General features: G+C 67.9%; 52 protein-coding genes and 2 pseudogenes (2 of these 54 only partly in view). 34 read left to right on the plus strand and 20 right to left on the minus strand.

Annotation, left to right across the window (positions count from 1 at the left end; all coding sequences use genetic code 11):
• From ACWPN3_RS12730 to ACWPN3_RS12750, 5 genes are all read left to right on the plus strand, one after another.
• Window positions 1–1,406, plus strand: partial view of a DegQ family serine endoprotease gene (locus ACWPN3_RS12730; protein WP_492239662.1) — the 3' portion only. 211 nt of this gene lie to the left of the window's left edge; the window shows 1,406 of its 1,617 coding nt (coding positions 212–1,617); the start codon falls outside the window, past its left edge; it ends in the stop codon at window positions 1,404–1,406.
• A 114-nt stretch (window positions 1,407–1,520) separates the two neighbouring features.
• A complete protein-coding gene (locus ACWPN3_RS12735) occupies window positions 1,521–2,282 on the plus strand; it encodes a glycosyltransferase family 2 protein (RefSeq protein WP_492239661.1) in 762 nt (253 codons plus the stop codon).
• Between the two features lie 54 nt (window positions 2,283–2,336).
• Entirely contained in the window at window positions 2,337–2,672 is a 336-nt protein-coding gene (locus ACWPN3_RS12740; RefSeq protein ID WP_109448431.1) for a lipid-A-disaccharide synthase N-terminal domain-containing protein, read from the plus strand.
• Entirely contained in the window at window positions 2,669–4,375 is a 1,707-nt protein-coding gene (locus tag ACWPN3_RS12745) for an ArnT family glycosyltransferase (protein ID WP_492239660.1), read from the plus strand. The genes ACWPN3_RS12740 and ACWPN3_RS12745 overlap by 4 nt, the downstream gene beginning before the upstream one ends.
• Window positions 4,376–4,546: 171 nt before the next feature.
• Window positions 4,547–4,945: a hypothetical protein gene (locus ACWPN3_RS12750; protein ID WP_109448435.1), complete on the plus strand. Its 399-nt coding sequence runs from the start codon at window positions 4,547–4,549 to the stop codon at window positions 4,943–4,945.
• Between the two features lie 7 nt (window positions 4,946–4,952).
• On the opposite strand, the gene ACWPN3_RS12755 is transcribed toward ACWPN3_RS12750, so the two are convergent.
• Entirely contained in the window at window positions 4,953–5,957 is a 1,005-nt protein-coding gene (locus tag ACWPN3_RS12755) for an ROK family protein (protein WP_492239659.1), read from the minus strand.
• A gap of 264 nt (window positions 5,958–6,221) precedes the next feature.
• Between ACWPN3_RS12755 and ACWPN3_RS12760 the strand changes: the two genes are divergently transcribed.
• The 7 genes from ACWPN3_RS12760 (at window position 6,222) to ACWPN3_RS12790 (ending at window position 13,042) form a co-directional block, all read left to right on the plus strand.
• Window positions 6,222–6,986, plus strand: a complete 765-nt coding sequence (locus ACWPN3_RS12760) for a hypothetical protein (protein ID WP_492239658.1) — start codon at window positions 6,222–6,224, stop codon at window positions 6,984–6,986.
• 396 nt (window positions 6,987–7,382) lie between these two features.
• The gene (locus tag ACWPN3_RS12765; RefSeq protein WP_109491242.1) at window positions 7,383–8,288 is read left to right on the plus strand and encodes an ABC transporter permease subunit; all 906 of its coding nucleotides are present in this window, start codon (window positions 7,383–7,385) and stop codon (window positions 8,286–8,288) included.
• 5 nt (window positions 8,289–8,293) lie between these two features.
• Window positions 8,294–9,778, plus strand: coding sequence for a high-affinity branched-chain amino acid ABC transporter permease LivM (gene livM, locus ACWPN3_RS12770; RefSeq protein WP_492239657.1), 1,485 nt, complete (start codon window positions 8,294–8,296; stop codon window positions 9,776–9,778).
• A complete protein-coding gene (locus ACWPN3_RS12775) occupies window positions 9,775–10,671 on the plus strand; it encodes an ABC transporter ATP-binding protein (protein WP_492239656.1) in 897 nt (298 codons plus the stop codon). The genes livM and ACWPN3_RS12775 overlap by 4 nt, the downstream gene beginning before the upstream one ends.
• 3 nt (window positions 10,672–10,674) lie before the next feature.
• On the plus strand, window positions 10,675–11,385 hold the full coding sequence (locus ACWPN3_RS12780) for an ABC transporter ATP-binding protein (RefSeq protein ID WP_014189439.1): 711 nt from the start codon (window positions 10,675–10,677) through the stop codon (window positions 11,383–11,385).
• A 1-nt stretch (window position 11,386) separates the two neighbouring features.
• Entirely contained in the window at window positions 11,387–11,740 is a 354-nt protein-coding gene (locus ACWPN3_RS12785) for a DUF6867 family protein (protein ID WP_492239655.1), read from the plus strand.
• Between the two features lie 201 nt (window positions 11,741–11,941).
• Entirely contained in the window at window positions 11,942–13,042 is a 1,101-nt protein-coding gene (locus ACWPN3_RS12790) for a branched-chain amino acid ABC transporter substrate-binding protein (RefSeq protein ID WP_109096193.1), read from the plus strand.
• A 99-nt stretch (window positions 13,043–13,141) separates the two neighbouring features.
• Here the strand turns inward: ACWPN3_RS12790 and ACWPN3_RS12795 are convergent, their stop codons facing one another.
• The gene (locus tag ACWPN3_RS12795; protein ID WP_109096194.1) at window positions 13,142–13,423 is read right to left on the minus strand and encodes a hypothetical protein; all 282 of its coding nucleotides are present in this window, start codon (window positions 13,421–13,423) and stop codon (window positions 13,142–13,144) included.
• 228 nt (window positions 13,424–13,651) lie between these two features.
• On the opposite strand from ACWPN3_RS12795, the gene ACWPN3_RS12800 reads away from it, so the two are divergent.
• Window positions 13,652–13,858: a hypothetical protein gene (locus ACWPN3_RS12800; protein WP_042696427.1), complete on the plus strand. Its 207-nt coding sequence runs from the start codon at window positions 13,652–13,654 to the stop codon at window positions 13,856–13,858.
• 6 nt (window positions 13,859–13,864) lie between these two features.
• On the opposite strand, the gene ACWPN3_RS12805 is transcribed toward ACWPN3_RS12800, so the two are convergent.
• On the minus strand, window positions 13,865–14,956 hold the full coding sequence (locus ACWPN3_RS12805; protein ID WP_492239654.1) for an MBL fold metallo-hydrolase: 1,092 nt from the start codon (window positions 14,954–14,956) through the stop codon (window positions 13,865–13,867).
• Between the two features lie 219 nt (window positions 14,957–15,175).
• Between ACWPN3_RS12805 and ACWPN3_RS12810 the strand changes: the two genes are divergently transcribed.
• Both ACWPN3_RS12810 and ACWPN3_RS12815 read left to right on the plus strand, forming a co-directional pair.
• Window positions 15,176–16,213, plus strand: coding sequence for an OmpA family protein (locus ACWPN3_RS12810; protein WP_247872808.1), 1,038 nt, complete (start codon window positions 15,176–15,178; stop codon window positions 16,211–16,213).
• Window positions 16,214–16,381: 168 nt separating this feature from the next.
• Window positions 16,382–17,050: a response regulator transcription factor gene (locus ACWPN3_RS12815; RefSeq protein WP_492239653.1), complete on the plus strand. Its 669-nt coding sequence runs from the start codon at window positions 16,382–16,384 to the stop codon at window positions 17,048–17,050.
• A gap of 12 nt (window positions 17,051–17,062) precedes the next feature.
• Here the strand turns inward: ACWPN3_RS12815 and ACWPN3_RS12820 are convergent, their stop codons facing one another.
• Together ACWPN3_RS12820 and ACWPN3_RS12825 are read right to left on the minus strand one after the other, a co-directional pair.
• Window positions 17,063–17,782: a hypothetical protein gene (locus tag ACWPN3_RS12820; RefSeq protein ID WP_109096197.1), complete on the minus strand. Its 720-nt coding sequence runs from the start codon at window positions 17,780–17,782 to the stop codon at window positions 17,063–17,065.
• Window positions 17,783–17,980: 198 nt separating this feature from the next.
• Window positions 17,981–19,387: an aminotransferase-like domain-containing protein gene (locus ACWPN3_RS12825; protein ID WP_109096198.1), complete on the minus strand. Its 1,407-nt coding sequence runs from the start codon at window positions 19,385–19,387 to the stop codon at window positions 17,981–17,983.
• A gap of 204 nt (window positions 19,388–19,591) precedes the next feature.
• On the opposite strand from ACWPN3_RS12825, the gene ACWPN3_RS12830 reads away from it, so the two are divergent.
• Entirely contained in the window at window positions 19,592–20,287 is a 696-nt protein-coding gene (locus tag ACWPN3_RS12830) for a response regulator (RefSeq protein WP_109096199.1), read from the plus strand.
• On the opposite strand, the gene ACWPN3_RS12835 is transcribed toward ACWPN3_RS12830, so the two are convergent.
• From ACWPN3_RS12835 to msrB, 4 genes are all read right to left on the minus strand, one after another.
• On the minus strand, window positions 20,288–21,118 hold the full coding sequence (locus ACWPN3_RS12835) for an alpha/beta hydrolase (protein ID WP_492239652.1): 831 nt from the start codon (window positions 21,116–21,118) through the stop codon (window positions 20,288–20,290).
• Window positions 21,119–21,244: 126 nt separating this feature from the next.
• Entirely contained in the window at window positions 21,245–21,874 is a 630-nt protein-coding gene (locus tag ACWPN3_RS12840; protein WP_492239651.1) for a hypothetical protein, read from the minus strand.
• Between the two features lie 28 nt (window positions 21,875–21,902).
• Window positions 21,903–22,466, minus strand: a complete 564-nt coding sequence (locus ACWPN3_RS12845; RefSeq protein ID WP_109096202.1) for a hypothetical protein — start codon at window positions 22,464–22,466, stop codon at window positions 21,903–21,905.
• Between the two features lie 241 nt (window positions 22,467–22,707).
• Window positions 22,708–23,124, minus strand: a complete 417-nt coding sequence (gene msrB, locus ACWPN3_RS12850; RefSeq protein ID WP_376965428.1) for a peptide-methionine (R)-S-oxide reductase MsrB — start codon at window positions 23,122–23,124, stop codon at window positions 22,708–22,710.
• Between the two features lie 280 nt (window positions 23,125–23,404).
• Here msrB and ACWPN3_RS12855 point away from each other — a divergent pair, with 280 nt between their 5' ends.
• Together ACWPN3_RS12855 and ACWPN3_RS12860 are read left to right on the plus strand one after the other, a co-directional pair.
• Window positions 23,405–24,307, plus strand: a complete 903-nt coding sequence (locus ACWPN3_RS12855) for a pentapeptide repeat-containing protein (RefSeq protein ID WP_492261461.1) — start codon at window positions 23,405–23,407, stop codon at window positions 24,305–24,307.
• Window positions 24,204–24,599, plus strand: a complete 396-nt coding sequence (locus ACWPN3_RS12860; RefSeq protein WP_492261503.1) for a pentapeptide repeat-containing protein — start codon at window positions 24,204–24,206, stop codon at window positions 24,597–24,599. Before ACWPN3_RS12855 ends, ACWPN3_RS12860 begins: the two co-directional genes overlap by 104 nt.
• A gap of 7 nt (window positions 24,600–24,606) precedes the next feature.
• On the opposite strand, the gene ACWPN3_RS12865 is transcribed toward ACWPN3_RS12860, so the two are convergent.
• Complete coding sequence (locus ACWPN3_RS12865) at window positions 24,607–25,623, minus strand: BMP family lipoprotein (protein ID WP_492239649.1); 1,017 nt, start codon at window positions 25,621–25,623, stop codon at window positions 24,607–24,609.
• 258 nt (window positions 25,624–25,881) lie between these two features.
• Between ACWPN3_RS12865 and ACWPN3_RS12870 the strand changes: the two genes are divergently transcribed.
• From ACWPN3_RS12870 to ACWPN3_RS12880, 3 genes are all read left to right on the plus strand, one after another.
• Complete coding sequence (locus ACWPN3_RS12870; protein ID WP_109096206.1) at window positions 25,882–27,108, plus strand: Bcr/CflA family multidrug efflux MFS transporter; 1,227 nt, start codon at window positions 25,882–25,884, stop codon at window positions 27,106–27,108.
• A 109-nt stretch (window positions 27,109–27,217) separates the two neighbouring features.
• Window positions 27,218–28,294, plus strand: a complete 1,077-nt coding sequence (locus ACWPN3_RS12875; protein WP_109096207.1) for an ABC transporter substrate-binding protein — start codon at window positions 27,218–27,220, stop codon at window positions 28,292–28,294.
• Window positions 28,295–28,299: 5 nt separating this feature from the next.
• Window positions 28,300–28,617: a DsrE family protein gene (locus ACWPN3_RS12880; protein ID WP_199237502.1), complete on the plus strand. Its 318-nt coding sequence runs from the start codon at window positions 28,300–28,302 to the stop codon at window positions 28,615–28,617.
• Window positions 28,618–28,624: 7 nt separating this feature from the next.
• On the opposite strand, the gene ACWPN3_RS12885 is transcribed toward ACWPN3_RS12880, so the two are convergent.
• The gene (locus tag ACWPN3_RS12885) at window positions 28,625–29,665 is read right to left on the minus strand and encodes a 4-(cytidine 5'-diphospho)-2-C-methyl-D-erythritol kinase (protein ID WP_492239648.1); all 1,041 of its coding nucleotides are present in this window, start codon (window positions 29,663–29,665) and stop codon (window positions 28,625–28,627) included.
• Between the two features lie 74 nt (window positions 29,666–29,739).
• The gene (locus ACWPN3_RS12890; RefSeq protein WP_492239647.1) at window positions 29,740–30,288 is read right to left on the minus strand and encodes an RBBP9/YdeN family alpha/beta hydrolase; all 549 of its coding nucleotides are present in this window, start codon (window positions 30,286–30,288) and stop codon (window positions 29,740–29,742) included.
• 168 nt (window positions 30,289–30,456) lie between these two features.
• Between ACWPN3_RS12890 and ACWPN3_RS12895 the strand changes: the two genes are divergently transcribed.
• Window positions 30,457–31,683, plus strand: a complete 1,227-nt coding sequence (locus ACWPN3_RS12895) for a methyl-accepting chemotaxis protein (RefSeq protein ID WP_492239646.1) — start codon at window positions 30,457–30,459, stop codon at window positions 31,681–31,683.
• On the opposite strand, the gene ACWPN3_RS12900 is transcribed toward ACWPN3_RS12895, so the two are convergent.
• Window positions 31,668–32,477, minus strand: coding sequence for a methyltransferase domain-containing protein (locus tag ACWPN3_RS12900; protein ID WP_109096212.1), 810 nt, complete (start codon window positions 32,475–32,477; stop codon window positions 31,668–31,670). The two genes, ACWPN3_RS12895 and ACWPN3_RS12900, sit on opposite strands and share 16 nt — an antisense overlap.
• Window positions 32,478–32,531: 54 nt before the next feature.
• Here ACWPN3_RS12900 and gloB point away from each other — a divergent pair, with 54 nt between their 5' ends.
• The 10 genes from gloB to ACWPN3_RS12950 all read left to right on the plus strand — a co-directional run bounded on the left by gloB (window position 32,532) and on the right by ACWPN3_RS12950 (window position 47,014).
• Window positions 32,532–33,299, plus strand: coding sequence for a hydroxyacylglutathione hydrolase (gloB, locus tag ACWPN3_RS12905; RefSeq protein ID WP_492239645.1), 768 nt, complete (start codon window positions 32,532–32,534; stop codon window positions 33,297–33,299).
• Between the two features lie 38 nt (window positions 33,300–33,337).
• Window positions 33,338–33,943, plus strand: coding sequence for a glutathione S-transferase N-terminal domain-containing protein (locus ACWPN3_RS12910; protein WP_199237504.1), 606 nt, complete (start codon window positions 33,338–33,340; stop codon window positions 33,941–33,943).
• 283 nt (window positions 33,944–34,226) lie between these two features.
• On the plus strand, window positions 34,227–36,836 hold the full coding sequence (locus ACWPN3_RS12915) for a methyl-accepting chemotaxis protein (RefSeq protein WP_492239644.1): 2,610 nt from the start codon (window positions 34,227–34,229) through the stop codon (window positions 36,834–36,836).
• Window positions 36,837–37,036: 200 nt separating this feature from the next.
• Complete coding sequence (gene pstS, locus ACWPN3_RS12920; protein WP_109096215.1) at window positions 37,037–38,104, plus strand: phosphate ABC transporter substrate-binding protein PstS; 1,068 nt, start codon at window positions 37,037–37,039, stop codon at window positions 38,102–38,104.
• A gap of 108 nt (window positions 38,105–38,212) precedes the next feature.
• Window positions 38,213–39,196 carry a phosphate ABC transporter permease subunit PstC gene (gene pstC, locus ACWPN3_RS12925; protein WP_109096216.1) on the plus strand — a complete coding sequence of 328 codons (984 nt, stop codon included), beginning with the start codon at window positions 38,213–38,215 and terminating at the stop codon, window positions 39,194–39,196.
• A gap of 5 nt (window positions 39,197–39,201) precedes the next feature.
• Window positions 39,202–40,083: a phosphate ABC transporter permease PstA gene (gene pstA, locus ACWPN3_RS12930; RefSeq protein WP_109096217.1), complete on the plus strand. Its 882-nt coding sequence runs from the start codon at window positions 39,202–39,204 to the stop codon at window positions 40,081–40,083.
• A 2-nt stretch (window positions 40,084–40,085) separates the two neighbouring features.
• A complete protein-coding gene (pstB, locus tag ACWPN3_RS12935) occupies window positions 40,086–40,949 on the plus strand; it encodes a phosphate ABC transporter ATP-binding protein PstB (RefSeq protein WP_282188099.1) in 864 nt (287 codons plus the stop codon).
• A 366-nt stretch (window positions 40,950–41,315) separates the two neighbouring features.
• Window positions 41,316–42,560: a TCR/Tet family MFS transporter gene (locus ACWPN3_RS12940; RefSeq protein ID WP_492239643.1), complete on the plus strand. Its 1,245-nt coding sequence runs from the start codon at window positions 41,316–41,318 to the stop codon at window positions 42,558–42,560.
• Window positions 42,561–42,802: 242 nt separating this feature from the next.
• Window positions 42,803–44,932, plus strand: a complete 2,130-nt coding sequence (locus tag ACWPN3_RS12945; RefSeq protein ID WP_492261462.1) for a YgiQ family radical SAM protein — start codon at window positions 42,803–42,805, stop codon at window positions 44,930–44,932.
• Window positions 44,933–45,205: 273 nt separating this feature from the next.
• Window positions 45,206–47,014, plus strand: a complete 1,809-nt coding sequence (locus ACWPN3_RS12950) for an ABC transporter ATP-binding protein (RefSeq protein ID WP_492261463.1) — start codon at window positions 45,206–45,208, stop codon at window positions 47,012–47,014.
• A gap of 45 nt (window positions 47,015–47,059) precedes the next feature.
• Here ACWPN3_RS12950 and ACWPN3_RS12955 read toward each other — a convergent pair whose 3' ends face one another.
• From ACWPN3_RS12955 to ACWPN3_RS12965, 3 genes are all read right to left on the minus strand, one after another.
• Complete coding sequence (locus ACWPN3_RS12955) at window positions 47,060–47,461, minus strand: response regulator (protein ID WP_492239640.1); 402 nt, start codon at window positions 47,459–47,461, stop codon at window positions 47,060–47,062.
• Window positions 47,458–49,143 (minus strand): sensor histidine kinase, encoded by a 1,686-nt coding sequence (locus ACWPN3_RS12960; protein ID WP_492261464.1) that lies wholly within the window; start codon window positions 49,141–49,143, stop codon window positions 47,458–47,460. Before ACWPN3_RS12960 ends, ACWPN3_RS12955 begins: the two co-directional genes overlap by 4 nt.
• 191 nt (window positions 49,144–49,334) lie before the next feature.
• A complete protein-coding gene (locus ACWPN3_RS12965; RefSeq protein WP_247872810.1) occupies window positions 49,335–50,015 on the minus strand; it encodes a chemotaxis protein CheX in 681 nt (226 codons plus the stop codon).
• A 378-nt stretch (window positions 50,016–50,393) separates the two neighbouring features.
• Between ACWPN3_RS12965 and ACWPN3_RS12970 the strand changes: the two genes are divergently transcribed.
• Window positions 50,394–51,194: a DUF2076 domain-containing protein gene (locus ACWPN3_RS12970; RefSeq protein WP_492239638.1), complete on the plus strand. Its 801-nt coding sequence runs from the start codon at window positions 50,394–50,396 to the stop codon at window positions 51,192–51,194.
• 297 nt (window positions 51,195–51,491) lie between these two features.
• Window positions 51,492–51,689 carry a hypothetical protein gene (locus ACWPN3_RS12975; RefSeq protein WP_492239637.1) on the plus strand — a complete coding sequence of 66 codons (198 nt, stop codon included), beginning with the start codon at window positions 51,492–51,494 and terminating at the stop codon, window positions 51,687–51,689.
• A gap of 27 nt (window positions 51,690–51,716) precedes the next feature.
• Here the strand turns inward: ACWPN3_RS12975 and ACWPN3_RS12980 are convergent, their stop codons facing one another.
• The 4 genes and pseudogenes from ACWPN3_RS12980 to ACWPN3_RS12995 all read right to left on the minus strand — a co-directional run.
• Window positions 51,717–52,847, minus strand: a complete 1,131-nt coding sequence (locus ACWPN3_RS12980) for an HD-GYP domain-containing protein (protein WP_492239636.1) — start codon at window positions 52,845–52,847, stop codon at window positions 51,717–51,719.
• Window positions 52,844–54,379 (minus strand): response regulator, encoded by a 1,536-nt coding sequence (locus tag ACWPN3_RS12985; protein WP_492261504.1) that lies wholly within the window; start codon window positions 54,377–54,379, stop codon window positions 52,844–52,846. The genes ACWPN3_RS12980 and ACWPN3_RS12985 overlap by 4 nt, the downstream gene beginning before the upstream one ends.
• A 150-nt stretch (window positions 54,380–54,529) precedes the next feature.
• Window positions 54,530–55,099: pseudogene (locus ACWPN3_RS12990) on the minus strand (ATP-binding protein); the annotation flags it as partial.
• A gap of 145 nt (window positions 55,100–55,244) precedes the next feature.
• Window positions 55,245–56,366 (minus strand): annotated as a pseudogene (locus ACWPN3_RS12995) (PAS domain-containing protein) (its annotated part continues 414 nt past the right edge of the window); the annotation flags it as partial.

The raw sequence follows: 56,366 nt of genomic DNA on the forward strand, positions 1-56,366 counted from the left end.
TCAACATCTCCAGCACCCAGGCGCCCCAGCCCTCGGCGGGTGGCGGCAGGCTGCCGGAGGGGATGGACATTCCACCCGGCTCGCCGCTGGAGCAGTTCTTCCGTGAGTTCCGCAACCGGCAAAGGGGCGGCCAGGGCAACGGCTCGCCGGAAAGCGGGCCGAACGGCGGTCCGCAGGGGAGCGGTCCGCAAGGGCTGCCCAGCATGGCGCTCGGCTCCGGCTTCATCATCGATCCGTCGGGCCTGATCGTCACCAACAACCATGTCGTTTCCGACGCGGCCGAAATCGCCGTCACCCTGCATGACGGTACCAAGCTGCCGGCCAAGCTGGTGGGGTCGGACGCGCCGACCGATCTTGCGCTGCTGAAGGTCGAGAGCGCCAAGCCGCTGACCGCCGCCCATTGGGGCGACAGCGAAACGGTGGAGGTCGGCGATTGGGTGGTCGCCATCGGCAACCCCTTCGGCCTCGGCGGCTCGGTGACCGCCGGCATCCTGTCGGCCCGTGCCCGCGACATCCAGCAGGGCCCCTATGACGAGTATCTGCAGACCGATGCCGCCATCAACCGTGGCAATTCCGGCGGTCCGCTCTATGACGCCGGCGGCGCCGTGATCGGCATCAACACCGCGATCTATTCACCGACCGGCGGATCGGTCGGCATCGGCTTCGCCATCCCATCCTCGCTGGCCAAGCCGATCATCGACCAGTTGAAGGACGGCGGAAAGGTGCGCCGCGGCTGGCTGGGCGTCCAGGTCCAGCGGGTGACGCCGGACATCGCCGAAAGCCTGGGCGTGGAAGGCGCCGGCGGCGCCCTGGTCACCAGCATCTCGCCCGACAGTCCCGCCGCCTCGGCCGGGCTGCGCCAGGGCGACGTCATCACCGCCTTCAACGGCGACCCGCTGGAGCAGATGCGCCAGCTTCCCCGCCTCGTCGCCTCCACGCAGATCGGCAGCACCGTGCCGATGACCCTGTTGCGCGGCGGCAAGCAGCAGTCGATCCAGGTCACCGTCGGCGAACTGCGCGACGATCCGCAGCAGCTGGCGATGTCGGGATCGAGCGGCGCGCCACGGTCCGCCCAGCCGGAGGAGAGCAAGTCGGCGCTCGGCCTGAAGCTGGCTCCGCTGACCCCCGGCCTGCGCGAAACCTTCGCCATCGGCGAGGATGTCGACGGTCTGGTGGTCACGGAGGTCGACCGCGACAGCGCGGCCTCGCAGCGCGGGCTCGACCTCGGCGACGTCATCGTGGAGGCCGGGCAGGAACCGGTGGCGACCGCCGCCGATCTGGAAACCCGCATCGCCAAGGCCAAGGAACAGGGGCGCAAGACCCTGCTGATGCTGGTCAGCCGCGGCGGCGACCTGCGGTATGTGCCGCTGCCCCTGGTCCCCGAGACCGGTGGCAAGAAGGGGTAGTCCGGCCTCTGCATCCGTATATCGGACGGAAGCGGGGATCTGCCCCGCTTCCGTCTCATCCTTTTCCGCTACCGTTCGCCGCGCCGCGAGAGTAATTTGCCGCCCGTTTGGCGAATGGGATGGCAAACCGTGAGCATTTATCCGGAGAGCGGCCAGCCGGTGCGGCTGTCGGTCGTTGTCCCCGTTTTCAACGAGGCCGAGAACGTGCTGCCCCTGCTCGAAGAGATCGAGCGGGCACTGGCTCCGGTCGGCGGTTTCGAGGTCATCTTCGTCGACGACCAGTCCGACGACGACACCCAGGCGCGTCTTGCCCCGGCGGTCGAGGCCGGCCGGCTGCGCGTGCTGCGTCATGTCCAGCGCTCCGGCCAGAGTGCGGCGGTGCGCAGCGGCGTCAAGGCGGCGCGCGGCGAGTTCGTGGTGACGCTCGACGGCGACGGCCAGAACGATCCGGCCGACATCCCGGCACTGTTCGCTCTGGTGTCGACGGGCGAGGCGGGAGCGCCGGTGCTGGTCGGCGGCTTGCGCAAGAAGCGGCAGGACACGCTATCGAAGCGCTGGGCCTCGAAGTTCGCCAATGCCGTCCGCCAGTCCTTCCTGCAGGACGGCTGCACCGACAGTGGCTGCGGGCTGAAGCTGTTCCGCCGCGACGCCTTCCTCGACCTGCCCTTCTTCGGGGCGATGCACCGGTTCCTGCCGGCGCTGTTCCGCGCCCACGGCCACCCGGTGGCTTATGTGCCGGTGAACCATCGTCCGCGCGAACGCGGCGTGTCAAAATACAACAACTGGCGGCGCGGGCTGATCGGCGTGGTCGATCTGCTGGGCGTTTACTGGCTGAAGCGGCGGACGAAGATGTCGCCGGTCTCCGAACGCCTCTGACGTCTTTTAAAGCCGATCGACCCTCAAGCGACCCATTCGGTACAGGATTCAACGATGCTAGAGCGCGCCGCAGCGTGGTTCCAGGGGCAAAGCACCACCGACCTGATCTGGGTCGGCATCGGCTTTTTCGCCCAGCTGATGTTCACCATGCGCTTCATCGTGCAGTGGATCGCCAGTGAAAAGGCGCGCCGCAGCGTGGTGCCGGAGATGTTCTGGTACTTCTCGCTGGGCGGCGGCGTCATGCTGTTCGCCTATGCCTTCTACCGCTTCGACCCGGTCTTCATGCTGGGGCAGGGCATGGGCTTGGTGATCTACGCCCGCAACGTCTATTTCGTCTGGTCGCACAAGAAGTCGCAGGCCACCGGCGACGCGGTACCGAGCAAGCCGTGACCGCAGCGTCTTCGCCGCAAGGCCGTCTGCCGGCCAGCCGCCTGCCGATCTGGGCCTATGCGCTGCTGGCGCTGATCGCCGCGGCGCTGTTCCTGCCGGGCTTCACGGTGCTGCCGCCCTTCGACCGGGACGAGGCGCGCTTCGCCCAGGCATCGTCGCAGATGCTGGACAGCGGCAACTATGTCGACATCCGCTTCCAGGACGAGACGCGCTACAAGAAGCCGGTCGGCATCTACTGGCTGCAGACCGCAGCGACCGCTGCCGCCGATGTTGTGCGCGGAATTCCGGTCGGTGCCGACAAGGTCATCTGGACCTACCGCATCCCCTCGTTCCTGGGCGCCATCCTGGCCGTCCTCGCCAGCGCCTGGACGGCGGCCCGGCTGTTCGGCGGCCCGGCCGGCTTCATCGCCGGGCTGATGATGGCCTCCTGCGTCGTGCTGGGGGTCGAGGCGCGGATGGCCAAGACCGATGCCGTGCTGCTCTCCACTGTGGTGGTCGGGCAGGCGGTGCTCGCCCAGCTCTATCTCGGCCGCCGTGGGCCGGTCCCCGCCGGGCGCGCTGCCTGGGTGGCTCCGCTGGTCTTCTGGATCGCCGCCGGCATCGGCGTGCTGGTCAAGGGGCCGATGGTCCTGCTGGTGTCCGGCAGCACGGCGCTGGTTCTGGCGCTGTGGGACCGCGAGGCCGGGTGGCTGAAGCGGTTGAAGCCGCTGGCCGGGATCGGCATCGTCGTCGCGATCGCCGCCCCCTGGCTGATCGCCATCGCCATCAAGAGCAAAGGCGCCTTCTTCGCCGAATCCGTCGGCCACGACATGCTGGGCAAGGTGTCGGGCGGTCAGGAGGGCAAGGGGCTGCCGCCCGGCTATTACCTCGGCACCTTCTGGGTGACCTTCGCCCCCTGGTCGCTGCTGGCCCTGCTGGCCGTTCCCTGGGTGTGGGCGCGCCGCCGTCTGGATGCTGTGCGCTTCTGCATCGCCTGGATCGTCCCGAGCTGGTTGGTGTTCGAGGCGGTGCCGACCAAGCTCCTGCACTATACCCTGCCTGTCTTCCCGGCCATCGCCGCCATCGCCGCGGCGGCCTTGATCGACGGTTTCGACCGCAGCCGCGAAAAGCCGCGCCGCTGGCTGGTTGCCGCCGCGGTGGCGCTGGGCGTGATCGGTTTCGGTGCCTTGACGCTGGCGGTGGCGGTGATCCCCTGGCTGGTCGATGGCCGGATCGATCCGGTCGGGATGGCGCTGGTGCCGGCGGTGGGTGGCCTCTTCGCGCTCGCCCTGCGCTCTCTTCTGCGTGGGGAGCGGCGGGCCGGGCTTGCCGCCGGGGTCGGTGCCGCGGCGCTGCTCTATGCCGGGACCTATGCCGCCGTGCTGCCGAGCATCGACGGCGTGTGGGTCAGCCGGCAGGCCGCCCGCGCTGTCGCGCAGGTCCGGCCCTGCCCGGACAGCGTGGTGGCGACCGCCGGCTATTCGGAGCCGAGCCTGGTCTTCCTGCTCGGCACGCCGACCAAGCTGGTCCATGGTGCCGGCGCTGCCGCGCATCTGACGGCGGACCGCGCCTGTGGGCTTGCCCTGGTGGAGGACCGCGAGGCGCCGGCCTTCCTCGACAGCCTGGGCACCGTGACGCCGCTGCCGCTGACCGAGCTGTCGGGCTTCAACTACAACACCGGAAAGCGCCTGCACCTGACGCTCTACCGCCTGCCGGCCTCCTGACGGGGTCTCCCAACGGAATAGCCCCGGCGCCGTATCGCAAGGCGGGACCTATGCCCCGCATGGGCATGCGGCGACCGGGGTGGGTAACGCGCCTCCGCATTGGACGGCGCGGGTGCTTTGCGTTCGACTGCTCCTTCCGATCCGTTTTCCCGGACGAAAGGTGCCTGTTCGATGACCCGCGTTGCCTTCTCTGCCGATACCGCCATCCGGACCGCCGTCGCCGCCGCACTGGCGGTGATGACGCTGTCGCTGCCGGCCCACGCCCAGAAGCAGGAATATGCGCCCTGGGTGTACGACCAGATGGTCCCGACCGGCCCGCTGCTGCGCAACCTGGATCAGGCCCAGCCGCTGCCCGGCCCGGCGCCGTCCCATTGGGGGGCGACGAAGGCGGGCAAGGACCGGGCCGGCATGGCGCGATACGGCACCGACGTGAAGCGGACGGACAAGCATTACTCCGCGTCCCATTCGCTGACGCCGCCGCCGGTGGATCCCGCGGCCGCCAAGCGCGTAATGGCCGCACCGCGCAGCGCCGACGCTCCGCCTGTGCCGCGAACCGCGCGACGGGAGTAAGGACCGGCTACTCCGCCGGCAACTCTCCGGGCCGCCACAGCCATGCCGCACCGCGCACGCCACTGGAATCGCCGTGGCGGGCGCGGCGCACCGGCGTGTCCAGCCGGTCGCTGAAGGCCCAAGGCTGCATCGCCGCCGGCAGCCGGTCATACAGCAGGTCCGCGTTCGACAGGCCGCCGCCCAGCACGATGACGTCGGGGTCCAGCAGGTTGGCGACCGCCGCCAGACCGCGGGCGAGACGGCCGACCAGCCGGTCCGCCGTCGCCCCGCACCCGGCATCTTCGGCCGACGGGTCGGCGGCGCGGACCAGGATGGCCGCGGCGTCCAGCCTTTCGCCGGTTGCGGTGAAATGGTCGGCCGCAACCGCAGGACCGGAGACGAAAGTTTCCAGGCAACCCTGTTTGCCGCAATAGCAGGCCGGCCCCGGCCGCTCCTCGTCGGTCGGCCAGGGCAGCGGGTTGTGGCCCCATTCCCCGGCGATGGCGTTGCGCCCGCCCAGCACCCGGCCGTGAACGACGATGCCGGCGCCGCAGCCGGTGCCGAGGATCGCCGCGAACACCACGCCGCAGCCGGCCCCGGCGCCGTCGGTCGCTTCCGACACCGCAAGGCAGTTGGCGTCGTTCTCGATCCGCACCGGACGGGCGAGCGCCCGGGACAGGTCGCGCGTGAAGTCGCGTCCGATCAGCCATGTGGAGTTGGCGTTCTTCACCAGCCCGGTCGCGGGTGAGATGGCGCCCGGAATGCCCAACCCCACCGTCGCTCTGCTTCCAGCGGGGATTTCCTGTTCCAGCCGGGCCACCAGATCGCGGATCGTGGCGACGGTGCCGTCGTAATCGCCCTTGGGCGTCGGAACTCTGTGGCGCGCCAGCTGGTTTCCCTGACGGTCGAGCAGGATGCCCTCGGTCTTGGTGCCGCCCAGATCGATGCCGATGCGGTGTCCGCTCCGGTATTCTGCCGCGGTCCCTGTTCCGGCAGATTGTGTTCCGGCCGATTGCGATCCGGTGGCTGCCATGCCCTGTCACCTGTCCGACTGTGCTGCGCCAATCCATAGCGTCGCCGGCCCGGTCCCGTCCAGCGACGCACGCTCCCTCCGTCGGGAGGGGAGCAACCTTCGGTCACCCGGCGTTGCCTGCCCGACGCGCCGATGGGACAAAACGCAAGCATCGGCCAAATCTCATTGACCCGTCACGGCGTTCGGGTAGAAGGTCGCCGACTGTCGGGCACTGCAGTTTCCCGCCCGAACCCGTCCTGTCGTACCGCGCCACCGGAGCCCCTGATGAGTCGCCAGCGCGCCGCCCTCCGCCATTCCCTCAAAGCCCTGACCGGCGCCGCCGTCCTCGGCGCGCTGCTCGCCCTGCCGGCGTCCGCCGGCGCTGCCGCCAAGGAGCCGGCGAAGCCGGCCGCCACCAAGGCTGCGCGCCCGGCGAAGTCCAGCGTCCCGGCCACGCCTGCCTGCTACAACCGCGCCGAACATGCGGCCGAGCAGCTGATGCGCATGCACACCGAGATGATGGTGGTCGGCCTGACCTGCCGCACGGTCGTGCCGGACAAGAAGCCGTTCGACCTGTACCAGGACTTCTCGGTCAAGAACCGCGCCCTGCTGTCCAGTTCGGAAGCGTCGCTGATCAACTTCTACAAGCGCTCTGGCTCCGGCGGCAACGCCACCCGCCAGTTCGACATGTTCCGGACCGAACTGGCGAACGAGATCAGCCGCCGCGCCGCCACCATCGGCATCCCGCAATATTGCGCCAACTTCGTCGACCGTTCGGTCGCCGCGAAGGACCTGACGGGGGACGATCTTCGCACCCTGACCAGCGACGAGAAGAACGCCGGCCTGATGCATCTGGCCAGCCGCCCGCTCTGCGACGTGAAGGTGGTCAGCAACCCCGACCCGGTCTTCGCCGTCGCCTCGGCCGCGCCCGCTCCGGCAGCGCCCAAGGCCACGACCGCCAAGGCGAAGCCGGCCAAGGCCGCCGCTCCCGCCAAGCCGAAGCAGAAGGTTGCCGCCGTCCCGACCAAGCAGTCCGTCGCCGTCCGCTGACGGCTTGACGGTCCGCGTCGTCTTGCAAAACGCCCTGCCGGCAACCGCCGGTGGGGCGTTTCGCGTTTCCGGCCCTTTCTCTTCGCCGCGACGCATGCGGACAACACAAATCTGTCTTGCAAAAATCCGTCAGGCTGGTACTACCGAAAAGGTCAGGAGTGGCACTTGCCGGACGGCCCGGCCGGATCGCGGGAGCCGCCTCCGAACAGGAAAAATCTTGGTCCGTCAGACCAATAGACGGAACTCCGGATGATACGGCATTCCGTTTGGTGACTGGACGGGCTGCACCAGACAGAGTGCACCAGACAGGGGGGCTGCTGTTGCGAGACCGGTGTGCCGAGTGTGCCCGTGCCGCCGCACCCTGCCTTTGCGCCGCGCTGAAGGTGGGATGAGGACATGGAATATTTTCTTCAGCAATTGATCAACGGCTTGTCGCTCGGTGCGATCTACGGCCTGATCGCAATCGGCTACACGATGGTGTACGGCATCATCGGCATGATCAACTTCGCCCATGGCGAGATTTACATGATCGGCTCCTTCGTGGCGCTGATCACCTTCCTGGCCATCGGTGCGCTCGGCATCACCTGGGTGCCCTTGGCGCTGCTGATCATGCTGCTCGCCTCCATGCTGTTCACCAGCGTCTATGGCTGGACGGTCGAGCGCATCGCCTACCGGCCGCTGCGCTCCTCGCCGCGCTTGGCGCCGCTGATCTCCGCCATCGGCATGTCGATCTTCCTGCAGAACTACATCCAGATCCTCCAGGGCGCCCGCTCCAAGCCGCTGCAGCCCATCCTGCCCGGCAACCTCACCCTGATGGACGGCGCCGTCTCTGTCAGCTACGTCCGGCTCGCCACCATCATCATCACGCTGGTCCTCATGGTCGGCTTCACCATGCTGATCAACCGCACCTCGCTGGGACGCGCCCAGCGCGCCTGCGAGCAGGACAAGAAGATGGCCGGGCTGCTCGGCGTCAACGTCGACCGCGTCATCTCGCTGACCTTCGTCATGGGGGCTGCACTCGCCGCCGTCGCCGGCATGATGGTGCTGCTGATCTATGGCGTCATCGACTTCTACATCGGCTTCCTGGCCGGCGTGAAAAGCTTCACCGCCGCCGTGCTCGGCGGGGTCGGCTCGCTGCCCGGCGCCATGCTCGGCGGTGTGGTCATCGGCCTGATCGAAGCCTTCTGGTCGGGCTATGTCGGCTCCGAATGGAAGGACGTCGCCACCTTCTCCATCCTCGTCCTCGTCCTGATCTTCCGGCCCACCGGCCTGCTCGGCCGGCCCGAGATCGAGAAGGTGTAAGCGCCATGACCACGCACTCCAACACCCTCTCCGCCGGACGCGGCGCCGCGCGCGGCGTCGACTGGGCCGCCACCGTCAAGGACGCCGGCCTTGCCGCCTTCGTGGCCCTGCTGCTGACCGTGCCGCTGGTGGGCCTGCGCACCGTCGACCGCCCCACCGGTCTCGGCATCGAAGCCCGGCCGGAAGAAGTCATCGCCTCCCTTCTGCTGGTCTTCCTCGGCCGGCTCGGGCTCGGGCTGATCCGCCAGGGCATGGCTCTGCCGGTGCTGATCCTGGCTCTGGCCTGCGCCGGCGTCGGGCTGGTGCTGCCGATGCCGACCCAGGTGCTGCGCCTCGTGCTGGTGCTGGGCGGCGGCGTCATCGCCATCCGCGCCGCCATGACGGTCGCCACCGGCCGCTCCAAGCTCAGCCAGGCCGACCGCGACAAGCGCATGGACCGCTTCGCCGCGAAGGTCCAGCACGCCAGCAAATACATCGGCCCGGTCGCCGTCGTCTTCGCCGCCATCCTGCCGATGACGCCGCTGGCCGACCGCATGCTGCTGGACATCGGCATCCTGCTGCTGACCTACATCATGCTGGGCTGGGGCCTGAACATCGTGGTCGGTCTGGCCGGCCTGCTCGACCTTGGCTATGTCGCCTTCTACGCCGTCGGCGCCTACAGCTACGCGCTGCTCGCCCATTATTTCGGGCTCAGCTTCTGGCTCTGCCTGCCGCTGGCAGGGCTGCTCGCCGCCTGTTCCGGCGTGCTGCTGGGCTTCCCCGTCCTGCGGCTGCGCGGCGACTATTTCGCCATCGTGACCTTGGGCTTCGGCGAGATCATCCGCATCATCCTGGTCAACTGGTACCAGTTCACCGGCGGCCCGAACGGCATCTCCGGCATCCCGCGGCCGAGCTTCTTCGGCATCGCCGACTTCTCCCGCACGCCGGCCGAGGGCATGGCCGCCTTCCACGAGCTGTTCGGGCTGGAGTTCTCGCCGCTCCACCGCATCATCTTCCTCTACTACCTCATCCTGGCCCTGGCGCTGGTGGTGAACCTGTTCACGCTCAGGGTGCGCAAGCTGCCGCTGGGCCGGGCCTGGGAGGCGTTGCGCGAGGACGACATCGCCTGCGCGTCCCTCGGCATCAACCGCACCAACATGAAGCTGGCGGCCTTCGCCATCGCGGCGATGTTCGGCGGCTTCGCCGGCTCCTTCTTCGCGACGCGCCAGGGCTTCATCAGCCCGGAGAGCTTCACCTTCATCGAGTCGGCGATCATCCTGGCCATCGTGGTGCTGGGCGGCATGGGCAGCCAGATCGGCGTGGTGGTCGCCACGCTGCTGGTGATCGGTCTGCCGGAAGCGTTCCGCGAGCTGGCCGACTACCGCATGCTGGCCTTCGGTGCCGGCATGGTGGTGATCATGCTGTGGCGTCCGCGCGGCCTGCTGGCCCACCGCGACCCGACCATCCTCCTGCATGGCGGCAAAAAGCCCGCCGCGGGAGCCGCGAAATGAGCGCCGTCATGACTGAAAAGCCGCTTCTGTCGGTCGAACACCTGACCATGCGCTTCGGCGGTCTGGTGGCGAACAACGACGTGTCGTTCGAGGCGCGGGCGGGCGAGATCACCGCGCTGATCGGCCCCAATGGTGCGGGCAAGACGACGCTGTTCAACTGCGTCACCGGCTTCTACACGCCGACCGTGGGGCGGCTGACGCTGCGCCATCCCGCCGGCAAGGAGTTCCTGCTGGAGCGGATGCCGGGCTACCGCATCGCCCAGCTGGCGGGCGTGGCGCGCACCTTCCAGAACATCCGGCTGTTCAGCGGCATGAGCGTTCTGGAGAACCTGATCGTCGCCCAGCACAACAAGCTGATGCGGGCGTCGGGCTTCGCCATCGCCGGCCTGTTGGGCCTGCCCGGCTTCCGCAAGGCCGAGCATGAGGCGGTGGAGCTGGCGAAATACTGGCTGGACCGGGTGCGGCTGACCGAGTTCGCCGACTGGGAAGCCGGCAATTTGCCCTACGGCGCCCAGCGCCGGCTGGAGATCGCGCGCGCCATGTGCACCGAGCCGGTGCTGCTGTGCCTGGACGAGCCGGCGGCCGGCCTGAACCCGCGCGAGTCGGGGGAGCTGGCCGAGATCCTGACCTTCATCCGCGACGTGCAGACCCCGCAGGGTCACCGCACGGGCGTGCTGCTGATCGAGCATGACATGAGCGTGGTGATGCGCATTTCCGACCATGTGGTGGTGCTGGACTATGGCCGGAAGATTTCCGACGGCACTCCGGAGCATGTGAAGAACGACCCGGCGGTGATCCGCGCCTATCTGGGCGAGGACGAGGACGAGGCGCTGCCGCCGGAGGTCGCCGCCGACCTGCACATCGCGCCCACCGCCGGCCAGAAGGGAGCCTGAACCATGCTGAAGGTATCGGGCGTCCACACCTTCTACGGCGCCATCGAGGCGCTGAAGGGCATCGACATCGAGATCGGCGCCGGCGAGATCGTCTCGCTGATCGGCGCCAACGGGGCCGGCAAGTCGACGCTGCTGATGACGATCTGCGGCAGCCCGCGGGCGCGCCAGGGCCGGGTGTTCTTCGAGGGCGAGGACATCACCGACCTGCCCACCCACGAGATCGTGCGGCGCGGCATCGCCCAGTCTCCCGAGGGCCGGCGCATCTTCCCGCGCATGACGGTGCTGGAGAACCTGCAGATGGGCTCCATCGTGGCGCAGCCCGGCAGCTTCGAGCGCGAGCTTGAGCGGGTGCTGACGCTGTTCCCGCGGCTGAAGGAGCGCATCAACCAGCGCGCCGGGACGATGTCGGGCGGCGAGCAGCAGATGCTGGCGATCGGGCGGGCGCTGATGAGCCAGCCGCGGCTTCTGCTGCTGGACGAGCCCAGCTTGGGTCTGGCACCGCTGATCGTGAAGCAGATTTTCCAGGTGATCCAGGAGATCAACCGGGAACAGAAGATGACGGTGTTCATGGTCGAGCAGAACGCCTTCCATGCGCTGAAGCTGGCGCACCGGGCCTATGTGATGGTGACGGGGAAGATCACGATGACGGGGACCGGGGCGCAGCTCCTGGCCGACCCGGAGGTTCGCGCGGCCTATCTGGAAGGGGGACACTGAGATGGAAACGATCCTCGGCTCCTCCGTTCCGGTCTTCGTGTTCCTGACGGTGCTGGTGTTCGGCGGCTGCGGCGTGCTGACCGGGCAGACGCTGGCAGAGGGGTGGAAGCCGGTCTCCAGCGTGCTGGCCTACTCGCTGCTGCTGGGGGTGGGCGACCGCTTCCTGGCCTGGGGCCTGTTCGGCGAGCAGCTCTTGTCGCTGTGGGGCTTCATCGTCCACACCGTCGTGATCGGGCTGATCACGCTCACCGCACATCGCATCGCCATCGCGCGCCGCATGGTCAACCAGTATCCTTGGCTCTATGAGCGCGCCGGGCCGTTTGCCTGGCGCGACCGCACCGGCACCTCCGGTTGAGCAGGGCCGGTTGAGCAGGGACCACTAGACATAAGGAATTAGACCGTACGGCTGATTGGTGCCCGCGAAACTGTCGCACTGTGCGCCACTCGGGGTATGGTATTCTGGAACCCGCCGGAGGGGACCCGGCGGCAAGGCCCGAAAGGGCCGGGGGTATGTTGCAACAGGGACCACTTCATAGAACAGGGAGCAAGCACACCCATGAAATTCAAGCTGTCCCTTCTCGCCGCGATCGCGGCGACCGCGCTCTCCGCCACGGCCGCCAAGGCTGATATCGCGGTGGCCACCGCCGGCCCGATCACCGGCCAGTACGCCACCTTCGGCGAGCAGATGAAGAAGGGCATGGAGCAGGCCGTCGCGGACATCAATGCCGCCGGCGGTGTTCTGGGCCAGAAGCTGAAGCTGGAGGTCGGTGACGACGCCTGCGATCCCAAGCAGGCCGTGGCCGTCGCCAACCAGCTGGCCAAGGCCGGTGTGAAGTTCGTGGCCGGTCACTTCTGCTCGGGCTCGTCGATCCCGGCCAGTCAGGTCTATGCCGAGGAAGGGATGCTGCAGATCTCCCCGGCTTCGACCAACCCGAAGCTGACCGAGCAGGGCCTGAAGAACGTCTTCCGCGTCTGCGGCCGTGACGACCAGCAGGGCCTGATCGCCGGAAAGTACCTGCTGGACAAGTACAAGGGCAAGAACATCGCCATCCTGCACGACAAGTCGGCCTACGGTAAGGGTCTGGCCGACGAGACGCAGAAGGCGCTGAACGCCGGTGGCCAGAAGGAAGCCATCTACGAAGCCTATACGGCCGGTGAGAAGGACTATTCCGCTCTGGTGTCGAAGCTGAAGCAGGCGAACATCGACGCCGTCTATGTCGGTGGCTACCACACCGAGGCCGGCCTGATCGCCCGCCAGATGAAGGACCAGGGCCTGAAGGCCATCATCGTGTCGGGTGACGCGCTGGTGACCAACGAGTACTGGGCCATCACCGGCGATGCCGGCGAGGACACCATGATGACCTTCGGCCCGGATCCGCGCGAGAAGCCGGACGCCAAGGCCGTCGTGGAGAAGTTCCGCAAGGCGGGCTACGAGCCGGAAGGCTACACCCTCTACACCTACGCCGCTCTCCAGATCTGGGCGAACGCGGTGAAGCAGGCGAACTCGACCGACGCTGCCAAGGTTGCCGACGTCATGCGCAAGGGCAGCTATGACACCGTCATCGGCAAGATCGGGTTTGACGCCAAGGGCGACGTCACCAGCCCGGCCTATGTCTGGTACAAGTGGCACAACGGTCAGTACGCCGAAGTGAAGTAAGCGAAACGCATCTGCGTTCCGCGAGAAAGGGCCGGCACGTCAGTGCCGGCCTTTTTCTTTGATGGTTCAAAGAAGTACCGGGCTTGTCGAACAAGCCGGTCAGGGAATAGGTCGGGGAACATAGGCGACGCGGTGCTGGGCCATGGCTGGCTGCGCCGCAGCAATTGCCTGGGGGGAGAGCCCGGTCGCCACACGCCGGCCCGACCGTTCGGTCAGCAGCCGTTCGCATGTGCCCATCACCTCCCGCCAGAAGGCGGCGGCACGGGTGTGGTTGGCGGCCGTGAGTTCGACAAGACGAACGCGGCTCATTCGAATCGCGGTTTCGCCCAGTTCATCAACCAGGCGGGTCGCGAAGACAAGCACGTCGAGATCGGTGTTCATGACCGCTATGAACTCACAGCCGCGCCTTTTGTTCCACTCTGAAGGGGGCCTGCGGCAAAGGGTCATCGGGGGTGCTCCGGACGTGCTGCGTTGCAACAACGCAAATGCGTCATCGGCAAAGGGTCACCGAACGGACACTCGCCACGGCAGGGGGGTTTTGTGCTTCAATGGCGCCCTTCGCGGCGACTGTGACGGTCGCCGGCATGGGACGGGTTTTGGAGAACGAAAATGCGCAGGAAGCGCGAGGTGGTCGAGGGACAGATTTATCGCAAGCTGTCCCCCAGCGGCGGCTATTGGGAAGTGATCGCCATCCGCAAGGACGGCATGGGCACCCAGCATGCCCAGATGAAGCGCACCGACGACCCGAAGACGTTGAAGACCCTGTCGGTGGCGACGCTGCTCGATCCGCACGAGTTCGAGATCGTCACCGAATAACTGCCGTCAGGCCGCTGTGATGGCTGCCGGCTGGCGGTAGAGGTCGGCCGGCGGAAGCGAAGCCGGCTCGCCAGCCGGTCCGGCGGTCCGCTCCAGCCGCCCCTTGCGGATCAGGTGGTTGAGGTGAGCCACCGCCTCGCCCACGGCGAAGAGCATCTGCTGCGGGTCGAGTGGGCGCGGAAACAGCGCCCGCGTCACCGCCGCGGCGGTCCGGGGGGCTGCACACAGAGTCTCGATCTCGGCCAGCCGCTCCCCATGGTGGAGAGCCAACTCCTCCGCACGCCGGTGCAGGCCGCGGAAGGGACGGCCGTGGGAGGGCAGGACCAGCGTATCCGCCGGCAGGACGCTCCATCCCTCAAGACTGGCAAGATAGTCGGCGAGCGGATCGGCCTCCGGTTCCGACGGCCAGACGCTGATGTTCGGGCTGATGCGCGGAAGAATCTGATCGCCGGAAATCAGCAGGTCCGGGCTGCCGCCGCCGGCCGGCCGGTAGAGGCTGACCGGTTCCGCCGTATGGCCGCTGCCGCCGATCACCGTCCAGTGGCGGTCCCCCACCGGCAGCCGGTCGCCGGCCCGCAGGCGGTTCAGCGTCGCCGGCACGGCGGGCACGCCGCGGCTGTAGGCCCCCTTGCGGGCGAGCAGCGACCGCAGCGTATCCTCCTCCAGGCCGCAGCGGCGATAGAACTGCTCGACCACCGCGTCGGTGGCGGCATCGGTGCCGGCCGACAGGGTGCGGGCGAACAGCCATTCGGTCAGCGAGGTGGCAAAGCCGGCGCCGGTCCGTTCCACCAGCCAGGCGGCGGCGCCGATATGGTCGGGATGGAAATGGGTGACGACCACCCGCTCCACCGGGCGCCCGCCCAGCGCATCGCGCAGCAGCACTTCCCACACCGCGCGGCTGCGCGGATCGCCGAGCCCGCAATCGACGAGCGTCCAGCCGACCGTGCCGCCGTCCAGTGCCCAGACATTGATGTGGTCGAGCTGGAAAGGGAGGGACAGCCGGATCCACAGCACGCCGGGCGTCACCTCCTGCCAGCCGCCGGGCTCGGGAGTGGTGCAGAGGGGGTAATCAACCGAACCGTCCGGGGTAGAGGGCATTGGGGATTCTGTCCAAGTTATTGTTATCGCGCGAGGAAATGCCTCTGAGGCGGCTGAGGCAAATCTGCAACAGGGAAAATGGGCGTGAGGCGGCGGGATTGGAAGCCGCAGGTGCGGAATCCATTGTCGGGGCCGGAGCCCGTTCTGTCACGCATTTCACCGCAGGCCGGGATGTCCCGATCGACCAACGCCGTCAACGATGGGAACAAGAACATGACGATGCGTGGGATTTTGCTGGGCACGGCACTGACCGTCGCTCTTCCTTCGCTGGCCGTCCCGACCGCCGCTTTCGCCGGTACGGAAGGCTTCTATGTCGGTGCTGGCGCCGGCGTGAACTGGACCGAGGATGCGGACCTCAGCAGCTATCCGGCTCCCGGCCTGGGCCTGAAGGAGGAATTCAAGATCGGCGGCATCGGCGACCTGTCGGTCGGCTACGCCACCGCGATGGGCCTGCGCGCCGAGCTGGAGGCCGCCTGGCGGTGGCGCAACAGCGTCGACGGCACCAGCAGCGCCACCCCCGGCCTGAACAATCTGGGCGGCAAGATGAGCTCGGTCGCCTTCATGGGCAACCTGCTGTACGACATCAACATCGGCCTGCCGATCACCCCCTACATCGGTGCCGGTGCCGGTATCGCCGGCGTCAAGCAGTCGCTGAACGGCGCCAGCGACCGCGACTGGGTCTTCGCCTATCAGGGCATCGTCGGCGCATCCTATGCGATCAACGACAATGTCGCGCTGACGCTGGATTACCGGTATTTCGCCACCGTCGATCCGGAATTCGAGCTGGGTCCGGTGACCTCGAAGGGCGAGTACCGCAATCACACGATCCTCGCCGGCCTGCGCTACACCTTCGGTGGTCCGGAGCGTGCGACCCCCATCGCCGCCCCGGCGCCGGCAGCCCCGCCGATGGCCGCCCAGCCGCAGAGCGAGTATCAGGTGTTCTTCGATTGGGACAAGGCGGTCATCACGCCGAACTCCGACAAGATCATCGCCGATGCCGCCGACGGTGCCAGCCGTGCGCGTGCCGTCCGCATCCAAGTGATCGGCCACACCGACACCTCGGGCGCGCCGTCCTACAACCAGAGGCTCTCGCTCCGCCGCGCCGAGGCGGTGCGGCAGGCCATGATCAAGCATGGCACGCCGGCCAACATTATCTCCATCGAAGGTGTCGGCGAGAACCAGCTGATGGTCCCGACCGGTCCGAACGTGCGCGAGCCGTCGAACCGCCGTGCCCAGATCATGATCAAGATCTCCTGAACGGCAAACGGGGGAGGGGCGGCGGCCTCTCCCCCGCAGGCGCCTGCAATCCTTCCAAGCATCGCGGCAATGGAACAAAGGTGCCGGATGTGCGAAGGAGGTAGCGCGGACCGTTGCGTCAGCGTATGACGATACGGTACCCAAGGCATCTCCGGTCCGAGACGTTACATGCAGGTTCTGATCGCCGACGATCATTCCATCGTCCGCAGCGGCTTGACCCATCTGGTGGGTGAACTGGACGAGCAGGCCACCGTGGTGGCCGCCACCAGCTTCAGCCAATTGAACGCCATCCTCGACGGCGCGATGCAGGACGGCGGGACCGCGTTCGACCTCATCGTGATGGACCTGCGCATGCCGGGTCTCGGCGGGCTGGAGGATGTCGAGGCGCTGGTCAAGCGCGTGGCGCCGGTTCCGGTTGCCATCTTCTCGATGATCGAGTCGCCGGACGAAATGCGCGCGGTGCTGTCGCGCGGCGTCCGGGCCTTCATTCCGAAATCGACCGACGACGTGCTGGTGGTGAACATCCTGCGGCTGGTGATGGCCGGCGGATCCTATGTGCCGCCGGTGCTGGGTATGCCGGGCGCCCCTGCCCACGCGGTCGCCGGGACCCCGCGTGCCGTGGCCCCCAGCATCTTCGACGGGCTGACCCGCCGCCAGTTGGAGGTTCTGGACCTGCTGGCCCAAGGCCTGTCCAACCAGGAGATCGGCGAGCGGCTGGGCCTGAACCTGTCCACCGTGAAGACCCACGTCACCGGTGTGCTCAAGGCGCTGAACGTCGGCAGCCGCACCCAGGCGGTTCTGCTGGTCAAGGAAACGGGGCGCGACCGTCTGGCCTGACGCCTACTGCGATCACAGGATCGCGTTCAGCAGCGATCCGCGCCCGCCATAGCTGCCGCCGGACCCGCCCAGCAGCATCGCCGAGGGGTTGAGCGAGGCGCTGCCCGCTCCCAGGATCGAGGCCAGGCCCTGAAGCTTGGTGTTGCCGCCGAAGGGGTTGTCGCCCTTGGCCGGCTGCTTGGCGATGGTGTCGTAGTCCTTGCTGTAGTTGCCCATGCGCAGCTGGACGCCGTAGCTCTTGGCATCCTTGACCGGCACGTCCTTGTCGCGGGCGACACGCAGGGTGTAGTCGCCCTTGTCCAGCGTCATCTGGCCGGATTTCAGCTTCTGGAAGGCGTCATAGCTGGCGCCGGCATCCTTGTTGCTGTCGGCGATGACCTTGCCGCCACGGTCCATCAGCTGAAGCCGGACGCCGGCATCGCCCACCGTCCCCAGCGTCACGGCGCCGGATGTGGGCACGTTGAACTTGTAGAAATCTGCCGGATCGTTGGAGGCCAGCGAGCTGAAGACGTTCAGCCGGCTGGTGTCCTTTATCAGGGTGCCGATGCCCGTCGCGAAGGGGGCGGCGTTCATCGCCGACTTGTTGACGGTCTGCTCGTACTCCTGGACCTTGCCGGTAGCACCACCATTGCCCGTTGCCTGCTGCTGCACGCGCTTGACCGCGGCGTCGATCGACTGCTGCAGGCTCTGGGCCATGCTGCCGACATCGGCGTAACTGGACAGGCTGACCATGGTGCGCTCCCCTCGTTCCGCATTCCCGTCAGGAAATGACAATCGAGGGGTGTGCAGGATGCGGGCCAGAGCTAAGCCTTTGACCTGACAGGGGCTATGGCAGGCTCATCGGTGCCGGGCGGCAGGTTTGGACCGGCAGGGGCGGCAGGATTTTCCCATCGGTGTTCACATGTCGCCGCCGCGGTGCCTGCACTCCGGTCAGACGATGGACAACATCGCCGCCGCGGGCGCGTCGATCGCATCGGCAAGGGCGCGCAGGCCGCGGGCGGCCTCGTCGCGGCTGCGCGGCATGCACAGGCCGACACGCACCGCATGGGGCGCACTGGCGCGGCCGACGGCGAAGGCGTCGGCACCGGTGACGATCACCCCGCGGCGGCGCGCCTCTCCGATGAAGTCCTCGCGCCGCCAGGGCTCGGGCAGGACCAGCCACAGATGCTGGGCCGCCGGGTGGCCATAGACGGTCTCGGCCGGCAGGATGGATCTGGCGAGCCGCTGGCGCGCCAGATCCTCCTCCCGCTGGGTGGCGACGATGCGGTCGGCGGTGCCGTCCTGGATCCAGCGCGCGGCCACCTCCGCCGGCAGGGCGGGAGCGGAATATTGCAGGGCCCGGATGGCGGTCTCGACACGGGTGCGCAGTTCCGCCGGGGCGACGACGAAGCCCAGCCGCAGGCCGGCGGCGAGGCTCTTCGACACGCTGGACACATAGAGCGTGATGTCGGGGGCCATGGTCTGGATCGGCACGGCATCCGGCACCATGAAGCCGAACACGTCGTCCTCGATCAGGATCACGCCATAGCGGCGGGCGATCTCGACGATCTCGCGCCGGCGGGCGGCGGGCATGACGACCGCCGTCGGATTCTGCAGGGTCGGCACCAGATAGGCTGCCTTCGGCCCCAGCCGGCGGCAGGCGCTGTCGAACGCGTCGGGCACCAGACCATGCTCGTCGATGGCGACGCCTTCCAGATGATAGCCCTGGGTGGCGGCCAGCGCCTTGGTGCCGATGTTGGTCAGCCGTTCCGCCAGGATGACGTCGCCGGGGCGGGCCACGGCGGCCAGCGCCACGGCCAGCGCGTTCTGCGCCCCGGTGGTCAGCAGCACCGACTCAGGCGTCGCCTTGACCCGGTGCTGGCGTTCCAGCCAGGCCGCCGCGGCGGCACGATGGTCGGGCAGGCCGGCATGCGGGCCGTAGCCGATCAGTTTCGCCGCATGTCCCGATGCCGCGATGGCGGACAGCGTCTGGCCGAAGGTCTGCACCGCCACGGCGTGTTCGGGATGGACCGTGGTCATGTTGACGATGGCGGGGCCCGCCGAGATCTCCCCGGCCGGCGGCCAGCCGAGCGGCAGGGGGGTGGTTGGCGGACGCTGTCCCTGGACGAAGGTGCCGCGGCCGACCTCGCCGCCGATCAGCCCACGCTTCTCGGCCTCCGTATAGGCGCGGGTCACCGTTCCCACCGTCACGCCGAGGCGGAAGGCGAGGTCGCGGTGCGTCGGCAGCCGCGTGCCGGTGGGCAGCACGCCCTCCGCGATGTCGTCGGCCAGCGCGTCGGCGATGACGCGATAGAGCGGGCCGGGACGGCCCTCCAGGTTCGGGGTCCAGTTTGTCATGGGGACAAATGTGGCATTGTCTCGACCTTCTGGCAAGATCGCCCGCAATTGTCCCTATCGGCCACTGTGGCGGGGCGGAACAATCTGCCACTGCCCGTCGCAGTTCCGTTACTCTCCAGCTTGTGTCAAATTGCCGGAACCGATAGTTTCGGTGCTGGGTGTGGCAGACAATCCGCCACCCGTCTCAGTCCGGTACGGGGGACAATGCACACCATCGCGGTGGTCGACGACGATCCCATCACCCGCGAGACCCTGAAGGCCTACCTGGAAGGGGAGGGCTATCGGGTGATGCTGGCGCGGGACGGCGACCAGCTGTCGGCGCTGCTGGCGCGGGGGCGCATCGACTTGCTGCTGCTGGACATCCGGTTGCCCGGCAAGGACGGTCTGGCGGTGACGCGGGAAATGCGGGCTGCCTCCAACATCGGCATCATCCTGATCACCGGGCGGTCCGACCGCATGGACCGGCTGATCGGGCTGGAACTGGGCGCCGACGACTACATCACCAAGCCGTTCGAGCCGCGCGAGATCCTGGCGCGCACCCGCAGCCTGCTGCGCCGCATCGCCAAGCCGACCAGACCGGCCGGCGGGCGGGTGAAGCGGTTCGACGGGTGGGAGCTTCATCTCGACAAGCGTCGGCTGCGCGGTCCCGATGGGGAGGACGCCCGGCTTACCTCCGCCGAATTCGAGCTGCTCGCCGCCTTCGTCGAGAATCCAGGGCGGGTGCTGAGCCGCGACGACCTTCTCGATCTGACCTTGCGCGGCGACTCGGTGCCGTACGACCGTTCCATCGACCGGCTGGTCCGCCGCCTGCGCCGGGTGGTGGAACACGACCCTGCCGACCCCACCCGAATCGTCACCGTCCACGGCATGGGATACATGTTCCAGGCCGCGGTGGATTGATCAGCTTCCGGTTTCCGGCAGCGATTTCAGGAAACCATCGACATCGTCCAGCACCGGGTTCAGCCAGCGCAAGGGTGCGGCGAGGGCGGCGACGATACGGATGTGGCCGATACCGTCATATTCCACCGTGCGCACGCTTCCGCCGCCCTCGCGCGCCTTGGCCGCCAGATTGCGGCTGTTGCGGGGCAGGACCGTTTCGTCTGCGGTGCCGGTGGCGAGGAACAGGGGCGGCAGCGGGGCGGCGACATGGGCGATCGGCTGGGTGTCCGGCCGCGTCTCCTCCGGGCCGAACAGATCTTTCAGCATGTCGCTCTGCAGGGGCAGGAAATCATAGGGGCCGGACAGCCCCACCGCGGCGCGAAGGTCGCGGGCGGGGTCCAGCCCCTGTCCGGCGAGCCAGCGCCGGTCCACCGCCAGCATCAGGGCGTTGTAGGCCCCGGCGGAATGGCCCATCACCGCAACCGGTCCGGGCTGGGCACCATATTCGGCGCCGTGGCGCCGGACCCAGGCCACCGCCGCGGCGGAGTCGCGCAGGAACTCCGGGTAGCGCACCTGCGGATAGAGCCGGTAGTCGGGGATGGCGACGCTGTAGCCGCGGCTGGTCAGCGCCTGGGCGACGAATCGGTACATGCCCTTGTCGCCGGCCTCCCAATTGCCGCCATAGAAGAACACCACCGTCGGTGCCCCCGGCTCCGGCCGGTCGGGCCGGTAGAGATCCAGGCGCAGGCGCGGATCGTCCGCAAAGGGCAGGTCGGTCGTGACCGTGTAGCCCGATCGCGGAGTGAGCGCGTCGACGATCTGCGGGCCGGAACAGGCGCCCAGAAACGGCATGAGCAGGAGAGGGGCGAAAACCCAACGGTTCGGTTTTGGGCGTTTCAGGGCAAATCTTGGCATGGCCCGACAGCAGATAGGGCGCAGCCACCACTGGGAAAGGGTGTTTGGAAAGGAGAGACGGACTCAGGACTGCGCGGGCGAGGTCCGGCGTTGCGGGCGGGCGGGCGCCGCGCCTTCTTCCTCCGGCTTGGCCGGCTTGCGGAAGGTGCTGAGTTCGGAAATCCGGTTGACGGTCAGGCCGTTGATGCGGCAGCCCGCAACCTCGACGATTTCGAAACCGGCCTTGCGCGGATAGCGGGCGGCCACCCGTTCGCGGGCCTCGCGCTCGCCATCGGCGATCAGCAGGAAGCGGCGCACCCCGGTCCAGCCGCGGTATCCCCGCTGGTCGGACAGGCTGACGCCGATGGGCTGGCAGCGCACCGCGACCTCCCAGAAGCGGCCGGGGCGCGGCTCGTTCCGGTCGAAGACGACGTAGCGCTGCATCGGGGCCGACTTCTTCTGGTCCAGCTCCAGAATGGCCGCCTGCATGTCGATCTCCGCCTTCTGGACGCGCTTTTCCATCTCCGCATAATGGTGCGCCAGCTGGGCATAGTCGGAGGCGACGTCGGCGACCTCCTTGGTCACGTCCTCCACCTTCTCCTTCAGCTTGGACATGGCGATCCGCGTCACGACCAGCTGGCGGCGCCAGTAGCGGTTGGACAGGACGGTCAGCACCATCAGGCCCAGCGCGAAATACAGCATCATGCCGGTCATGGCGCCGTTCCCCTCATGCGATCCCCGATCATGCCGCGTCAGCCTCGACCTCGGGGTCGGGAGCGAGCGCCAGGGGGACCACGGGAGAGCAGATCACGCCGTTGCGCTGGGAAAAGCTGCTCCGCACCGTGGCATGGGCCTGTTCGGCGGACGGAGCGGTGATGTGGGAGACGTTGCGGTATTCCCAAATCTGGCGCGAAAAGACGATCTCCTTGCGGTCCAGCTCGTTGAAATTGGGACCGACCGCCAGCTGTGCCCAATAGATGTCGCCGTCGCTGTCCTGGTCGCCCAGTTCGTGGACCAGTTCGATCTTGGAGAATTCCAGAGCGCGCGACTCGGTCAACGCCTTCTGGCGCCGGCCGTTGAATTCGGTCAGGCGGGCTTGCAGGGTCGTCAGATCGACGCGCTTGCGCTCCGTCTTTTGGCGCCATTCGGCGAGTGCGGCGCGTTTCTTGTCGTACTGGCGCTGGTTTATCGCCTCGCGGGTCTTTTCCGCGCTGACGCGGCCGACATCGACGACGATGGAAAGTCCGAGCGCGGCGGCGCTGGCGATCAGTAGCAGCATCCCCAGGAATTCGGCCGAAATGACCATTCGCCCTCCGCCAGCCGCACCGAATGCCTGCGTCTGTCCATCGACGCATGGTGCCACGACCGGCGAAGGGCGGCGATGCCCTCGCGACAACCCGTCGCACGGAGCGGATCATACCATCGCGCTCCGTGTCGGGGTTGTCATTTTTAGCCGAAATAGGGGCAAACCCGCCTTTTTCATTAGGGTTTATGACCGAACGCCGATCCGTCGAAGGAAAGCCGGCGGCCGGTCATAGTTCTGCCGGTCAGTCGGACTTTTCCTCGGGCTCGAAGCTCATGGCGACGCCATTCATGCAATAGCGCTTGCCTGTCGGCCGCGGCCCGTCGTCGAAGACATGGCCGAGATGGCCTTTGCAGGATGCGCAATGGACTTCGGTGCGCGGGTAGGCCAGCTTGTAGTCGGTGGAGGTTTCGACCGCTCCCGGCAGCGGCTCCCAGAAGCTGGGCCAGCCCGACCCGCTTTCGTATTTGGTGTCGCTGGCGTACAGCGGCTGGCCGCAGCCGGCACAGCGGTAGACGCCGTGGCGCTTCTCGTCGTTCAGCGGGCTGGTGCCCGGATATTCGGTGGCGTGCTCGCGCAGAACTTTGAACTGGTTGGGCGACAGGTCCTGCTTCCACTCCTGTTCGCTCTTGGCCGATGCTGTCTTGTCCGATTCGGGCATGCCGCCGGTCTCCCATGCAGATGATCGATGTTCTGAGCCCAGTATATTGGGTCGCCATTCCCCCTACCCAAGCCGGGGGAGGCATCGATCACGCGGTCGTGACCGGCGGGCCGGCCTATGTCGGACCGGAAATGTCCATGCAACAAAAGATTCTTGCCGATCGGGCGAAGGTTCGACGGCTGGCATCTTCCGGAATTCAACCGGTTTCGGTAAGATCCAGCACGCCAACAGTCCGGGACAGTGTGTCCGGGACGGAAATGCCGGGGCAACGACGCGCCGCATGATGGATGAACGCTACCTCCGGGCGGTTCGCGATGCGCTGGTACGCCACCAGCAATGGCTTCTGCGCGACCCGGCAGGGAAAGGGCGGCGCGCCAACCTCAGCTTCTACGATCTGGCCGGGCTCGGCCTCAACCGCGTCAACCTGTCGGGCGCCAAGCTGACCGGTGCCAGTCTCACACGGGCGCGGTTGGTCGGCACCCTGCTGTCCAAGGCCGATCTGTATGGCGCCGACCTGTCGAAGGCCGACCTGACCGGGGCGCAGTTGCAGGGGGCGGATTTGCGCGGCGCCAGGGTGGATGGCGCCCGGCTGCAGAATGCCAACCTCCAGGGCGCCGACCTCCGCCGCGGCATGGTCCTGGACAGCGGCGAGTTCCGGGCGGCCGGCAATACGGACGGCACCACCACCTTCGTCGGCTGCACCCTGTCCGAGGCGGTGCTGACTGATTGCCGGATGGCGCAGTGCGATTTCAGCGGCAGCGACCTGTCCGGCGCCGACCTCACCGGCAGCGACCTCAGCGGCGCCATCCTGATCGGGGCCGACCTGACCGGGGCGACCATGCGCAAGACGACGCTGGACGGCGTGCTGATGTGCGGCGCCCGGCTGAACGACGAGCTGCGCACGGCGCTGGAGCGGCACGGCATCGATGTCGACGGCACCGGCTTGACCACCACCGCGGCGCGGATGAGCGAGCTGATCGCCGAGCATCAGATTCTGGGTCGACAAGTTCGGCAAGGGCGGCGACCGCATCCAGCTCCAGCGGGTCGATCTGCGCGGCTACAACTTTGCCAACCAGCTGCTGTGCGGGGCGGTGATGCGGTTCTGCGGGCTGCGCGGGGCCGATTTCTCGGGCGCCAAGCTGATGATGGCCGATTTGTCCTACAGCGACCTGCGCGATGCTGACTTCACCAGCGCCGACCTGTCCGGCTGCAATCTGGAAGGTGCCAATCTGGCCGGAGCGAAGCTGTGGCGCGCCAAGTTCCGCAGGGTGGATCTCAGCGGCGACGGCAGCCGGCTGTGGCCGACCAGCTTCGCCAAGGCGCGGCTGAACGGCGCCGACCTGCGCGACGCCAGCCTTGCCGGCGTGGTGCTGCGCGGCACCGACCTGACCGCGATCAAGACCAGCTTCGCCACGCTGAAGGGCGCCGACCTGACCGGGGCCCGTGGCTGGCAGCCGTTCGAGGCGCCGGCATAGCCGTGGCTCAGCTTCCGTCGGCCACCGGGATGCGGCCGGCGATGATGCCGCGGCGGGCGGCCTCCACCGCCTCCACCATCGCGGTCGTCACCAGATCGCGGTTGTTTTCGTCGAGCGCATAATCGACCGCCGACTCGGCAAGGCCGAGCGCCACCGTGCCGGCGCTCCATCGGCCCTGACGGGCAGCCTCGAAACTCGATTCCACGGCCATATCGACCCGCTTCAGCATCGAGGTCAGGATGGAGCCGGGATAGAGGTAGTTCTGGTTGCTGTCGACGCCGATGGCCAGCCGCCTTGCCTCGTTCGCCGCGGCGAAGATGCCGAAGTTGGAGACGCCGGCCCCGGCGAACACCACGTCGGCGCCGCGCTGGAACTGGCTGCGCGCCACCTCGGCCCCGCTGGCGGGATCGTTGAAGGCGGCCGGCGTGGTGCCGACAAAATTCACCAGCACCTTGATGTCGCCGCGGGCATGGCGGGCGCCCTGCTCGTAACCGGCGATGAATTTGCGGATCAGGGGGATGTCGAGCGCGCCGATGAACCCGACGGTCCCGCTTTTCGATGCCAGCGCCGCCAGCACGCCGACCAGGAAGGATCCCTCCTGCTCCTTGAAGGTGACGCAGCGGATGTTCGGTCCCTCCGCCACCGCATCGATCAGCGTGAAGCGGACCGCCGGGTGCGCCGGGGCCAGCCGCGCCAGCGGTGTCGCGTAGTAGAAGCCGATGGCGACCAGATCGGTCACCCCGCGCCGCAGCAGCGAGGCCGCGCCCTGATCGAACTGCACGGGCGTGGAGGGCAGATATTCGGTGACGGCGATGCCGGTGGCGTTCCTGAACCGCTCCGCCCCGGTGAAGGCGCCCTCGTTGAAGCTCTTGTCGAATTTCTGCCCGGCGGCATAGACCAGCCCAGGGACGAGGGCGGGCTGGGTGGACTGGATGGCTGCCGCATGCGCGTGGTGCGGAAGCAGCGCCAGGGCGGTGCCGGCGGCACCGAGGGACAGGACCGACCGGCGGGTGGGGTGCGGCATGGCGCGGCCTCTGGCTGGGTGGAAGCCTGTGAACCGGGTTCAATTTTAGGCATGGATTACTGGAGCGAACCAGAATTTTATTGCGCCGTAACCGCGGTGATTTGACCTGAACCCAGATTGTCGCGGCGGCGTTACGTCGCGGCTTGCTCAACGCTGCCATGCCGAGACAGGACTTTGCGTCGGGCAATGAAGGGATCAGCTTGAAAGCTGCGGATTCCGTCCGGCCGACTCCCCATTCCTTCATATCCGGATTTCCCGATGCTCGCGCGCCTTGCCGCCGTCCGTTCCCGTTCGCCTGCCGAAAGCCCGTTCTTCATCGCAGCACTGGGCGTGCTGATGTCGTTCGGGCCGATGGGCACCGACATGTATCTGCCCGGTATGCCGGCGATCGGCCGGGACCTGCATGCGGCGCAGGACCAGGTGCAGTGGACGCTGTCGGCCTTCTTCCTGGGGTTCGGCGTCGGACAGCTGCTGTGGGGGGCGCTGAGCGACCGGTTCGGCCGGCGGATTCCGGTGGCGACCGGCATCCTGCTTTACGCCATCGGCTGCGTCGGCTGTTCGATGACCGTCGATGTCGGCCATCTGGCGGCATGGCGCTTCGTGCAGGCGGTGGGGGCTTGCGCCGGGCCGGTGCTGGTCCGCGCCATGATCCGCGACGTCTTCGAGCGCGACCGGGCGGCCAGCGTCCTGTCGATGATGATGCTGGTGATGGGGGCTGCCCCGATCATCGCGCCGCTGATCGGCGGCCAGATCCTGGTGTGGGCGAACTGGCGCTGGATCTTCTGGGCGCAGGCCGCCTTCGGCATCGTCGCCTTGCTGGCGCTTGCCAGCCTGCCGGAAACCCATCCCGACTCGCGGCGCACCAGCCTGCGCCCGATGGTGCTGGGAGAAGCCTACCGCAAGCTCCTGACCGACCGCCGTTACCTGGGCTATGCGGTGGGATCGTCCTTCATCTATGCGGGGATGTTCGCCTTCATCTCCGGCTCGCCCTTCGTTTACATCGAGCTGTTCGGCGTGCGGCCGGAGAATTACGGTTTCCTGTTCGGGTTGAACATCGTCGGCATGATCATCGTCAACACGCTGAACAGCCGCGCCGTGATGCGCTTCGGCTCGGACGTGATGTTGCGGATCGGCGTCTGGCTGGCCGCCGCAACCGGCATCCTGCTCGTCGCCTGCGTGTTGAGCGGCTGGGGCGGGCTGTGGGGGCTGGTCGGCTGCCTGTTCCTGTTCATGTCGGTGACCGGATTCTGCTTTGCCAATTCCATGGCCGGGGCGTTGCAGTCCTTCCCGCAGATGGCCGGCACCGCGTCGGCGCTTGCCGGCATGCTGCAATTCAGCACCGGCGCGCTGTCGGGCTGGGCGGTCGGGTTGATGGCCGACGGCACCGCCATGCCGATGGCAGGGGTGATCGGCGGCGCAGCGTTGGTTAGTCTGGCACTGAACCTGTGGCTGATCCGCCCGGTCCGTCGCCGGTTGCCGGCCTGACGGTAAAACAAATGTGCAGTGTTGATTCGGGGTTCCTCCTGTCGGGACCGGCCGTGAATTGAAATTTGCGGCTGGCCCTACTAGGTTGGCGCGGCAAAAGGAGACCGTCATGCCGCAGACCAACCCGAGCCAGTTCACCGATTCCGACCGTCCGACCGCTCCCGACGTCAGCCGGCGCGAGCTTCTGCTGGGCGCGGCGGCCTTGGGCATCGCCGCCGCTGCCGCGTCGCTGCCGGCCTTCGCGGCGACCGGCCTGCGGGTCGGCTATATCCCGATCATCCCTATGACGCAGCTCTATGTGCTGACGGGCGAGGGTTGGGCGGCGGATGCCGGTCTTGCGCTGCAAACCACCAGCTTCCAGTCGGGGCCGGCGATGATCCAGGCGCTCGCGTCCGGGACGCTGGACGTCGCCTATGTCGGCATCGGACCGGCGATGATCGCCCGCTCGAAAGGGGTGAAGCTGAAGGTCGTCGCCGCCAACGTCATCGATCAGGTGGCGCTGATCGGCCGTGGCCCGCTGGTGAAGGCGATGGCCGGCGCCGCCAGCCCGGCCGAGGGGGTCAAGGCCTTCCGCGCCGCCAACGGCCGGCGGCCGAAGATCGGCTCGCTGCCCGCCGGATCGGTGCCGGATACGGTGCTGCGCTATTGGATGGCGGAGATCGCCCGCATCCCCTCGGAGGATATCGAGATCGTCGGCATGGGCGAACAGCCCTTGCAGCAGTCTCTGCTGACCGGCGCCATCGACGGCGCGTCGATCCTGGAGCCGATCCTGACGCTGGTGCAGTCGCGTCTCCAGGATGCGGCGATCATCGCCAAGGCCGGCAGCATGTTCCCAAAGCAGCCGGGTGCGGTGCTGGTGGTGACGGAGGACGCCATCGCCAAAAACCGCGACGCGGTGGCCGAACTGGTCAAGCTGCACATCCGCGCCACCGCCTTCGCCAAATCCAATCCGGACCGCACGGCGGAACTGGTGACCGACATCATCGGCAAGGGACTGGTCGAACGCGACGTGATGCGGGCGGCGCTGACCTCGGACGCGACGACCTTCATCGACGACCCGCGGGTGATCCTGGACTCCACCAAGCGGATGCAGGCCTTCCAGCAATCGCTGGCCCAGATCACCGAACCGGTGGATGTCGATGCGCTGTTCGACTTCACCTTCCATGACGCGGCAAAGAAGAAGTGACGGACATGGCATCTCCGCACATGGCATCTCCCCTGCGGCTGGTCATCCACGCCCCCACCCCGGCCGCGCTGGAGCGGGCGCGGAACAATGCCCGCAACCTGCTGAAGGCGCGGCCGGATGCGGAGGTGCGCATCGTCGTCAATGCCGGTGCGGTCGCCGCGGCCCTCGACAGCCCGGATGCGGAGACCGACCGGCTCCTGCGGGTCTGCGGCAACACGCTGGCGAAGACCGGCCGGACCGCCGAGGGGCTGACGGTGGTCGCCGCCGGCGTCCTCGACATCGCCGAGGCGCAGGCGGACGGCTGGGGCTACATGCGGGCGTAAGCGCTCGTCAGCCCACGCCCCAGCCGCCGGTGTCGGGGAAGGGGACCGGAGGCGGTGGGACGGCCGCCGCCGGATCGGCGACGATCCCGCGCGGCAGGGCGGGGGCGCCGGCTGGGGTTGGGAGCAGCCGGGTCGGCCTGACCCACCAGCCAGGCGATGCAGCGGCGATGGATTTGGCCGCGGAGTCGGCCGCCGCCGCCGTGGCGTAGAGACCGAAGCAGGTGGCGCCGCTGCCGGACAGGCGGGGCAGCAGGCAGCCGGCGCTGCGCTCCAGCGCCGCCAGCACCTCGGCGATCACCGGTGCCACCGTCAGGGCCGGGGCGGTCAGGTCGTTGTTCCGCTCCAGCAATAGGGCCGCGAGGTCGGCCGCGTCGGCCGGTTTGCGGGTGAAGCGGGCAGGGGTGGAGAAACCGGCGCCGCTTTTGGCGCGGGCGGCGGCCATCGCCTTGAACACCGCCGGGGTCGGCACCGGGACATTCGGGTTGACCAGGACCACATGGGTTTCCGGCAGGTCCGGCGCCTCGTCCAACTCATCGCCGATGCCGCCGAAATAGCAGCTTCGCCCAGCGACGCAGACCGGCACGTCGGCGCCCAGCCCGGCGGCCACCGCAAACAGCGCCGCGTCGTCCGGCGCCACTCCCCAGAGCCGGGCGAGCGCCCGCAGGCAGGCGGCGGCGTCCGCCGATCCGCTGCCGATCCCCGATGCGACCGGCAGCGCCTTGGTCAGGGCGATCATCACGTCGGCCTCGCGCCCCAGCCGGACGGCCAGGGCATGGGCGGCGCGCATCACCAGATTGCTGGCGGGGGACTCGCCCATCAGGGCCGGGCCGAAAGGACCGGCGATGGCCAGGCGCGGGCCGGCCGGCGGCAGGTCGGCACCGCGCAGGGCCACCCGTGCCGCACCCGGCGTCAGGGCGATGCTGTCGCCGAACTCGGCGAAGGCGACGAGGCTGTCAAGCTCGTGATAGCCGTCGGCGCGCCGGCCGGTGACATGCAGGTAGAGGTTCAGCTTGGCCGGGGCGGCCTCGACGATGGGAAGACCGGTCATAAGCTCCAATCCGCTGGCGGGCGCGCGACGACGCTCCTGTGTCGCACCCTTTCGCCCGCAGCGGCAAGGGGAGGTTAGATCTGGGCCAGCATGTCCTTCAGCAGCGTCTCACCCATCGGCCAGGGACCATGGCCGCTGGCGCCGTTGATGTGGCCGACCTCGCCCGCGTCGATGAAGTCGGCGCCCCACAGCGCGGCGAAGCCGCAGGCGCGGGCGGCGGTGCAGTAGGGGTCGCTGCGGCTGCCGACCACCACCGCCGGGAAGGGCAGGGGATCGGTCGGCGCCGGGGCGAAGCGGCAGGCCTCGGCCGGCACCGTCTGGGGTGATTCGACGTCGGGCGGGGCGACCAGCAAAGCGGCGGCGACCGTTTCCGTCCTGTCGCTGGCCGCGGCCCAGCGGGCGACGAGGATGCAGGCAAGGCTGTGCGCGACCAGCACGACCGGACCGGGCGCGGCACGCACCGCCTCGTCGAGCCGCTCCACCCAGCGGTCCGGCTCCGGCGCATCCCAATCGCCCAGATCGACGCGGGTCAGGGCCGGCAGACGGCCTTCCAGCCAGCTCTGCCAATGATCGGTGCCGGAGTTGCCCAAACCGGGAAGCACCAGAACGGTCGGCTGCGTCATTCTTTCAACTCTTCGTTCGTAAATGTTGTGTGTACTGTCTGAACATTGCGTACGGGCGAAAGAGGTGCTCGCAACGCGGTAGTTGGGTGGCCGGCATGCCCCGTCATGGCGGGTGGTGCCGCAGGACTCCAATTGAAAACCATAAACGGGAAGAAGGGGAGAAGCGTCTTGGACATCAGCGCCACCATCGCACAGGATCTTTGCGACTCCATCGGCCGGGAACTGGACTCCGTCGTCTCCATCGCCGGCAGGAGCGGTGCCGTCATCGCCTCAACCGCGCGGGAGCGGATCGGCACCGGCCATCCGGTCGCCGGCGACATCGTGGCCCGCCGGCTGGACGAGCGTGCCGTCACCCGCGATGAGGCGGCCAAGTCGGGCGGCACGATGCGGGAAGGCTATGCCATCGCCATCGAGCTGGACGGGGAACGGGTCGGGGCGCTCGCCATCGCGGCGCCGGCCGATCAGGCCCGCCGCTTCGCCCGCCTCGCGCGCCATTGGGTGCTGGCGACCCTGCGGGCCGAAACGGCGGAAACCCGCCGGGTCGCCCTGATGCGCGAATTGTCGGAACGGGTCGAGCGCGAGGTCGGCGGGTTCGCCACCGAACTGGCCGATGCCGGGCGCAAGCTGGAATCGGCGGTCGCGGCCGTCCGCTCCGCCGGGACGGATGGGTTGCGGCAGGCCGCCGACGCCGCGGGGGCGGCGCGTGCCGTGGATGGCTCGGTCAGCGCCATCGCCGGCATGCTCGACCGGCTGGCCTCGACCTCCGACCAGATTTCCGGGGACACCAGCAAGGCGCGCGAGATCAGCCTTGCCGCGGCGTCGGACAGCGACCGCGCCACCACAGTGATGAACTCGCTGCGCTCCGCCGCGGAACAGATCGCCAGCGTGGTGAAGCTGATCAATGCCATCGCCAGCCAGACCAACCTGCTGGCGTTGAACGCCACCATCGAGGCGGCGCGGGCGGGAGAGGCCGGGCGCGGCTTTGCCGTCGTCGCCAACGAGGTGAAGGCGCTGTCGCGCCAGACCGCCGACGCCACCAAGCAGATCGCCGATCAGGTCGCCAATCTGCAAAAGGAAACCGCCGCGGTGGACGAGGCGCTGGGCCGCATCCATTCCACCATCGGCTCGATCCAGGCGATCAACGGCACCGTCGCCGCCGCCATCGACGAGCAGGCGACCCTGACCTCGGAGGTCGCGCGGTCGCTCGACCGCTCGCGTCAGGACGCCATGGCGGCGGAACAGCGGATCGGCGACGCCGAACAGACGCTGGGGGGCGTGACCCGCAATCTTGAGGAGCTGACCGCGCTGAGCCGCGGCATCGCGGAGCGGGCCGGCAGCCTGGGCAGCGGTCTCGCCGGCCGCGTCACCGACGCGCTGCGTCAGACGCGCGGATAAGGCTGCTGGCAGTCGACGGAGTCGCCGCCGGCGATGGTGGTGCGGGGGGTGCCGCTTCTGGCGGCGGGGGCCGCACCGCCCGGCAGCGGCACGATCAGCCGGCGCTTCACCGGCTGCTGTGCCGCCCGGCGCGACACGCCGGCGAAGATCTGCTTCGACGCCTCGATCATCGTCACCCCGGCGAAGGCCTTGAACCAGCGCCCGCCGACCTCTTCCCAGGCGGGTGCCGTCTTTTGCAGGAAGTGCGAGCGGAGCGGCGGCATGAACAGGGCGTGGCGGGTGCGTTCCGGCACGAACATGGTGTCGCGCAGCACCTGCTTCAGCTGCGAGGCGGAATAGGGAAAGCCGTGGCCGAAGGGCGTCCAGTCGGCGCGCGCCCACAGGCCGCGGCGGTTCGGCACCACCGCCAGCACCCGGCCGCCGCCGGCCAGCACGCGCCAGATCTCGCGCATCATCGGGCGCAGCTGCTCGGTGCCCTCGAGCCCATGGACCAGAAGCACGCGGTCGATGGTGTTGTCGCCGAAGGGCAGGTCGGCCTCGTCGCCCAGCGCCACCATGCCGGGCCCTTCCGCCGGCCAGAAGCTGACTCCCTGGCTGGCCGGCATCACCGCCACCACCCGGTCGGCCTCGCCCATGAAGGGTCGCAGGTAGGGTGTGGTGTAGCCGACGCCGAGAACGATCTGGTCGCGCACGTCCGGCCAGATGGTGCGGATGCGCCGCCGGATCATCCGCTGGGCCGTCTGCCCCAATCCGGACTCGTAGAACTCCCTCAGATCGACGATATCTGTGTACATGGTATCCCAAGCGTAACACGGGTTTCGTATCGCAACAGCAGGGAGTCCGCTGCCGTGGAGGTCATTCTCGTTCCGGCTTTCGCCGACAACTATATCTATGTGCTGCGTGACGCGGCATCCGGCAAGGTCGGTGTGGTCGATCCCGGCGACGCTGCCCCGGTGCAGGCCGAGCTGGATCGGCGCGGTTGGTCCCTGACCCACATCTTCCTGACCCATCATCACGACGACCATATCGGCGGAGCGGCAGCGCTGAAGGAGGGCTATCGCGCCAGCGTGGTCGGCGCCCGTGCCGACGCCCACCGCATCCCCGGCATGGATGTGGCGCTCAGCGACGGCGACCGGACGGTGTTCGGCGAGCAGACCGCCCGCGTCTTCGCCGTGCCCGGCCACACCAGCGGCCACATCGCCTTCTGGTTCGAGGCGGCGGAAACCCTGTTCAGCGGCGACACGCTGTTCTCGCTGGGCTGCGGCCGTCTGTTTGAAGGCACGCCGGCGCAGATGTGGGAGTCGCTGCAAAGCCTGCGGGCGCTGACCGACCGGACCCTGGTCTATTGCGGCCACGAATACACCCAGTCGAATGGCCGCTTCGCCCTGACCGTCGATCCCGCCAACGCCGCCCTGCATCAGCGGATGGAGGAGGTTGCGGAACTGCGCGAGCGGAACCGGCCGACGCTTCCCACCACCATCGGCATGGAACGGCGCACCAACCCCTTCCTGCGCGCCGACGATCCCGGTGTCCAGGCCGCCATCGGCATGACCGGCGCCCCGTCGGTGGAGGTGTTCGCCGAACTGCGCCGGCGCAAGGACCATTTCCGCGGGTGAAGCTTGCCGACAACCAATCGAATGCGGAAGGAGCGTCCATGTTGAAGCTGCGCTGGAGCCCCACCTCGCCCTATGTGCGCAAGGTGATGATGGTCCTGATCGAACGCGGGCTGGAGGACCGGGTGGAGCGGGTGACGACCGATCCCTGGTCGGCCGACACCGATCTGCCGACGGACAACCCGCTGGGCAAGGTCCCCGCCCTGACGCTGGAGGACGGCACCACGCTGTTCGACAGCCCGGTGATCGTCGAGTATCTCGATTCGCTGGGCGACCGGGCGCCGCTGTTCCCGCCGGCCGGCCCGGCCCGTTGGACGGCGCTGCGCCAGCAGGCCGTCGCCGACGGCATCTGTGATGCCGCCATCCTGCGCCGGCTGGAATCCATGCGTCCGGACGGCGAAAAATCGGCCAACTGGATGGAACGCCAGCGTAAGGCGGTGGCCCGTTCGCTCGACCTGCTGGAGGCGGAGGCCGCGTCGCTGGAGGGTGAGGCGACCATCGGCATCCTGTCGGTGCTGGTGGCGCTCGGTTACCTCGATTTCCGGTTCGGGCACGAGGATTGGCGCGTGGGGCGCCCGGCGCTCACCGCCTGGTTCACCAAGGCCTCTGACCGGGACAGCCTGCGTCGGACGGCGCCGCCGGTGTAACGGCGGCATTCCTTCCAGATTCTACGCGGTATGCGTGCAGTAACGCGGCGTCCGGCCCAGTCGGGCGCCGCTGTTCGTTTCACGCGCTGTTTACGTTCGATTCACCATGACCGCCTGCGCGACCGATGATTTCCGGCCTCCGGCAATCTTTCGATTGTGCGTAGCGAAAACTTCATCCAACCGTCACCGATTCATCCAACCAGAAGGGCTACCCATGGCACCGGCCGGCTTGCGGAGAACCGCGGGCGCGGTACGGACAACCTCCAAGCCACGGGTGGCCCATATGGCAAAGCCTATCGACCAGCGCCGGCGGTCCGGCATCAAGTCGAAGATGCTGATCGCCTTCGGAACCGTGGCGGCACTGCCCTGCATCGCGGCGGTGGTCGGCTGGATGTCCTACGGCGCCGTCCGCGGCCATGTCGCCGACATCACCGGCACCCAGGTGCCGGTGCTCAGCGCCGCCCATGGCCTCGCCACCACCACGGCGCGGGTGCTGGCGCTGGGGCCGCTGATCGACGCCGCTTCGTCGGAGGAGGATCTGGTCCGGCTGCGCAATGCGGCGGGCGAGCAGCGCCGGGCGCTGGACGGTCAGCTCGCCCAGCTGGCCGGCGGACAGGGCCATGCTGGTGGCGATGCGGCCCGCGTCGCCGACCTGACCGGAACCGCGCGCTCGCTGCTGGGTACCATCGATGCGCTGGGGACGGCGACCGGACGGCGGCTGACCTTGCAGGAGCAGCGCAGCGGCCGGCTGGCGGAGCTGAGCGATGCCCATGCCCGTCTGCTCGCCGCGCTGAAGCCGGACATGCAGGCCTCGCGCGAACAGCTGGCCCAGGCGATTTCCGCGATGGTGCAGGCGACCTCCGAATCCTCCGCGGTGATCGGCGCCGAACTGGGGCAGACGGTGATCCCGCTGTTCCAGCTGCGCGGTGCCGAAGCGGCCCTGGCAAAATCGCTGCTGATCGGCGCCTTCGAGACCAACCGGTCCAAGGTGATGTCGCTCTCCACCGACTTCGACTCCGCGCTGTCCGACCTGCAGGGCGCACTGCGTCCGCTGGCGAAGAGCGAGGCTGCGGCCCCGGTGGTGGCGACGATCAACGAGCTGGCCGCCTTCGGCGATGGCGATGCCAGCGTCTACACCCGCCGCGTCCGTCAGCTGAGCCCCGGGATTCCGGAGGCGGAAGGGCAAAAGCTGACCGAGTCGCTAAACGCCAGCGTCGACGACATCGTCCGGCTGGACCGCGACGCCAACGCCCGCATGCTGCCGCTGATGCTGAATTCGCGCGGCCGCATCGCCGAGGCCGGCAATGCGATCGCCGAACGGATGCAGGATTTGTCCACCAACACGGTCCCGGCGGCGCAGCAGCGCTACACCGTCCTGAGCGGCCTGATGGCCGACGCCAACCTGCTGGCCGGCAAGCTGGCGGAGGCCGGCAACGCCGAGACGCCGGCCCGTCTGGCTGCCGCCCGCCGCACGCTGGCCCCGCTGGCGGCAACGATCCGCAGCACCCTGGCCGCGTCAGGCGACGATCTGGGGGCGGAGGTCCGCCGGCTGGCGGAGCGGCTGCTGGACCTTGGCTTCGGCAACGACGGCATCCTGGCGCTGCGGGCCGGCGAGCTGGCGGCCTATGCCGAGAATGCCGCGCTGATCGACAGCAATCGCAGCACCGGCGCCACCCTCACCGCCATGGTCGACGGGCTGGTCCAGGCGGCGGAAAAGGCGACCGCCGACGGGGCCGCCGCCGCCCACGAGGCGCTGGAACGCACCAATCAGGTTCAGATCCTGCTGGCGACCGCCGGCGTGCTGCTGGCCGGGCTGATCGTCTCGCTCTATGTCGGCCGCCGCGTCGTCGGCCGGATGGAGGCGCTCGCCGACGCCATGCGCCGGGTCGCCGGCGGCGACCTGACGGTCGAGCAGAAGGCCGACGGCAATGACGAGATCACCGACATGGCCCGCGCGCTGTTCGTCTTCATCGCCAACGCCCGCGCCATGGAAGAGGCGCACGAGAAGGTGGAGATCGAGCGCCGCAACGCCGCGTCGGCCCGCCGCACCAGCATGCTGGAGATCGCCGACCAGTTCGAACGCAACGTGCTGAGCAGCGTCGAAACGCTGGCCGAGGCCGCGCGCCAGATGGCCGCCCGCGCCCGCTCGCTGACCGACATCGCCGCCAACGCCAACGACCGCGCCGAGGCCGCGATGCAGCTGTCCGGCGAGATGGCGGCGGGCATCCAGCAGGTGGCGACCGCCGCTTCGGAAATCTCCCAGTCCATCGCCGAGATCAGCAAGCGCACCGGCGAATCGGCCCGCATCATCGGCGACACCGCCGCCGGAGCGGAGCAGGTGAAGGCCACCGTCGCCGACCTGTCGAGCACGGCGGGAGAAATCGGCACCGTCGTCGGGCTGATCGACGAGATCGCCGGCCAGACCAACCTCTTGGCGCTGAACGCCACCATCGAGGCGGCGAGGGCAGGGGAGATGGGCCGTGGCTTCGCCGTGGTCGCCGGAGAGGTGAAGGCCCTTGCCGGCCAGACCGCCCAGGCCACCGCCGAGATCGCCCGCCAGATCGCCGCGACCCAGGCGGCCAGCCGCGAGACGGCGGAGGTGGTGGCGGCCATGACCGGCAGCGTCCAGCGCATCGAATCCAACGCCTCGGCCATCGCCGCAGCGGTGGAGGAGCAGGCGGTGATCACGTCGAGCATCGTCGACAGCTCGCACCGCGTGGCGGTCGGCACCCAGGCGGCGTCGGACCATGTCGCCGGCCTGTCCGAGGCCGCGGCCAAGGTGCGTACCCAAGCCGGTGACGTGCTGCTGGTGGCGGAAGGCCTGTCGCACGAGGCGACCAACCTCGGCTCCGCCGTGCATCTGTTCCTCCAGGAAATCCGGGCCGCGCGATGAGCCTTGCCAGGACTTCGCGTTCCCAGTCTCGAACGGGTCGGTTTCATAAAACTGACACGTAAACAAAACAAACCCGTCACCGGCGGCGGCTATGGTCACCGCGACGAAGAAGGCGGGTTCCGACATCCGGCCAAGGCCGGGCTTTTCCGAAAAACCCAACCAAACCGTCCAAACCTATCGGGAGTTTAGCCGTGAAAACCATGACCTCGGCGTTCGTTCGCTGCGCTGCCTTCGGTGCCCTGGCCGTCCTGTCCGTGTCGGTCGCCCCGATTTCGGTCGCCTCGGCCGCCGACATCTCCGGCGCCGGCGCCACCTTCCCGTACCCGATCTATGCCAAGTGGGCCGACGCCTACAAGAAGGAGACGGGCACGGGCCTGAACTACCAGTCGATCGGTTCGGGCGGCGGCATCAAGCAGATCAAGGCCAAGACGGTCACCTTCGGCGCGTCGGACATGCCGCTGAAGCCGGAAGAGCTGGAGCAGGCCGGCCTGATCCAGTTCCCGATGATCATGGGCGGCGTGGTTCCGGTCGTGAACCTGAAGGGCATCAAGGCCGGCGAGGTCAAGCTGTCGGGCACCGTTCTCGCCAACATCTACATGGGCGAGATCACCAAGTGGAACGACGCGCAGATCAAGGCGCTGAACCCCAACGTCAACCTGCCGAACACCGCCATCGCCCCGGTCTACCGCTCTGACGGGTCGGGCACCAACTTCCTGTTCACCGACTACCTGTCGAAGACCAGCCCGAAGTTCAAGACCCAGATCGGCGCCAACACCTCCGTCCAGTGGCCGGCCGGCATCGGCGCCAAGGGCAACGAGGGCGTGGCCAACATGGTCAAGCAGACGGACGGCTCGATCGGCTACGTCGAATACGCCTACGCCAAGCAGAACAACATCACCCATCTCGATCTGCAGAACAAGGACGGCAAGACCGTCTCCCCGAAGATCGAGGCCTTCCAGGCTGCCGCCGCCAACGCCGACTGGGCCAATGCCAAGGGCTACTACGTCCTGCTGACCGACGAGCCGGGTGCGGAGAGCTGGCCGATCACCGGCGCCAGCTTCATCCTGATGTACAAGACCCCGCAGGACGTGGCGTCTTCGGCCGAAGCGCTGAAGTTCTTCGACTGGGCCTACAAGAACGGCTCCAAGATGGCGACCGAGCTGGACTATGTCCCGATGCCGGACGCCGTGGTGTCGCTTGTCCAGAAGACCTGGTCGCAGACCATCCAGGCCGACGGCAAGCCGGTCTGGACCGCGTCGGCCAAGTAACGACGGCCAACCGACCCCGGGCGGGCCGCTGGTTGGCGCGCCCGGGGGCATGATCGCCGGAGGGGACGGAAATTGCGCCGTCCCCACCGCACGCCTCACGGAGCGGCCATGACCGAGATCGCGCTGACCTTGACCGACGCACACGCCTCCACCGCCCGACGGGCCCGCCGCCAGCGCCTGCAGGATGCGGCTTTCCGCAACGCCACCCTCGCATTCGCGCTGCTCGTCCTGCTGATTCTGGGCGGCGTCACGGTTTCCCTGATCGACGGCGCGCTGCCGGCACTCCGCGCGTTCGGCTTCGGCTTCGTCGGAACCGAAGTCTGGAACCCGGTGTCGGAGGAATTCGGCGCGCTCGCCCCCATTTACGGCACGCTGGTAACGTCGGTCATCGCCATGGCTGTCGGCATTCCCGTCAGCTTCGGCATCGCCCTGTTCATCACCGAGATGTGCCCCGCCTGGCTGAAGCGCCCGCTCGGCGTCGCCATCGAGCTGCTCGCCGGGATCCCCAGCATCATCTACGGCATCTGGGGCCTGTTCGTCTTTGCCCCCTTCATGCAGTCGACCATCCAGCCCTTCCTGATCAATACGCTGGGCCAGATCCCCGGCATCGGCAACCTGTTCATGGGGCCGCCCTACGGCATCGGCATCCTGACCGCCGGCCTGATCCTGGGCATCATGGTTCTGCCCTTCATCACCTCCATCACCCGCGACGTCTTCGAGACGGTGCCGCCGATGGTGCGTGAATCCGCCTACGGGCTGGGTGCCACCACCTGGGAGGTGGTGTGGAACGTGGTGCTGCCCTACACCCGCACCGGCGTCGTCGGCGGCGTGATGCTGGGGCTGGGCCGCGCGCTGGGCGAGACGATGGCGGTTACCTTCGTCATCGGCAACGCGCACCGCATCAGCTCCTCGATCATGGCGCCGGGCACGACGATCTCGGCCTCCATCGCCAACGAGTTCACCGAGGCGGTTGGCGACGTCTACACCTCCTCGCTGGTGGCGCTCGGCCTGATCCTGTTCCTGATCACCTTCGCCGTCCTGTCGATCGCCAAGCTGATGCTGCTGCGCCTGCAGCGCAAGGCCGGAGTTTGAGGCCCATGACGATGTCCAATTCCGCGACGCTGGCGACCCCCATCGGCGGGCTGTATCACCGCCGGCGCATCGCCAACAAGCTGGCGCTGTCGCTGGCGCTGGGGGCCGCCGGCTTTGGCCTCTTCTGGCTGGTCGCCATCCTGTGGACGCTGCTCTACAACGGGCTGTCGGCCATCAACCTCAGCCTGTTCACCGAGAACACCCCGCCGCCGGGCGGCGAGGGCGGCCTGCTGAACGCCATCTTCGGCAGCGTCGTCATGACCGCGGTCGCCACCGCGGTCGGCACCCCGGTCGGCGTCATGGCCGGAACCTATCTGGCGGAGTTCGGCCGCAACACCAAGCTGGCCGAGGTGGTGCGCTTCATCAACGACGTGCTGCTGAGCGCGCCGTCGATCATGGTCGGCCTGTTCGTCTACGAGGTGCTGGTGATCCGCATGGGCCATTTCTCGGCCTGGGCGGGTGCCATGGCGCTCGCGGTGCTGGTGATCCCGGTCGTCGTCCGCACGACCGAGGACATGCTGAAGCTGGTGCCCAACAGCCTGCGCGAGGCCGCCGCCGCGCTCGGTGCGCCGCAATGGAAGGTGATCACGATGGTCGCCTACCGTGCCGCCCGCAACGGCATGATCACCGGCATGCTGCTGGCCGTCGCCCGCATCAGCGGCGAGACCGCGCCGTTGCTGTTCACCGCCCTGAACAACCAGTTCTGGAGCGCGGACATGAACGCGCCGATGGCCAACCTGCCGGTGGTCATCTTCCAGTACGCGATGTCGCCCTATGAGGACTGGCGCCAGCTGGCCTGGGGCGGCGCGCTCCTGATCACGGTCGCCATCCTGCTCCTCAACATCGGCGCCCGGCTGCTGGCCGGTCTCGGCACGACGAGAAAGTAACCATGACGATGACCCACATGGACGCCAACAGCCAAGCCCACGGCAGCCACCCGATGCCCCCCGGCATGATGGCCGGCGCCGCCGCCGACCGTGCCATCGCCGGTGCCGGCCTGCCCGAGAAGATCACCGTCCGCAACCTGGACTTCTTCTATGACGGCTATCGCGCGCTGAAGAGCATCTCGCTGCCGCTCTACGACCGCCAGGTCACCGCCTTCATCGGCCCGTCGGGCTGCGGCAAGTCGACCCTGCTGCGCATCCTGAACCGGATGTACGACCTCTATCCCAAGCAGGTCGCCACCGGCGAGGTCATGCTGGACGGCGTCAACATCCTGTCGCCCAAGCAGGACCTGAACCTGCTGCGCGCCCGCGTCGGCATGGTGTTCCAGAAGCCGACGCCGTTCCCGATGTCGATCTACGACAACATCGCCTTCGGCGTGAAGCTGTACGAGAAGCTGTCGCGCGCCGACATGGACGAGCGTGTGGAGTTCTCGCTACGCCGCGCCGCCTTGTGGGACGAGGTGAAGGACAAGCTGCGCCAGAACGGCATGAGCCTGTCCGGTGGCCAGCAGCAGCGCCTGTGCATCGCCCGCGCCATCGCGGTGAAGCCGTCGGTCCTGCTGCTGGACGAGCCGACCTCGGCGCTCGATCCGATCTCCACCGCCAAGTGCGAGGAGCTGATCGACGAGCTGCGGTCCGACTACTGCATTGCCATCGTGACCCACAACATGCAGCAGGCGGCCCGCATCTCCAACTTCACCGCCTTCATGTATCTGGGCGAGCTGATCGAGTTCGGGAACACGGAAGAGATCTTCACGAATCCGACCAAGGAAAAGACCTCCGAATACATCACCGGCCGCTTCGGCTGACGCTGGCTGCGCCGTGTTCGGCAAGCGCGAAGCTCCTGTCACCGGATGGTGACAGGAGCTTTTTTGTTTCTCCCTCAATCAGGATTCGGCAGGCTATGAAGCCCTGGAGGTTTAGCCGACCGTTCAGGAAATTTCCATAATCGAACTTATGTGTTTTTCTCTTGTAAGCGCATGTAAGGGCAATGTCAGCGCTTTGATAGCCCGCCGCGAAAAATCATCCGAAGTCGGAAATATTCCGCTTCCAAATCGCCTTCGCTTCCTCTATGATCCGCCCCACTTCGCGATGCCGTCCGGCCCGCCCATTCCGGCCGGGGTCCGCCTGCGTCCCTTTTGGACGCTTGCATTTTTTGATTCCAAAGGTTTTCAATGTCGTCCGTTCGTCCGCGCAAGGCCGCGATAGCCTTCATTCTCGTCACCGCCGCACTCGACATCGTGGCGATGGGCATCGTCATTCCGGTGCTGCCGGCGCTGATCGAGGAGTTCGCCGGGGCCGATGCGCAGGCCGGCACCATCAACGGTGCGCTGGTGGCGCTGTGGGCGCTGATGCAGTTCTTCTCCTCGCCGGTGATCGGGTCGCTGTCGGACCGCTTTGGCCGGCGGCCGGTGATCCTGCTGTCGGCGCTGGGGCTGGCGGCAGACTATGTGCTGATGGCGGTGGCGCCGAATTTGTGGTGGCTGGTGTTCGGCCGTGCCGTTGCCGGCATCACCTCCTCCAGCTTCACCACGGTCTTCGCCTATATGGCCGACGTGACGCCGCCGGAGCAGCGGGCGCGCGCCTATGGCCTGATCGGCGCCGCCTTCAGTGCCGGCTTCATCGCCGGACCGCTGCTGGGCGGAGTGCTGGGCGAGATCTCGCCGCGGGCGCCCTTCTGGGGGGCCGGCCTGCTCAGTGGACTGGCCTTCCTCTATGGTCTGGTGGTGTTGCCGGAATCGCTTCCGCCGGAAAACCGCATGGCCTTTTCCTGGCGCCGGGCCAACCCGTTCGGAGCGTTCCAGCTGCTGCGCTCGCACCCGGAACTGTCGGGTCTGGCGATGGTCAATTTCATGCTGCATGTCTCCCACCAGATCTTTCCCGCCGTCTTTGTGCTCTATGCCGCGCACCGCTATGGCTGGAGCGCCTGGGATGTCGGTCTTCTGCTGTCGATGGTCGGTGCGCTCGACATGGTCATGCAAGGTTTGGTGGTGCCGCGCGTGGTGAAGTGGCTGGGCGACCGCGGCACCATGGTCGTCGGCCTGTTCGGTGGGGCGTTCGGGCTGGCCTGCATGGGGCTAGCGCCGGATGGCGGCTGGTTCGCCTTCGCCATCGTGCCGAACGCGCTGTGGGGGCTGGCGATGCCGACAATCCAGTCGTTGATGACACAGCGGGTCAGCCCATCCGAACAAGGCCAGTTGCAGGGCGCCAACATGAGCGTGGCGAGCGTCGCCGGCATCCTGGCTCCGGTCTTCTTCGGCACGGTCTATTCCGCCTCGGTCGGCAGCGATCCGCTGTTCCCGCATCCGGGCGCCGCCTTCCTGATCGCGGCCCTGGTGATGCTGATGGGCGCGCTGATCGGCTGGGTGGTGGCACGGCGCAACGGCCGGACGGGTGAAACGGGCGGCGTTGCCGCCTGACTCTCCACCGCGCCCTGCCCTCTCCCGTGCCCACACGCGCGCCTTGTCTCCCGGTCGGCTCCCTGGTCATCCCCCTGGCCACGCCCCTTGCACGGGCTGTGGGGCGTCCCACATAGCTGTCGCGCCACCCCGCACAATGTCCCATTGCTCCGCTGCGTTATCAGCGGTGGGAATTTGCCGGCCGACAAGGTAAGACTGTCGGCTTATCCATCCGCATTGTTGATCGAGACCCGGAGAACGCGATGCTCGCGGCCCCCAACCTGTTCACTCACCGCCCCGACCGCAGCGTGCGCCCCAAGGCGGCGCCCTTTCTGCCGATGTCGCGCGCGGAAATGGACCGGCTGGGCTGGGACCAGTGCGACGTGATCGTCGTCACCGGCGATGCCTATGTCGACCATCCCAGCTTCGGCATGGCGATCATCGGCCGGCTGCTGGAATCGCAGGGCCTGCGGGTCGGCATCATCGCCCAGCCGGACTGGAGCAGTGCGGAGCCGTTCAAGATCCTGGGCAAGCCGCGGCTGTTCTGGGGCGTGACCGGCGGCAACATGGATTCGATGGTCAACCACTACACGGCTGACCGCCGCCTGCGCCACAACGACAGCTACACGCCGAACGACGAGGGCGGCAAGCGGCCGGACCGCGCCGTCATCGTCTATTCCCAGCGCTGCCGCGAAGCCTTCAAGGACGTTCCCATCGTCCTCGGCGGCATCGAGGCCAGCTTGCGCCGCATCGCCCAGTACGATCATTGGAGCGAGAAGATCCGCCGATCCGTCCTGGTCGATTCCAAGGCGGACATGCTGGTCTACGGCAATGCCGAACGTGCGATCATCGAGATTGCCCAGCGTGCGCTGACGGGGGAATTGCCCAAGGCGATGACCGACATCCGCGGCACCGCCATCATGCGCTCGTCCCTGCCGGACGGTTGGACGGTGGTGGACAGCAGCTCCATCGACGATCCGTCCGCGCCGGTGTCGCCGCGCGCCGCCGGTGCCGACCGCATGGCGGTGCGGCTGCCCAGCTACGAGCAGGTGACGGCCGACAAGGTGCTCTATGCCCATGCCAGCCGCGTGCTGCACCAGGAGAGCAACCCCGGCAATGCCCGCGCGCTGGTCCAGCGCCACGGCGACCGCGACGTCTGGCTGAACCCGCCGCCGATCCCGCTCGAAACCAACGAGATGGACGGCGTCTACGACCTGCCCTATGCCCGCGCGCCGCATCCGTCCTACGGCGATGCGCGCATCCCGGCGTGGGAGATGATCCGCTTCTCGGTCAACATCATGCGCGGCTGCTTCGGCGGCTGTTCCTTCTGCTCGATCACCGAGCATGAGGGGCGCATCATACAGAGCCGGTCGGAAGGGTCGATCCTGCGCGAGATCGAGCATATCCGCGACAAGACCAAGGGCTTCACCGGCGTCATCTCCGACATGGGCGGGCCGACCGCCAACATGTATCGCCTCGCCTGCAAGGACAAGGAGACGGAGTCGGTCTGCCGGCGCCCGTCCTGCGTCTTCCCGGACATCTGCAAGAACCTGAACACCGACCATTCCTCGCTGGTCCAGCTCTACCGCAAGGCCCGCGCGGTGCCGGGGGTGAAGAAGATCCACATCGCGTCGGGCCTGCGCTACGACCTCGCCGTCCGTAATCCGGAATATGTGAAGGAACTGGTGACCCACCATGTCGGCGGTTACCTGAAGATCGCGCCGGAACACACCGAGCCGGGGCCGCTGGGCAAGATGATGAAGCCCGGCATGGGGGCCTACGACGAGTTCAAGCGGATGTTCGACAAGGCCGCGAAGGAGGCCGGGAAGAAGCTCTACCTGATCCCCTACTTCATCGCCGCCCACCCCGGCACCACGGACGAGGACATGATGAACCTCGCCTTGTGGCTGAAGCGGAACGGCTTCAAGGCGGATCAGGTACAGACCTTCCTGCCCTCGCCGATGTCGCTGGCGACCGCGATGTACCACAGCGAGCGCAACCCGCTCCGGCCGGTCCGCCGCGTCGGATCGGAAATCGTTTCGTCGGCGAAGGGGTTGAAGCAGCGCCGCCTGCACAAGGCCTTCCTGCGCTACCACGATCCAGAGAACTGGCCGATCCTGCGCGAGGCGCTGAAGCGCCTGGGCCGCGAGGATTCGATCGGTCCGGGCGAGGAGCATCTGATCCCGGGCTGGCAACCGGTCGGCGCCACCGCCAAGCCGCGGGAGAAGGGGGGCAAGACCTTCTTCACCCAGCAGGCCGGCCAGGGCCGCCGCGTGGTGCCGCCGGTGGGCAAGGCGCCCGTTGGCAAGGCGCCGGGGGCGAAGCCGGCCGCTGGGGCTGGCGGCAAGCCGTCCGGCATGAAGCCGCGCCAGACCAATTTGAAGGGTCGGTGACGGTAAAGCGCACAGGCCCAATTCCCCTCTCCCCCCGGGGAGAGGGTCAGGGTGAGGGGGATGCACTGCGAGGATTATCGCAATGTCCCGCCAGGCATCCCCCTCACCCTCCCCACTTCGTGGGTCCCCTCCCTCTCCCCGAGGGAGAGAGGGCGATGACCGCCACGTAATGCCTTCGCGCCGGCTGCCTGAAGCCACGCACCGTCACCTGTTCGCATTTCTCCCAACGGCGCCGCCGCCCGCATGGCCGGCCCCTGCCCCGGTTGGATTCCCATGGCACAGTCGAAACGCACCCCGCGGCCGAACGCCATCCGCAGCGTTCTGGCCTTCACCTTCCGTCACTGGCGCCGCCAGACACCGCTGGCCGTCGGCATTGCCGGCGCCATCGCCCTGTCGACGCTGGCCGACGTCTTCATGCCGCTGTTCGCCGGCCGGCTGGTCGATGCCCTCACCCTGCTGCCGGGCGACCGCGACGCCGCACTGCATGCGGCGCTGACCGCCTTCGGCGCCATGGTGGCACTCGGCGTCGGCATGGTGGTGATGCGCCACATCGCCTGGAGCTGCGTCATCCCCTTCACCTTGCGCATCATGGCCGATGTCGGCCAGGACAGCTTCCACCGCATCCAGCGCTTCTCCACCGACTGGCACGCCAACAGCTTCGCCGGATTCGTGGTGCGCAAGATCACCCGCGGCATGTGGGCGCTCGACACGCTGGACGACACGCTGCTGCTGGCGCTGTGGCCGTCGCTGGTCGTGCTGATCGGCACGATGGTGACGCTGGGGCTGCATTGGCCGGCGATGGGACTGGTGATCGCGCTCGGCACCGCAGTGTACATCGCGATGACGGTGCTGTTCTCCACCCTCTACATCGCGCCGGCCGCCCGGCTGTCGAACGCCTGGGACACCAAACTCGGCGGGACGTTGGCCGACGCCATCGGCTGCAACGCCGTGGTCAAGGCCTTCGGCGCCGAGCCGCGCGAGGACGACCGCCTGTCCGGCGTCGTCGGCAAATGGAGCCGGCGCACCCACCGCACCTGGACCCGCCACACCCGCCACAGCACCGTGCAGCTGGTCGTGTTGCTGCTGATCCGCAGCGCCGTGGTCGCGACGGCGCTCTGGCTGTGGTGGCGCGGGCAGGCGACGCCGGGCGACGTCGCCTATGTGCTGACCACCTATTTCGTCGTGCATGGCTATCTGCGTGACATCGGCATGCACATCAACCACCTCCAGCGCTCGGTCAACGAGATGGAGGAGCTGGTGGCGATCCATGCCGAGCCGTTGGGGGTGGAGGACCGGCCGGAGGCCACCCCGATCCGCATCCGGGCGGGCGAGGTGCGCTTCGACCGCGTCACCTTCCAGTATGGCGGCCACACCACACCGCTCTACCGCGACCTGTCGCTGACCATCAAGGCGGGCGAGCGGGTCGGGCTGGTCGGGCCGTCGGGGTCGGGCAAGACCACCTTCGTCAGGCTGATCCAGCGCCTCTATGACGTGACCGACGGCCGGGTGCTGATCGACGGGCAGGAGGTGGCGGGGGCGACGCAGCACTCCCTGCGCTCCCAGATCGCCATCGTACCGCAGGAGCCGATCCTGTTCCACCGCACGCTCGCGGAGAACATCGCCTACGGACGCCCCGGCGCGTCGATGGCGGAGATCGAGCGGGCCGCCAAACTCGCCAACGCCCACGACTTCATCGTCCGCCTGCCGAAGGGCTATGCGACGCTGGTTGGCGAGCGCGGCGTCAAGCTGTCGGGCGGCGAGCGGCAGCGGGTGGCGCTGGCCCGCGCCTTCCTGGCCGACGCGCCGATCCTGATCCTGGACGAGGCGACCTCCAGCCTGGATTCGGAATCGGAGGCGCTGATCCAGGAGGCCATCGAGCGGCTGATGCAGGGCCGCACCGCCATCATCATCGCCCACCGCCTGTCCACCGTGCGCACGCTGGACCGCATCCTGGTCTTCAACCAGGGCCGGGTGGTGGAGGAAGGCAGCCACGCCGTCCTGCTCCACCGGCCGGGTGGGCTCTATCGCCGTCTGTTCGAGCAGCAATCGGCGCCGGAGCCGGTCCGGCGGATCGGGGGGTAGAGTTTGCCCGGCGCCTCTACAGGCACCGGGCAGACGCAGACGCTCTCACACGAACAGTTCCATCGTCTGCGGCACGTTGCGCGGCGTCTCCCCCGCCAGGATGGCGCGGGCGACATCGACGGCGGCGAGCAGGCCGCTTTCGGTGAAGGGCTTGGGCAGGCAGCCGATGCCGGTCAGCGGGCCGTCCTTCTTCAGCTCGTCGCGGAAGGAGGTGATGAACAGGCAAGGCACACCCAGCTTGGTCAGTCCCCGTGCGGCGTCGATGCCGTTGGTGCCCATTCCCAGATGCACGTCGACCAGGGCGAGATCCGGCTTGTCGTCCGCGGCGATTTCCACCGCCTCCACGGCCGTGACTGCCGGGCCGATGACGCTGTGGCCGACATTCTCCAGATACAGCTGCTGTTCGAGCGCGATCAGCACCTCATCTTCAACCAGCAGGATCTTCATCCCGAGATCTCCTCTGGCGAAGAGGTCTCAAGCAGCGGCACCTCGTCCGGCACCGCAAGCTCGATGCGGAAGGTGGTGCCCTGGGCGGTGGTGTCGATGTCGACGCTGGCCCGGATCTGGCCGGCGAGGCTGGAGATCAGGCGCATGCCGAGGCTGCGGCTCTTGCGGATGTCGAAGTTGGACGGCAGGCCCGGACCGCGGTCCGAGACGGTCAGGGCGAGCTTCTCGTCTTCGCGCCGGAAGGTCACCGTCACCCGTGCCGCACCGTTGCCGCGATGCTTGACCGCGTTGGTGATCAGTTCGTTGGCGATCAGGCCGAGCGGGGCGGCATGGTCGATGGGCAGGTCGACCACGTCCGACCGCACGACGATGTCGCACATGCTGTCGCCGCCGGATGCGCGCGCCAGATCCTCGCACAGCTCGTTCAGGTAGGTGCCGAACTCGATGGTCTGGAACTGGTCGGCCTGATAGAGGCGATTGTGGACGCGGGCAATCGCTTCGATGCGGCTGCGGGCATCCTGGAAATGCACCCGCACCCCCTCGTCGGGCAGGCTCAGCGTCTGCAGGGTCAGCAGGCTGGACACCAGCTGCAGGCTGTTCTTGACGCGGTGGTTGACCTCGCGCAGCAGCGTCGATTTCTGGCCGACCAGCTTGCGCAGCGCCGCCTCCATCGACTTGATCTCCGTCACGTCGATGTGCATCAGCACGGTGCCGCCGAAGGGGCCCGCCGGCATCGGGGCGGCGAGACAGCGGAACCAATGCTGGTTGTTGGTGACATATTCCGCCGACACCGGCGGCCCGCCTTCGCTCAGCAGCCTGCGCAGGTTGTCCATCACGGTGTCGGCGCGCGGGTCGACGGTTTCGCCCCGGCCGCAATGGTGGAGATAATCATCGCCGACGATGCAGCCCTGGCCGAGGAAGGTCGTTTCCGGCCCGGCTTCGCCCCAGGCGCGGTTGACCGAGACGATGTGGCCGGAGCGGTCGAGCACCGCGATGAAGGCGGGCAGTGCGTCCAGCGTCGCCTTGGTCTGCTCGGCCAGCTGGCGCATGGCGAGCGCGCTGGTCCGCAGCTCCTCTCGGGTGCGGCGGCGTTCGGTGATGTCGCGCAGGATGCCGGTGATGAAGCTGCGCCCTTCCGATTCCCAGCGAGCCATCGACAGTTCCAGGTCGATGTGGCTGCCGTCGCGACGCCGGCCGGACAGCTCCACCGGCGGCGCCGCCATATCGATGCCGGCGGCACCCGGCCCGCTGCCCTCCGCCATGGCGATCCAGTCGGGAGCATCCTCGCCCAGCAGCACCGCGACGCTCTGTCCGATCAGCTCGTCCGGCCGATAGTCGAACTGACGGGTGGCGGTGCCGTTCATCCACTGCACCATGCCGCGGGTGTCGGTGGTGATGATGGCGTCGGGGGCGGTGTCGACGATGGCGCGATAGCGCGCGTCGCGCTGTTCGCGCAGCACCCGTTCGCGGTTCACCGACGCGGTCACGTCGGTCACCTGGATCAGGCAGCGCGCCTCGTTGCCCGCGGATTGCGAATGGGGCGAGGATGCGTGCGACGGCAGGGGACGGATCACCACATTGTGGACCATCCGCCGCCCGTCCGGCAGGCGCAGCGGGAACAGCATGGGGTTCAGCGTGTGCGACAGGACGCCGGGTGCGCCGGTGGCCAGCGTATCGCGCACGGCGATGTGCAGACGCGATTCCCGCAGGTTGGGCAGTGCGTCGAACAGGTCGTGCCCGAGGATCTCCCCTGGCCGTCAGGGTGGAGGCCTGCTCCATCCAGCCGTTCCAGTAGAGAACGCGGCAATGGCGGTCCAGAAGCAGGATGCCGGCATCCAGCGCGCCGAGGACATCCAGTGCCCAGGTGGGTTGTTCAGGCAATCTGGGAGCCATGAGACGACGTTCCAGCGGATGTGGGTTCTTCGGCGGCGATGCCTTCGATGAAGGCGTGGATCAGTTGCTTCAGGGACTGGAGGGACGAAACCCCCATCAGCAGGGCGATGTAGCCGCGGATGCTGCGGCTGCGGATGGTGAAATCGATGTAGAGGAACAGCACCAGCTCATCGCCGCTGCCGACCTTGTCCTTGAGGATGTTGGCGCCATCGCCGCGCAGCACCGCCGGCAGCGAGATGGTCAGCCGGTCCTTCAGCGCGTTGGCGACGACGACCAGGCAACCGTTGAGGATGATGTTGCCGATCTCAGCGAGGGCGTCCTGCTCCAGATCGACGATTTCCGCCAGGGTCAGGTCGCCGCCCAGAACCGCACGGGCCAGTTCCAGGCTGTTGGCCTCCGGAAAGATCAGCATGGCGCGGCCGTCGAAGGAGCCCTGGAACTGCTGCTCCACCGCCACCAGCCCGCTGCGCTCGCGCGCGGCCAGGAAATCGGAAGCCTCCTGCCGGCTGACGATGTCCACGGTCGGCACGGACAGCAGAACCTGGTCGTTGACCATGCGGCTGAGATGGGTGGCGGCGCGGCCGACCCCCATATTCACCAACTCGGTCAGCGCATCGCGCTCCAGGTCGGTCAGTTCCACCATCTCTCGGCGCCTGTTCATCTTGGTCTCGGCTTCTCAACCGGCGCCGCCGGGCGGTCGCATCACAAATGTGGCCTATCGATGGGAAAAAAGGCACCCCCGTCAATGTCATATGTTAATTCCGCGACGCCATAGCCGATATAGCCGCCCACTTCCCACAATGGTCAGCCCAGCAATCCACCATCCAAAGACCCAGCTTCGGAACCTTTGGCAAGTCGCTGGGATTTTTGCGCAATATTGCTTAAGACGCGAAACTAAATGACCGGCACGGTGTTGTGGGGCGGGACAGTCCCTCAAGGCGGGGATACCTCACAAGGGACTTGTCCTCGGGGGGATGGCGACTCCACATGTAGGGGCGGCGTCCGCCTGCGATGGGCGCCATGTCTTCAGGAGACGTCGATGACCCCCGAGGAACGCACGCTTCTGTCCGACCTGTTCCGTCGCCTGCGCGATGTGGAGTCCCAGCAGACCTCCCAGCCGCGCGACGCCGAAGCGGAGGACTTCATCCGCCGGTCGGTGCAGGACCAGCCGCTGTCGTCCTACTACATGGCGCAGACCGTCCTGGTGCAGCAGCAGGCGCTGACCGCGGCACAGACCCGGATCGAGGAGCTGGAACGCCAGATGCGCGAGCGTTCGGCCCAGCCGGCCCAGTCCGGCGGCAGCTTCCTGTCGAACGCGCTCGGCATTGGACGCAGCCCGTGGGGCCGTGGGGCCGAACCTTCCCCTGCCCCCTCCTATCCGCAGGCGCCGCAGGGGCAGCCGCAGCAACAGCCGGCCGCCGGCCGCAGCCCGTGGGGAGCGGCGCCGGGTGCCGCATATCCGCAGCAGCAATACAGTCCCTCCCCCGTCCCGCAGCCGGGCATGGCGCCGCGCGGTGGCGGATTCTTCGCCGGTGCGGCGCAGACGGCGGCCGGCGTGGCCGGCGGCATGCTGGCGGCGAGCGCCATCTCCTCCCTGCTGCACCATTCGCCCGGCCCCTTCGGTACGGCGATGGCACAGCCGATGGCCGGCGAAACGATCAACGAGACGGTGATCACCAACAACTACTACGGCGACGACCAGGGTCTGCAAAGCGATGCGGGCGGCGACACGGCACAGGATGCCGCCTATGTGCCCGATCCGCCGCCGGCCGACGATGCATCGTACGACGATCCGTCCTTCGACGATGGCGGCAGCGGCGGGGACGATTCCTGGATTTGAGTCCACGGTTGCGGGCCAAGTCCGGTCCGGCCCGCGATTCCGCAGTCTGCGATTGCCTATTGCGTCGCAGACTGCGGCGTCGATGGATGGTCTCCTCCAGACGATCCGAGCCATGGTTAACAGGCCTGGGTTAACAGGTGCGCGATCCGTGAGCGGTGGACGGGGCCGATCACGGCCGCGTGCTTGTACAGTCCTTCACACGCATAAGGTCTTTCCCTGATCGAGAGCTTTACCGTCCTGCTTTGGTATGAGCCTTGCGCCCTTGGTCGCGGTTCAGTTCAAACGGAAACACCATCCATGGCCATCACCGTCACCATCGCCCCCTGCCGCGCCAACCGGTCGTCGAATGGCCGGATGCGGCTGCCGCTTCAACTGCTTGAGATCGCCCAGGCGATGTCGGACGATTGCGACGGGGATCCGATCCATATTCTGGACTCGGACGGCCAGGAGGCTGCGGTGATCGGCCGGCGCGAGGTCGAGATCGAGCTGTTCTGAGGATAGGCGCCACATGGTGCGCGATCCTCACTCCTCGTCCTTGTAACGGCTGGCGATGTCGGTGAACTCGTCCTCCAGGGCGTTGAAGGCGTCGACAACGGCGGGATCGAAATGGCTGCCGCTGCCTTCACGGATGATGGAGGCCGCCTGTTCGTGCGGGAAGGGCGGCTTGTAGCAGCGGCGGCTGATTAGCGCATCGTACACGTCGGCGACCGCCATCAGGCGGGCCGACAGCGGGATCGCCTCTCCCGCCAAGCCCTGGGGATAGCCGGTGCCGTCCCAGCGCTCGTGGTGGCCATGGGCGATCTCCCGCGCGATGCGCAGGAACGAGCTTCCGCCGGCGATGGCGAGGTCGGCCTGCCCTTCGGCGGCGAAGATGGCGTCGTGCCCCAGGGCCGCGTGGGTCTTCATCACCTCGAACTCGTCGTCGCTGAGCTTTCCCGGCTTCAGCAGGATCGAGTCCGGAATGCCGACCTTGCCGACATCGTGCAGTGGTGCCGATTTGTAGAGCAGCTCGATGGTTTCCTCGTCCAGCTGGCCGGCATAACGCGGGTCGCGGCTGAGATGGAGGGCGAGCGCCAGCACATAGTTCTGGGTCCGCCGGATGTGGTTGCCGGTTTCGTTGTCGCGGGTTTCCGCCAGCGAGGCCATGGCGCGGATGGTGGCGTCCTGGGCGCGCAGCAGGTCGCGGGTGCGTTCCGCCACACGATCCTCCAGCTGCCTGTTCTGGTCGGCGAGCGCGCGTTGCGCCTCGCGGAGCGCGATGTGGGTGCGGACGCGCGCCAGCATCACCGGCGGGGAGATCGGCTTGGTGATGTAATCGACGGCTCCCACCTCGAACCCGCGGGTCTCGTCATGGACCTGCCCCATTGCGGTGATGAAGATCACCGGCACGCCGCGGGTGCGGGCGTCGCTTTTGAGCCTCCGGCAGACCTCGACGCCGTCCATGCCCGGCATCATCACGTCCAGCAGGATCAGGTCGGGCAGCGGGTCGCCGGCCAGACGGGCAAGCGCCTGCGGGCCGTCCTTCGCCACGATCAGGCCGTAGCTGTCGCGCAACAGATCGGCCATGACCTTCAGGTTGATCGGCTCGTCGTCGACGATCAGGATGCGCGGCTTGTCGCCGTTCGGCTGTCCGACCGGGGGCGGCAGGCTCATGTCGCGGTCTCTCTCAAATCGCGCAGGCGTTCGCGCAGTTCGGTCAGGGCGGTGGAGGCGTCGTCGAAATCGAAGGCCCCCGCATGACGGTTTACACGCTCGGCTAGGGACGTCACCGGGCTGCCGGCCAGCAGGCAAGCAAGCGCATCGGCCAGATCGCCCGCTTCCGGATCTCCGGCGATCAGCAGGCCGCCCAGCCGGTCGGACAGCGATTGCGCCGCGCGCAGCATGTCGCGCGGAAGGCTGGCCGATGCCGGCGGTTCGGGCATCGGGGTGATGTCCGCAACCGGCCGGCCGAGGCTGCCGATTCCCTCCACCACCCGCGCAAGGGCGTCGGCAAGCCGGTCGAGCAGGCCGTCCTCGACAGCCGGCGGCACCGTCATCGCGCCGGCCTCCACCCGGCCCGCCAGACCGGACAGCTCCATGGCGCCGATGGTGGCCGCCGTGCCCTTCAAGGTGTGGGACAGCCGCAGCACGTCCTTCCAACGGTCCTCGCAAACGGCGGTGGACAGCCGCACCGCCTCTGCCTCATGGGTGGCGGCGAAATCGATCAGGATCCGGCGCAGCAGGGCGAGGTTGCCGTTCACATTGCGCCGGGCGACCGCGAGATCGAGCGGCGGCAGGCTCTCGGGCAGCGCCTGGGCGGCCGATACCGCGGAGACCGCCGGTATTGCGGCATTCCCGGTGGTGGCCGCGGCGGCGCCGCCGATCCCGCGCACCGGCTTCAGCCAGCGGGCGAGTGCGGCGTAGAGCGTCTCCGGGTCGATCGGTTTGGAGACATGGTCGTTCATGCCGGAATCGAGGCAGCGCTCGCGGTCGCCGGCCATGGCGTGGGCGGTCATGGCGATGATCGGCAGGCTCGACAGTTCCAGCTTTCGCCGGATCAGCCGCGTCGTCTCGTAGCCGTCGAGCCCCGGCATCTGCACATCCATCAGCACGAGGTCGAATTTCACCTCACGCAGGCATTGCAGGGCCTCCTCGCCGCTGCCGACCACGGTGGCCTCGATGCCGACCAGCTCCAGCAGGCCGCAGGCGACCTGCTGGTTGACCAGATTGTCCTCCACCAGCAGCACGCTGCGCCCGACCAGCGCCGACAGCTCCGTCGACTGGGCCGGATCGTGCACGCGGCGTGCGGACTCGCCGGGCCGGGCCGCAGCCCCGCCCAGCGCCATCATCACCGAATCGAACATGGCGGACGGCGTCACCGGCTTTTCCAGCACGGCGGTGACCGGCCGGTCGGGACCGGCCGCGCTCGTGTTTTTCAGCGCGCCGTCCAGCGCCCCCTGCACCCCGTCAGTGCCGTAGGCGGTGGTCATCACCACAGGCGGCTGGGCGCCCGGCAACGCGCGCAGGCGGCGCAGCGTCTCCACCCCGTCCAGTTCCGGCATGCGCCAGTCCAGCACCACCAGCTCCACCGGCGGCCTGATGCCGGTCTGTCCTTCCTCCAGCCGGCGCAGCGCCGACAAGCCGTCGCCGACCGATTCGACGGTCAGACCGAAGCGTTCCAGCATGTCGGTCAGAATCGAGCGCACGGCATCGCTGTCGTCGACCACCAGCACGCGGCGGTCCATCAGGTCGCGCGGCAGCCGGTCGTCGGTGGTGTCGCCGGCCGCGACCCGGCAGCGGATGGAGAAGCGGAAGATGCTGCCCTCGCCCGGCCGGCTTTCCACCGACACGGTTCCGCCCATCAGCTCCACCAGCTGCCGGCAGATCGCCAGCCCCAGGCCGGTGCCGCCGAAGCGCCGCGTGGTGGAGCTGTCGGCCTGGGTGAAGGGGCGGAACAGGGCGGCGGCCTGTTCCGGCGACATGCCGATGCCGGTGTCGCAGACCTCCACCTCCAGCCGGTAATCGTCGGCGGTGCCGATGCGCCCGCCGACCGTCACCGCCACCTCGCCCCGTTCGGTGAACTTCACGGCGTTGGAGACGAGATTCAGGATGACCTGACCCAGCCGCAACGGGTCGCCGACCAGCGTGCCCGGCACGCCGCCATGCAGGTCGACGATCAGTTCCAGCCCCTTTTCCCGCACCTTGGGCAGGACGACGGTCGCCACCTCCTGCAACACGTCGCCGATGTGGAAGGGGATCGCCTCGATCGTCAGCTTTCCGGCCTCGACCTTCGAGAAATCGAGGATGTCGTTGATGATGCCGAGCAGGCTGCGCGAGGAGGCATGGATCTTGTCGAGGTAATCGCGCTGTCGCGGCGTCAGCTCCGTCTTCATCATCAGGTGGCTGAGGCCGATCACCGCGTTCATCGGCGTGCGGATTCTCGTGGCTCATGTTGGCCAGGAAATCGCTCTTCTGCCGGTTGGCGCGGTCGGCCTCCTCCTTGGCGCGGGCAAGCTCGTCCTCGGTCCGCTTGCGGTCGGTCACATCCTTGTGGATGCCGGTGATGCGGGTCGGCAGGCCGTCGGCGTCGCGGTCCGTCACCTTGCCGGCCGACAGGATCCAGACCCAGGCGCCCGATTTGTGGCGCATGCGGAACTCGACCTCATAGACCGGGGCGCGGCCGGCCACATGATCCTCCAGTGTCGCCAGCACGCGGTCGCGGTCGCCCTCGTGAAGCAGTGCCAGCCAGGTGGCGCCCCTTCCCGCCAGTTCGCCGGGCGCATAGCCGAGCATGCCGAGCCAGAGGTCGGAGAAATAGGCATGGTCCGTCACCGGGTTCCAGTCCCACAGCCCGGTGATGGAGGCGTCCAGCGCCACCGTCAGCCGTTCCTCGCTTTCCTGCAAAGCGGTCAGCATGCGCTGGCGCTCGGTGATGTCCTGGAAGACGGTGACCGAGCCGACGATGCGGCCATCCTCGCGCAGCGGCACCGCGGTGATGGCGATGGGGAAGATCGTGCCGTCGCGCCGGACGAAATGATCGGTTTCCGAGCGGTGGATCTCGCCGCGCCGGACGGTGTTGAGGACGGTGCAGTCCTTGCCCGCGACCGGCCGCCCCTGCCCGTCCTTGTAATGCACGGCATCATGCAGGGTGATGCCGTGCAACTCCTCCAGCGACCAGCCGAGCAGCCGTTCGGCTTCCGGGTTGAGGAAGGTGCAGAAGCCGTTGCGGTCCAGCGAGAAGACGCCCTCGCCCATGCTGTCGGTGATGCTTTGCAGGAAGCGGCGGCTGTCCTCAAGCTCCGCCTCCATCCGCTTGCGCTCGGTGATGTCGGTGCGGATGGCGATGTACTGGTGCGGCTGGCCGTTGGCGGTCAGCTGCGGGACGATGGTCGCCGCCACCCAGTATTCCTCGCCCGCCTTGGTGCGGTTGCAGATCTCGCCGTGCCAGACCTGCCCGTCCATGACGGTGTGCCACATCTCCGCGAAGAAGCCGGAGGGGTGGTGGCCGGAATTGACGATGCGGTGCGACCGGCCGAGCAACTCTTCGCGGGGGAAGCCGCTGATCTGGCAGAATTTGTCGTTGGCGTAGGTGATGATGCCGCGGTGGTCGGTGATGCTGACGATGGCATGCTGGTCGAGCGCGAATTTCTGCTGTTCCAGCGCCCGTTGCGCAGCGGAGCGTTCCTCCACCAG

The organism is Azospirillum sp. UENF 111221 (assembly GCF_058780625.1).

Coding starts and splice junctions, on each gene's coding strand:
- ACWPN3_RS12735 (WP_492239661.1), top strand. CDS start 1,521: ATGGGATGGCAAACCGTGAGCATTTATCCGGAGAGCGGCCAGCCGGTG.
- ACWPN3_RS12740 (WP_109448431.1), top strand. CDS start 2,337: ATGCTAGAGCGCGCCGCAGCGTGGTTCCAGGGGCAAAGCACCACCGAC.
- ACWPN3_RS12750 (WP_109448435.1), top strand. CDS start 4,547: ATGACCCGCGTTGCCTTCTCTGCCGATACCGCCATCCGGACCGCCGTC.
- ACWPN3_RS12755 (WP_492239659.1), bottom strand. CDS start 5,957: ATGGCAGCCACCGGATCGCAATCGGCCGGAACACAATCTGCCGGAACA.
- ACWPN3_RS12760 (WP_492239658.1), top strand. CDS start 6,222: ATGAGTCGCCAGCGCGCCGCCCTCCGCCATTCCCTCAAAGCCCTGACC.
- ACWPN3_RS12765 (WP_109491242.1), top strand. CDS start 7,383: ATGGAATATTTTCTTCAGCAATTGATCAACGGCTTGTCGCTCGGTGCG.
- livM (WP_492239657.1), top strand. CDS start 8,294: ATGACCACGCACTCCAACACCCTCTCCGCCGGACGCGGCGCCGCGCGC.
- ACWPN3_RS12775 (WP_492239656.1), top strand. CDS start 9,775: ATGAGCGCCGTCATGACTGAAAAGCCGCTTCTGTCGGTCGAACACCTG.
- ACWPN3_RS12780 (WP_014189439.1), top strand. CDS start 10,675: ATGCTGAAGGTATCGGGCGTCCACACCTTCTACGGCGCCATCGAGGCG.
- ACWPN3_RS12785 (WP_492239655.1), top strand. CDS start 11,387: ATGGAAACGATCCTCGGCTCCTCCGTTCCGGTCTTCGTGTTCCTGACG.
- ACWPN3_RS12790 (WP_109096193.1), top strand. CDS start 11,942: ATGAAATTCAAGCTGTCCCTTCTCGCCGCGATCGCGGCGACCGCGCTC.
- ACWPN3_RS12795 (WP_109096194.1), bottom strand. CDS start 13,423: ATGAACACCGATCTCGACGTGCTTGTCTTCGCGACCCGCCTGGTTGAT.
- ACWPN3_RS12800 (WP_042696427.1), top strand. CDS start 13,652: ATGCGCAGGAAGCGCGAGGTGGTCGAGGGACAGATTTATCGCAAGCTG.
- ACWPN3_RS12805 (WP_492239654.1), bottom strand. CDS start 14,956: ATGCCCTCTACCCCGGACGGTTCGGTTGATTACCCCCTCTGCACCACT.
- ACWPN3_RS12810 (WP_247872808.1), top strand. CDS start 15,176: ATGCGTGGGATTTTGCTGGGCACGGCACTGACCGTCGCTCTTCCTTCG.
- ACWPN3_RS12815 (WP_492239653.1), top strand. CDS start 16,382: ATGCAGGTTCTGATCGCCGACGATCATTCCATCGTCCGCAGCGGCTTG.
- ACWPN3_RS12820 (WP_109096197.1), bottom strand. CDS start 17,782: ATGGTCAGCCTGTCCAGTTACGCCGATGTCGGCAGCATGGCCCAGAGC.
- ACWPN3_RS12825 (WP_109096198.1), bottom strand. CDS start 19,387: ATGACAAACTGGACCCCGAACCTGGAGGGCCGTCCCGGCCCGCTCTAT.
- ACWPN3_RS12830 (WP_109096199.1), top strand. CDS start 19,592: ATGCACACCATCGCGGTGGTCGACGACGATCCCATCACCCGCGAGACC.
- ACWPN3_RS12835 (WP_492239652.1), bottom strand. CDS start 21,118: ATGCCGTTTCTGGGCGCCTGTTCCGGCCCGCAGATCGTCGACGCGCTC.
- ACWPN3_RS12840 (WP_492239651.1), bottom strand. CDS start 21,874: ATGACCGGCATGATGCTGTATTTCGCGCTGGGCCTGATGGTGCTGACC.
- ACWPN3_RS12845 (WP_109096202.1), bottom strand. CDS start 22,466: ATGGTCATTTCGGCCGAATTCCTGGGGATGCTGCTACTGATCGCCAGC.
- msrB (WP_376965428.1), bottom strand. CDS start 23,124: ATGCCCGAATCGGACAAGACAGCATCGGCCAAGAGCGAACAGGAGTGG.
- ACWPN3_RS12855 (WP_492261461.1), top strand. CDS start 23,405: ATGATGGATGAACGCTACCTCCGGGCGGTTCGCGATGCGCTGGTACGC.
- ACWPN3_RS12865 (WP_492239649.1), bottom strand. CDS start 25,623: ATGCCGCACCCCACCCGCCGGTCGGTCCTGTCCCTCGGTGCCGCCGGC.
- ACWPN3_RS12870 (WP_109096206.1), top strand. CDS start 25,882: ATGCTCGCGCGCCTTGCCGCCGTCCGTTCCCGTTCGCCTGCCGAAAGC.
- ACWPN3_RS12875 (WP_109096207.1), top strand. CDS start 27,218: ATGCCGCAGACCAACCCGAGCCAGTTCACCGATTCCGACCGTCCGACC.
- ACWPN3_RS12880 (WP_199237502.1), top strand. CDS start 28,300: ATGGCATCTCCGCACATGGCATCTCCCCTGCGGCTGGTCATCCACGCC.
- ACWPN3_RS12885 (WP_492239648.1), bottom strand. CDS start 29,665: ATGACCGGTCTTCCCATCGTCGAGGCCGCCCCGGCCAAGCTGAACCTC.
- ACWPN3_RS12890 (WP_492239647.1), bottom strand. CDS start 30,288: ATGACGCAGCCGACCGTTCTGGTGCTTCCCGGTTTGGGCAACTCCGGC.
- ACWPN3_RS12900 (WP_109096212.1), bottom strand. CDS start 32,477: ATGTACACAGATATCGTCGATCTGAGGGAGTTCTACGAGTCCGGATTG.
- ACWPN3_RS12910 (WP_199237504.1), top strand. CDS start 33,338: ATGTTGAAGCTGCGCTGGAGCCCCACCTCGCCCTATGTGCGCAAGGTG.
- ACWPN3_RS12915 (WP_492239644.1), top strand. CDS start 34,227: ATGGCAAAGCCTATCGACCAGCGCCGGCGGTCCGGCATCAAGTCGAAG.
- pstS (WP_109096215.1), top strand. CDS start 37,037: ATGACCTCGGCGTTCGTTCGCTGCGCTGCCTTCGGTGCCCTGGCCGTC.
- pstC (WP_109096216.1), top strand. CDS start 38,213: ATGACCGAGATCGCGCTGACCTTGACCGACGCACACGCCTCCACCGCC.
- pstA (WP_109096217.1), top strand. CDS start 39,202: ATGACGATGTCCAATTCCGCGACGCTGGCGACCCCCATCGGCGGGCTG.
- pstB (WP_282188099.1), top strand. CDS start 40,086: ATGACGATGACCCACATGGACGCCAACAGCCAAGCCCACGGCAGCCAC.
- ACWPN3_RS12940 (WP_492239643.1), top strand. CDS start 41,316: ATGTCGTCCGTTCGTCCGCGCAAGGCCGCGATAGCCTTCATTCTCGTC.
- ACWPN3_RS12945 (WP_492261462.1), top strand. CDS start 42,803: ATGCTCGCGGCCCCCAACCTGTTCACTCACCGCCCCGACCGCAGCGTG.
- ACWPN3_RS12950 (WP_492261463.1), top strand. CDS start 45,206: ATGGCACAGTCGAAACGCACCCCGCGGCCGAACGCCATCCGCAGCGTT.
- ACWPN3_RS12955 (WP_492239640.1), bottom strand. CDS start 47,461: ATGAAGATCCTGCTGGTTGAAGATGAGGTGCTGATCGCGCTCGAACAG.
- ACWPN3_RS12965 (WP_247872810.1), bottom strand. CDS start 50,015: ATGAACAGGCGCCGAGAGATGGTGGAACTGACCGACCTGGAGCGCGAT.
- ACWPN3_RS12970 (WP_492239638.1), top strand. CDS start 50,394: ATGACCCCCGAGGAACGCACGCTTCTGTCCGACCTGTTCCGTCGCCTG.
- ACWPN3_RS12975 (WP_492239637.1), top strand. CDS start 51,492: ATGGCCATCACCGTCACCATCGCCCCCTGCCGCGCCAACCGGTCGTCG.
- ACWPN3_RS12980 (WP_492239636.1), bottom strand. CDS start 52,847: ATGAGCCTGCCGCCCCCGGTCGGACAGCCGAACGGCGACAAGCCGCGC.